The sequence below is a fragment of the Streptomyces sp. DH24 genome, from assembly GCF_029813775.1.
In the GTDB taxonomy this organism is placed as follows: domain Bacteria; phylum Actinomycetota; class Actinomycetes; order Streptomycetales; family Streptomycetaceae; genus Streptomyces.
The window spans coordinates 56,380-114,050 of sequence record NZ_JARVKW010000011.1 but is presented as its reverse complement, the minus strand read 5'-3'; the positions used below and the strand labels follow the sequence as shown (position 1 = coordinate 114,050).

Below are 57,671 nucleotides of genomic sequence, written 5' to 3'. Positions count from 1 at the left end.
CGCGTACCGCACCTCACAGGCCGCCGCCGGGTTGCCGGGACCGCCCGGACCGGTGCCGCCGGTGTTGACGGTGGACGAGAAGGAGTTCACGGCGAGACCCGCGCCGCCCTGCCACGGCTCGAAGCCGGCCTGAACACTCGTCAGGTACCAGTTGTTCTGGGCCATTCCGCGGGCGACGGTCGCGTCGACGAAGTCCATCACGTCGAAGCTCCAGTTGGAGATCGCCGACGGGGCGACGAAGGACAGCACGTCGTTGGAGCCGTTGCTGCCCGACCACACCTGCCAGGTGCGCCCGCCCACACTGGCCGTGCCGACCTGGGAGCCGATCGGCTGGATCGGGCCGACCTTGTTGAACCAGATCATGATCTCGGTCCGGTTCACGCCGTCCGTCTTGGGCGTCGGGTCCAGCCAGATGTCGTACGAGGCGTTGTAGACCGCGTTGCTGACGTAGCCGTAGGAGATGCTGGACGGCGCGCTGGAGATGCTGCTGACCTGCGCGGGGAGGTTGGTGCCCGGCGAACAGTTGGTGTAGTGGCAGCCGTTGAAGACCGACGGGTACGACTTCGGGGCGCCGTTGGTGGGCACCGAGCCGTCGGCCTGCGTGAGCCGGAAGCCGGTGTCGGTGGCGGTGACGCACTGGGTCTCGCTGGTGCCCCAGCGGTTGTTCTGGACGACGTAGCGTCCCTGGATGGTGGTCGATCCGAACTGCTCGCAGATGGTGGTGTCCGCCTGGGCCGGTGCCGTCGCGGTCACCAGGGCCGCGACGGAGGCGAGAGCGGTGAGGATCGTGGCCAGCAGTCCGCGCACGGCGCGGATGTGACGCGGTAACGGTCGCATGCGGGGGGCCTCTCCGGGAGGGTGCGGATGACGAGCGGGTGGGAGCGCTCCCATCTCCCCACTGATGGGAGCGCTCCCATTTCCCGGTTCGGACGGGACTGTAGAAGCCGTCCATGCCCCTGACAACCCCGCGCGCGGCAATCGCGTCGAACCAATTTCGAAGCCGCAGGTCAACACACCTGATCCACAACGCACTCGAGTCGACTGGGAGCGCTCCCGAAACATTCGGCTCACGCGGAGGCGCGCCGCACCAGCTCCGTGCGGAGGATGACGTGCCGCCAGGCGACCGCCGAATCCTCCATCTCCTCCAGCAGCAGCCGCACCATGGTCCGGCCGATCTCCTCGACCGGCTGACGGACCGTCGTCAGCTGCGGCTCCGTGTGCTGGGCCAGTTCGAAGTCGTCGAAACCGATCACCGCGACGTCCTCCGGCACCCGGCGTCCCGCCGCGCGCAGCGCGCTCAGCGCTCCCGCGGCCATGGTGTCCGACGCGGCGAGCACGGCGTCGATCTCCGGGTCCCGCTCGATGAGTTCGGCGGTCGCCAGGCGCCCGCTGCGCTCGGTGAAGTCGCCCTCCACGATCCGGGACGGCCGGATCTCGACACCCGCGCGCTCCAGTGCCTCGCGGTAGCCGCGCAGCCGGCACTGGGCGACGTACATGTCGAGCGGCCCGGTGACGGTCCCGATGGCCTTGCGTCCCGTGCGCAGCAGGTGGGTGACCGCGCTGCGGGCCCCGCCGGCGTTGTCGGCGTCGACGTAGGTGACGCTCTCGTCGCCCGAGCGCCGGCCCAGCATGACGGTGGGCAGGCCGGCCTCGGAGAGCATGTCGGGCAGCTGGTCCTTGGCGTGCACGGACATCAGCAGCACGCCGTCGACCCGGCCGCCGCGCGCGTACTCCACGAACCGCTGCCGTTCGACGTCCGTACGGACCAGGGTGAGCAGCAGTTGTACGCCGGTGTCGGTCAGCGCGTCGCCGACCGCGCCGACGACCGCGGAGAAGAACGGCTCGCCGAACTGCCGCCAGTCCGGCTCCGTCATGACCAGCGCGACGGCGTCCGCGCGCCGCCCGGCCAGGGAGCGTGCCGCGAGATTGGGCACGTAGCCGAGTTCCGCGATGGCGCGCTCCACGGCGCGGCGCGTGGAATCGCGCACGCCTGCGGCGTTGTTGACGACGCGGGAGACGGTCCCCCGGCCGACTCCGGCGAGAGCGGCCACCTCCTCCAGCGTCGGCGTGCCCGGGCGCTGCCTGCTGCCCATGTCGACCTCCCCCACGCGATCACCCGATAGTAAGGGCAGGGACCGGCGCGATCGACGGGTCTCGGACTGGTCTCTACCTGGCGCGCCCTCGGCAGGGGTGTTCGCGGTGGCCGTGCGGGCCGGGGGCGGTGGTCATGCCCGTGGGGTGAGCACCTCCTGGAGCAGTGGCCCGTACCGGGTGACCAGTTCCTTGCGGTCGGCGCGCAGCAGTGTCCCGTCGCCGGCCAGCCAGAGCGCGTAGAGCAGTCCGGCGGCCATCGCGCCCGCGAGCCGGGCGCGGACGTCGGCGTCGGGTCCGGTCAGCCGCGCTCGCAACGGCCGTACGAACGTGGTCTCGTGACTGACCCTCAGACGCTCGGCGATCTGCTTCTCGCCGCTGCCGCGCACCAGGGCCAGGAAGATGTCCCGGGCGGATCCGTCGAGGTCGACGAGGAGTTCGACGAGCTTCTCCCCCAGTTGCTCCAGCGGTACGTCGAGGAGGGGTTCGTCGTCGATGGTCAGGTGCATCGTCTCCAGGAACAGCAGTTCCTTGCTGCGGAAGTGGCGGATCACCAGCGCCGGGTCCGCCTTGGCGGCTGCCGCGATCTGGCGGACGGTGGTCCGGGCGAAGCCCTGTTCCCTGAAGAGCCGGGTCGCTGCTGCGTGGATGGCCTCGCGCGTCGTCGTACCGGGTCCGGTCTGCGGCATGCCCGCCAGGATAGGTGGCGGGGCGGCCCTCGCGTCCCGTGGACCGAGGGGGGTTCCTGTGAGCGGTCGGGTCGCCCGTGGCTCCGGTCGTGTGGAATTCAAGAAGGTCGGTCAACATAGTTGACTCCGGGGCGGACCGGCCGCACATTACCTATCGGTAGAACCACGCGGTAACCCCGCACGAGGTTCGCCGAGCCGCCCGTTCCAGCTGCCCGAGCCCACGGCTCGACCGTCCGAGCCGACCATTCGACTGCTTGAGCCGCCCGTTTTCCGCACCCGGCCCGCCCGGGGTACCGCCGTGCCCGCTCATGGTGCGCCGCGGTCGAGAAGAGAGAGCAGACGCCGATGCCCGCCCTCCGTCATGTCATGACCGCGACAGCCACCGCCGTGACCTCCGTGGCCGCCCTCGCGCTCACCGGACCCGCCGCGCACGCCACCACGCCCCTCGACTACGTCGCCCTCGGCGACAGCTACAGCGCGGGCTCGGGCGTACTGCCCGTCGACCTGACCTCGCCGCTGTGCCTGCGCTCGAAGGCGAACTACCCCAAGGTCGTCGCCTCCCGCACCGGCGCCCGGCTCACGGACGTCACCTGCGGCGCCGCGCAGACGAAGCACTTCACCGAGGCGCAGTACCCCGGCGTGGCGCCGCAGATCGAGGCGCTGCGCCAGGACACCGACCTGGTGACGCTCACGATCGGCGGCAACGACAACAACACCTTCATCGGCGCCATGCTCGCCTGCGGCACCGCCGGGCTCCTCAGCGGCGGTCACGGCAGCCCGTGCAAGGACCTGTACGGCAGCTCCTTCGACGACAAGATCGACTCCAGTACGTATCCGGCGCTGAAGGCCGCTCTGCAGAAGGTGCGGGCCAAGTCGCCCAACGCCCGTGTGGCGGTGCTGGGTTACCCGTGGATCATGCCGGCCACCGCCGACCCGTCCTGCTTCGTGAAGATGCCCATCGCCTCGGGCGACGTGCCGTACCTGCGCGCGATCCAGGCGCACCTCAACGCCGTGGTCGCACGCGCCGCCGGCGAGACCGGCGCCACCTACGTGGACTTCTCCCGTACGTCGGAGGGCCACGACGCGTGCAAGCCGAGCGGCACCCGGTGGATCGAGCCGCTGCTGTTCGGGCAGAACGTCGTGCCGGTCCACCCCAACGCGCTCGGTGAGTCCCGGATGGCCGAGCAGACGATGGACACGCTCGGCCTGGACTGATCCGGCGCCGCACCGCCCGTTGTTCGACCGGGCCGGGGGGCGCGCGCCGGCCCGGAAGGTCAGGAACGGCTCGTCCAGCGCGGGGCGGTCTCGGCCCAGGCCGCCTCCCAGGCGGCCAGATTGCGCCGGCGCAGGACGAGGCCCGCGACGGCGTTGATGACGGCTCCGGTGACGCCGACGGTCAGGACGGCGATGACCGCCCAGCCCTTGCTGCGACCGCGTACTTGCACGGCGGTCAGCGGCGGGTCGGTGAGGTGGCCGTCCGGACCGACCCAGACGGGGACGCCGCTGCCGGCGGGCAGCCCCGGCCGGACCTCGGTCCTCGCCGTGCGCGGGCGCCCGTCGGGGCCGGTGAAGCGGACGGTGGCCTCGTAGCGCGTCTTCTTCTCCTCGGCCGATCCCGGCTCGGGGTGCCTCGGGGCGTCGTGGACGAGAACGGCGGTGGTGTACTGCCGTGTCAGCGACTGAAGTTGGGCGATCGCCGCGTAGTGGCGGTGGGCCGCGTCGCCCGCCAGACACGCCGCGGCCGGCGCGACCGACAGGACGACCAGGAGGACGGCGAGACCGATCCAGCCCTGTATCCGATCGGTGCGCCGGCGCAGCGGGTTGCGCCGCCACCGCCACAGTGCGACGCGCGGGAGTCCGTGCGCGGGCACGGTCAGCCGGCGGGTTCGGGAGGCGGCACCGTTCCCGTGGTGGCCGGGTGGCGGTGCGCGGCGTCCAGCAGCAGCGCGGCGCCCCGGACGGCCGCGGTGTGCGGCGCCGGCACCGGACGCAGCGGCGCGTCCAGCCTGCGGGCCAGGTCGTGGACGAGCTCGGGACGCAGGGCGCCCCCGCCGGCCAGGAGCACGCCCCGCAGCAGGGCGTCCGAGGTGAGCGGGGTGCGGTCCTGCCGCAGCATCGCCGTCACCATGTCGGCCACCGCCTCGCCGATCCGCGCGGGCGCCACGGTGCCGAGGTCGGCGGTGCCCAGAGCGGCGCGGCGGGCATCGGTGACGGCGCCGTCCGACAGCAGGACGACTTCGGTGAGTTGGGCACCGACGTCCACGACGAGCCGCGGGTGGGACAGGTCGACGCCCGCCGCCAGCGCGATCGCCCGCGCGCCGGGGACGGTGAGCACGCTCCGCGGACGCAGCACCTCCACGGCCGTACGCGCCCCGGCCCGGTAGGCGACCCCGTCCAGCACGGGCGCGACCACGACGACCAGCGGGCGGGCGAGGCGGGGCAGGCGGTGACCGAGCAGCCGGTCGAGCATGCGTGCCGTCGCCGTGGCGTCCAGGCCGGCGGCGCGCCGTGACGGGCGGACCGTGCCGCCGCCGGGGAACGCCGCCGTCGGCACGTCCAGGATCAGCCCGCGACCGGCGATCCACGCACGCGTGCGGGAGCTGCCCAGGTCCAGGGCGATCCCGCAGCACGGCCGGCACAACGGCCGGGGACGCTGCCGGACGGCCGGGCACCGGCGGGGTGTCGTGGTCATCGGCCGGCCTCCCTGACCTGCTGGCAGCGGGCGCAGTAGCGGGCCTGCGGCACGATCGCCAGACGCTCGCGCGGGATGGGACGCCGGCACAGCAGGCAGGTGCCGTAACGCCCCTCGGCCATGCGCACCAGGGCCGCCTCGACGTCCGCGAGGACCATACGGGCCGAGGCGGAGAGCTTGAGACGCACTTCGTCCCGGGCGGCGGCGGACTGGTCGACCGGCTGGGCGGCCGGGGGTGCGGCAGCCGGGGGTGGGGCGGCCGGCGGCTCGCCGGCTGGGGTGGGTGGCGTGGCGTTGGTGTGCGGCAGCGAGTCCGTGGGCGGGGTGATGCCAGTGCGCGGGAGGGGTTCAGTGGGGGGTGCGGGTGCCGTGGTGAGCGGGGCTGTCGGGGTGGGCGAGGCGGTGCCCGTACCCGGCGAGACGTTCACGGTGGGCGAGGAGGTGCCCGCACTCGGCGAGACGTTCACGGTGGCCGGGCTGACGCCCGTATACGGCGAGGCATTCACGGTGGGCGAAGAGGCGCCCAGGGTGGTCCGGCTGCCGTGCGCGTCCGGCGCGGCGTGGACGACCGGCGCGGCGTCCACGACCGGGCCGGTGCCGACGACCGGCCCGGTGTCCGCGCGCAGCGCAACGTCCGCGTCGCGCGGCACGACGTCCGTGCCGGACGCGGCATCCCCGCTCCGCGCGGCGGTGTCGGCCTCGATCTGGCGCAGTTGCTCCAGGCGGAAGCGCCGTTGTTCGCGCAGGTTGGCGCGGAGGGCCGACAGGTCATCCGGTGTGAGATGGGTGGCGGCGCCATTGCCGACGGTCTGGTGATTCACCACTGCACCCCTTGTGCGGAACGGAGTCGACGGTGGGACGTGTGCCGGTCAGGCGGCGCGGCGCCCGCAGGCGACGCAGTGGCGGGTGTACGGCAGGATCTCCAGCCGCTCGGCGGGGACGGGTTTGGCGCAGCCCCGGCAGGTGCCGTAGGTGCCGTCCTCGATCCGGGTGAAGGCGTCGTCGATCTCCTTCAGCGCGCGCTCGATGGCGTCGCGCTGCCCGGCCGCCACGTAGTCGTCCGGGGCGTGCCCGGCCGCGTCGAGGGCCCGCAGCTGGGTGAGCCGTGTGGCACGGGCGTGTTCGAGACGCTGCCGGGCCTCGTGGGCGCTCGGGCGCTGGAGCTGCCGTTCGGTGGGGGCGGCGCCGTCGAGCGACATGGTGGGTACCTCTCTCGCGGTGAGGGGCGGACGGTGTCTCAACTCTGGTCGCCTCGGGGGCGGACGCCCATCGGGCGCAGGCCCCATTTCGGTGCGGTCGCGGTCTCCATGCCGGCCGGGGAGGGGCATGCCGCGCGCCCGGAAATGGGGGTCAGGCCCCATCGACCCGGGTGCGCGGGAGCGGGCAGGCTGTCGGCAGGCTCGGTCGGGACGAGCCGCAGTTCGAGGGAGGCTCCACCGCGGTGTCGCTGTTCTGGCGGATCTTCGGGCTCAACGCCGTGGTGCTGGGTACGGCCACGGCGCTGCTGCTGTGGGCTCCGGTGACCGTGTCCGTGCCGGTCCTGCTGACCGAGGCCGTAATCCTGGTGGGCGGCCTCGCCGTGATGCTGGTCGCCAACGGCGCGCTGCTGCGCTGGGGTCTGGCCCCGCTGGACCGGTTGACGAAGCTGATGACCACGGTCGACCTGCTGCGTCCCGGCCAGCGGCTGCCGGTCCACGGCGGCGGTGAGGTCGCCGAGCTGATCCGCACCTTCAACGCCATGCTGGACCGGCTGGAGCAGGAACGCGCCACCAGCAGCGCGCGGGCCCTGCTCGCGCAGGAGGCCGAGCGGCGCCGCATCGCGCAGGAGCTGCACGACGAGGTCGGCCAGAGCATGACCGCGATCCTGCTGGCCCTGAAACGGGCCGCGGACCAGGCGGAGGTGCCCCTGCGCGACGATCTGCACCAGGTGCAGGAGATCACCCGCGACAGCCTGGACGAGGTCCGCCGCCTGGTGCGCCGGCTGCGGCCGGGCGTGCTGGACGACCTCGGCCTGGTCAGCGCGCTGACCTCGCTCACCCACGACTTCGCCACCCACACCGGGCTTCAGGTGCTGCGCCGTTTCGCGCCCGACCTGCCCGCGCTGGCTCCGGAGACGGAGCTGGTCCTGTACCGCGTCGCCCAGGAGAGCCTCACCAACGCGGCCCGCCACGCGGACGCGCGGCGCATCGAGGTGTCGCTGCGGCCCAGCGGGGACGCGCTGGTGCTGGCCGTCACCGACGACGGCCGCGGGGTCAGCGCCGCGTGCGAGGGCGCCGGCATCCGCGGCATGCGGGAGCGGGCGCTCCTCATCGGCGCGAGTCTGGACATCCTGCCGGGTCCCGGCCGTTCCGGTACGCGGGTGCGGCTCGCGGCGCCCGTTGCCGAAGGGGGCCGGTGACGGTGCCCGACGCGAACGCCATCCGTATCCTGCTGGCCGACGACCACGCCCTCGTACGGCGCGGGGTGCGGCTCATCCTTCATCAGGAGCCGGACCTGCACGTGGTCGCCGAGGCCGGTGACGGCGCCGAGGCACTGGACATGGCCCGCAGCCACGACCTGGACCTGGCCGTGCTGGACATCGCCATGCCGCGCCTGACCGGACTGCAGGCGGCCCGTGAGCTCGTCGCGCTGCGGCCGGGTCTGCGTGTGCTGATGCTGACGATGCACGACAACGAGCAGTACTTCTTCCAGGCGCTCAAGGCGGGGGCCTGCGGCTATGTGCTGAAGTCCGTCGCGGACCGCGACCTGGTCGCCGCGTGCCGCGCGGCGATGCGCGACGAGCCGTTCCTCTACCCGGGCGCGGTCACCGCCCTGATCCGCAACTACCTCGACCGCGTCCGGCACGGCGAGGAGGCGCCCGACCGGGTGCTCACGCCCCGCGAGGAGGAGGTCCTCAAGCTCGTGGCGGAGGGCCACTCCTCGAAGGAGATCGCGGAGATCCTGTTCATCAGCGTCAAGACCGTCCAGCGGCACCGCACGAACCTGCTGCACAAACTCGGCCTGCGCGACCGCCTGGAGCTCACGCGGTACGCGATTCGCGCGGGCCTGGTCGAGCCCTGACGTCCGGCGGCGGCAAGAGAGAGGGCGCGCGGATGCGGTGCCGGAGCGCCGGCCGCTCGGCGAACCGCGTGCAGCCACCCGCGCGTCCCTCGCCCGGCGTCCGCGGGGGCCGTCCCGCCGTGACCGTGGCCGTGTTGGCCGTCGTGGCGACGCTGCTCGCCATGCTCACCGGGGGCGGCCCGCCGTCCGGGCACGACGGCTCGGCCCCGGGCGTCGCCCGGTCGGCTCCGGCCCCCGGTTCGGCCCCGGGCGTCGATTCGGCCCCGGGCGCCCGTTCGGCCCCGGCCGTCGATTCGGCCCCGGCCGGCAGACCGGAACCGGGCTCCGACTCCCGTGCCGACGACCGGTGTTCCGCCACCTGCACCGCCCGGGCGGGCACCCGTCAGGAACTTCACGGCGAACGTACGGCCCCGCTCGGGCAGCTCGCCGCCACCACGCCCCGCTCTCCGGCCGTCGACCCGCCCGCCCTCGCGCCCGGCCGGCCGGCGGCCCGGCCCTCGCCTCCGTACCCGCACCACCGGACCCAGGACCGCGGCCGGGGGCCTCCGGTGCCCGCCGGCATCTGACGCCCCGTCCTGTCCTGTCCCTTCACCGCGCCGCGGCCGGCCCCGCCTCCGCGCGCCGCCGCGGTGTGCCCGCCGGAGGCTCCACTTGATCCGTTCCGCCCGGGTGAGGGCGTTGTTCGCCCTCGCCGTACTCGCCGTGTCCCTGTTCATCGCCGTCGCCGTGCCGGTCCGTCTCGGGCTCGATCTGCGCGGCGGCACACAGATCGTGCTGGAAACCCGCTCCACCCCCGCCACGCAGACCGGCCGCGAGGCCACCGACCAGACCCTGGAGGTGCTGCGCGGCCGCATCGACGCGCTCGGCGTCGCCGAACCCACCCTGGTCCGCTCCGGCGACAACCGCATCATCGTCGAACTGCCCGGTGTGCACGACCCCCGGAAGGCGGCCGACGTGCTGGGCCGGACCGCGCAGCTCACCTTCCACCAGGTGCTCGGCACGGCCGACCGCGCCGACGACGCGTCCGAGCCCCTGCCGAAGCGGCCCCGGGAACGCGTCCTGCCCGACGAGTCCGGCGGGTTCCTGCGGCTCAAGGCGGCCACAATGACCGGGCAGGGCGTCAAGGGCGCCGCCGCCCGGTTCGACCAGCAGACGGGCGCCGGCTGGCACGTCGTCGTCGACTTCGACAGCGCCGGGCGCGGCGCGTGGACGCGGCTGACGGCTGAGGCCGCCTGCCATCCGGCCGGCGCCCCGGAGCGGCGTGTGGCGATCGTGCTGGACGACCGGATCATCTCCTCGCCGCAGGTCGATCCGTCGGTCGCCTGCGGCACGGGCATCCCGGGCGGCAGCACGCGGATCACCGGCTCCTTCACCGACGCCGAGGCCCGTGAACTGGCCCTGCTCGTCAACGGCGGAGCGCTGCCCGTGCCGGTGGAGACCGTCGAGCAGCGCACCGTGGGACCCGCGCTCGGCGAACGCGCCATCACCGCCGCCGCGTGGGCCGCCGTCGTCGGCACCGCGCTGACGGGGCTGTTCGTCATCGCCGTGTACCGGCTCGCGGGTGCCCTGGCAGTCGTGGCGCTGGCCTGCTACGGCCTCATGTCGTACGCCGCGCTGGCCGCTCTCGGCGCCACGCTGACCCTGCCGGGCCTCGCCGGGTTCGTCCTGGCGATCGGCATGGCGGTGGACGCCAACGTGCTCGTCTTCGAACGCGCCAGGGAAGAACACGCCAACGGCGGGCGCGCCAGCGCGCGTTCCGCCCTCACCGCCGGGTTCCGCAACGCCTTCAGCGCGATCGCCGACTCCAACGTCACCACGCTGATCGCGGCGGTCCTGCTGTTCTTCCTCGGCTCGGGGCCCGTGAAGGGCTTCGGCGTCACGCTCGGCATCGGTGTCCTCGCGTCGATGGTGAGCGCCCTGGTGATCACGCGGGTGCTCGCCGAGTTCGCCGTGTCCCGCGCGTGGCTGCGCCGCCGCCCGCACCTGACCGGCATCGCGACGACCGGCGCGGTCCGTGACCGGCTCACGCGCCGGGCGCCGCGGCTGATGCGTCGGCCGCGGCGCTGGCTGGCCGCCTCGGCCGTCGTTCTCGCCGTGGCCGCGTCGGGCGTCGCGGTGCGCGGCCTGGACCTGGGCATCGAGTTCACCGGGGGACGTCTGGTCGAGTACTCCACCACACGGCCCGTCGATCCCGAGCGGGCCCGTACGGCGCTGGCCGACGCGGGGTTCCCGCGGGCGGTGGTGCAGTCCTCGGGCGACACCGGTCTCACGGTCCGCACCGCCGAGCTGACCAACGGCGAAGCGGCCAGGGTCACGCGGGCCGTCGGCTCGCTCGGCGGCGACACCGAGAAGGTCCGCGACGAACTCATCGGCCCCAGCCTGGGCGAGGAGCTGCGCCGCAACGCGCTCGTCGCGCTCGCCGTGGCTCTGACGGCCCAACTCCTGTACCTGGCCGCGCGGTTCAGGTGGCGGTTCGGAGCCGCCGCGGTCGCCGCGCTCGCCCACGACGTGCTGATCCTGGTGGGAGTCTTCGCCTGGCTGGGCAAGCCCGTCGACGGGGTGTTCCTCGCGGCGCTGCTCACCGTCATCGGCTACTCGGTCAACGACTCGGTCGTCGTGTTCGACCGCATCCGGGAGCTGCTGCGCCGCGACCGCGCGGAACCCCTCGTACGCGTCACGAACCGGGCGATCCTGCAGACCCTGCCCCGCACGGTCAACACCGGACTGGGAGCGTGCCTCGTCCTCGGCGCCCTGGCCGTGCTGGGCAGGGACTCCCTGGCCGATTTCGCCCTCGCCCTGCTGATCGGCGTGGCCGTCGGCACGTACTCCTCGGTGTTCACGGCGGCGCCCGTCGCGATCGAGCTGCACCGGCGGGGGAAGCAGGCGCGGCACTAGTCACCGCCAACCGCCGCGGCGGAGCGGCTCCTTGGCCCGGAAGGGCGGGGCCGCTCCGCGCCCTCTTCGTCCGAAAGACGTGTGTTCGAGGCGCGGGTCCGCGTCGTTGAGTCCGGTATCCGCAGCACGCGCCCGCGTGGACGACGAAGGAGCCCCGTTGGCCTCATCAGACACCGCCCCGCAGCAGCAGGCCGAGTCCGTCCCTCCCCCACCGCCCGCCGAGATCACGTACACCGGCGAATACTCCGTGAACCCGCTCGGCGGGGCCACCTTCCGCACCCTGTGCGCCCGCATCCCGAAGGTTCTGCACCGCATCATCGGCATGTCCTGGCACATCGACCGCCGGGCGGTGCTGCTCCTGCTGACCTGCCCGGTGGTCACCGGAGTGGCCGCCGCCGTGCTGCTGGCCGCGACGGCCCGCGCGATGCGTCCGCTGCTCGGTGGCGGCGCCGTCACCGACCGGCTGCACGCCGCCCTGCCCGCCCTGGTGGTCGTCGGCGTCGCCGCCGGGGTCACGCGCGTCGCCGACACCGTCGCGGTCTACGCCCAGCGCCGCATCACGCCCCGTCTCATCACCGCGACGGACTCCGCCCTCGTGGAGGCGGTGTGCCGCGTCGAGGCGTCGGCGTACGCGGTGGACGGGTTCGCCGACCGGCAGGAGGCCGCCGAGATGGGCGTCGTCCGCGCGCACGTGATGGTCACCGACGCCCAGCGCTTCCTGTCGGCGCTCATCCGCATGGTCACGGCGGCCGGAGCGCTGTCCGTGCTCAACCCGCTGCTCCTGCCGCTCCTGCTGCTGGCCGTGCTCCCGGCCGGCGTCGGCGCGGTGCTCACCGCCCGCGTGGACTACGAGATCCACTACGCCAACGTCTCCGACCGCAACGTCCGCAGCATGATGCGCTGGTGGTGCACAACCCCCCGGTACGGCGACGAGGTCCGCGCCAACTCCATGGCGGGCTACCTCACTTACTGGTACCGCACGCTGTCCGACCGCTGCGACCGGCGCACGCTCGCCGCCGCGCCCCGCACCCTGCGCATCGATCTGCTCGCCGCTCTGGTGGCCGGGGTGTTCCTCGTCGCGACGTGGGGTGCGCTCGCCTGGCTGGCCGCGACCGGCCGGATCGCGCTCGCGCTCGCCGCGACGGCGGTGGTCGCCGTGCAGACGACGCTCGCCGCCCTCGCCCAGGTGATCATGAACGGTGCCGCGCTGTTCCACACCAGCCTCTACCTCACCGACATGCAGGCGTTCCTGGACGACGCCCGGGCGCGTGCGCCGCGGCGCGGCACCCGGTCGGTCACCGCGCCGGTGGAGGAGATCCGGCTGGACGAGGTCGTCTACCAGTACCCGGGCAAGGACCGCCCGGCCGTCGACCGGGTGTCGCTGACCCTGCGGCGCGGGGACGTCCTCGCGGTCGTCGGCGCCAACGGCTCGGGCAAGTCGACGCTCACCCGGCTCATCACCGGCATTCACCTGGCCGACAAGGGCCGGGTCACCTGGAACGGCGTGGACCTCGCCGAGACGGCGCCCGAGACCGTGTGGCGGCACACCGGTCTCGTCCCGCAGATCTTCGCGCAGTGGCCGCTGCGTGCCCGGGAGAACGTCACCCTCGGCCAGCCCCGCAGCCACGGCGACGACCAGGTGTGGGAGGCGGTCGACGCGGTCGGCATGCGGCAGGCGGTCGAGGAACTGCCCGCCGGCCTCGACACGCTGCTGGCCCGTGAGGTGTTCGGCGGCGCCGAACTGTCCGGCGGGCAGTGGCAGCGCATCGCCTGCTCCCGCGCCCTGTACCGGCGTCCCGCGCTGCTGATCCTGGACGAGCCCACCTCCCAGATGGACCCGCGGGGCGAGCACCTGGTCTTCGAGCGGATCAGGGCGATCGCCGCGGACCGGATCACCATCGTCGTCACCCACCGCCTGGAGAACACGAGGATCGCCGACCACATCGTGGTCATGGAGCAGGGCCGCATCACGGAACAGGGCCGCTACGACGACCTGGTGCACGCGGGCGGCACCTTCGCCGAGTTGCTGGAGCTGTCGCAGGACCGCTGAGCGACGCGGCCCGCCCCCACCCGGGCGCGGTGGCGGTGTCGTCCGCCGCCGCGCCCGGCTCGCCGACGGCGGCACACCGGCGGCCCCGGACAGGCGGATCGTGCGCGTTACACCTCGTCCACCGTCGCCCCCAGGGTCGGTTGGGCCATGCGCGGGGGCGCACGGAGGTGCGTCAGATCTCGACATGGTCACAAGTTGCGCGTATCGGAGTCGACCTATTAGGTGTGCCTTACCTAAATTGTATGGTGGCGCGGTCAGTACGGCAGCAGGAGGGGAATGTGGTGTCCGAAGGCGATGTCCGTCTGGTGGCCAAGGGCTTGGACGTCGGGCACGCGGGGCGCCCGGTGCTGAAGCAGGTGGACCTGTCCCTGCGGGCCGGTGAAATCACCGTCCTGGTGGGCCCCAACGGCTGCGGCAAATCCACCCTCTTGCGCACGGTGGCCGGTCTTCTGCCGCCGCTCGCCGGTGAGGTGCGCATCGACGACGCGCCGCTTCGTTCACTCGGGCGCCGCGCGCTGTCCCAGCGCCTGGCCTTCCTCCCCCAGGCGTCACAGGCACCGGCCGGTGTGACGGTGCGTGAGCTCGTACGGCACGGCCGGTACGCCCATCGCGGCGCCCTCGCCCGGCACACCGCCGAGGACACCGAGGCGATCGACTGGGCACTGCAGGTCACCGACGCCGCTCCCCTGGTCGACCGCCGGCTCGACGAACTGTCGGGCGGTGAACGCCAACGCGCCTGGCTGGCCATGGTGCTGGCGCAACGGGCGGGCGTGCTCCTGCTGGACGAGCCCACGACGTACCTCGACATGCGCCACCAGTTCGAGGTGCTCGACGTCGTGCGGCGGCTGGCCCGGGAGCACGACATCGCCTGCGGCGTGGTGCTGCACGACCTGATGCAGGCGGCGGCCTACGCCGACGAGGTCGTGGTGGCCGCCGACGGCGCGATCACGGCGTCCGGCTCCCCCGACGACGTGCTCAACCCCGACGTCATCGACCGGGCCTTCGGCCTGCGCGTCAACGTCGTCCGCGACCCCGAGAGCGGCTACCTCGCCTGCTTCCCCCAGCGGTCCGAAGCCCGCGCCGCGTCCTGAACCCACGGCCGACCCCCCACGACGGTTCGCCCGCGTTACCAGTAACAAGGAGAGATTCACCATGCACAGAACGCTGCGCGCCCTCGCGACGGGCGGTGCCGCTGTGGCGCTCATGCTGACCGCCGTGGGCTGCGGCTCGGGCACGGTCGGCGACACCACCGACGACAAGACGGGCGGGGACAAGGCCTCGAGCGGCGGCATCACCGTCGACACCGCGCAGGGCAAGGTCTCCCTGGACAAGCCCGCGACGAAGGTGGTGACGCTGGAGTGGACGTACGCCGAGGAGCTGGTCGCTCTCGGTGTCACCCCGACGGGCAACGCCGACAACAAGGGCTACGGCACCTGGATCACCGCGAAGGGTGCCGACCTGCCGGCCCGGGTCACCGACGTGGGTGACCGCAACGAGCCCAGCCTGGAGAAGATCAAGGCGCTCAAGCCCGACCTCATCGTGGTCGACAACGACCGGTCGAAGGCGAACCTCAAGCAGCTCCAGGGCATCGCGCCCGTGCTGTCGTTCACGTACACCACCAAGCCCCAGCTCGAAACGATGAAGAAGAACTTCACCGAGCTGGCGAAGGCGGTCGGCAAGGAGGACAGGGCCGCCGAGGTGAACAAGCAGATCGACGCCAAGGCCGCCGACCTCAAGGGCCGGCTGGAGAAGGCGGGCAAGGGCGGCCTGAAGTACGCGCTCGCCCAGGGCTTCACCGCCAACGGCGCCGCCTCCAACCGGATGCTCACCGACGACGCCATCGCCCCCCAGGTGCTCAACCTCGCCGGGCTGAAGAACGGCTGGAAGGGCCAGTCCGACGCCTGGGGCATGACCACCGTGGGCGTCGAGGGCCTGACCAAGGTGGAGAAGGACGCCACCTTCCTGTACGTGGCCGCCGACAACGACAACCCGTTCACCGGGGACCTCGCGGACAACGCGGTGTGGAAGGGTCTGGCCTTCGTCAAGAACGACAAGGCGCTGCCGCTCGACCCGGGCACCTGGCTGTTCGGCGGCCCGCTGTCGGCCATGCACATCCTGGACGAGACCGGCAAGGCTCTGAAGGTCTGATGGTCTCGGAACGACTGACGGCCGCTCCGGCCCGTCCGCTCGGCCGCCGCCCACGAGCTGTGCTCGTGGGCGGCGGCCTGTCACTCGTCCTGTGCCTGATCGGCGTGGTCCACCTCGGACTCGGAGCGTCCGGGGTGGGAATCGGCGACATCGTTCAGTGGCTCCTCGGTCACGGCGATCCCCGCACCGAGGACATCCTGGTCGGCAGCCGGCTGCCCCGCACCCTGACCGGGCTCGTCGTCGGCATCGCGCTAGGCGTCTCCGGAGCGCTCGTCCAGGGAGCGACCCGCAATCCCCTGGCGGCCCCCGACACGCTCGGGGTGAACGCCGGGGCGTACTTCGCGGTGGTGCTCGTGGCCTTCACCGGCGTGAGCCTGGGTCCTCTCCCGGCCGGCGGGGCGGCGTTCCTCGGCGGGCTCGTCGCGGTCGCCGTGGTCTATCTGCTCACCAGCGGCGGTGTCCTGACGCCCGGTCGGGTCCTGCTCGCCGGGGCGACCGTCGCCCTGGCCGCCACCTCGGCCGCCGAGTTCCTGCAGATGCTCGACGTGCAGGCCACCCGCGGGCTGTTCTTCTGGGGCAACGGCACCCTGTTGCAGTCCGGCCTGGAACGTCCCCTCACGCTCGGCGCGGTCGTGCTCGCCGGTGCGCTGATCGCCCCGTTCCTCGCGCGCCCGCTGGACCTGCTGGCACTCGGCGACGAAACCGCCCAGGCCATGGGCGTACGCGTCGAACGCATCCGTCCCGCGGCCTTCCTCGTCGCCGTGCTGATGTCCGCCTCGGCCGTCTCCCTCGCCGGCCCCATCGGCTTCGTCGGGCTGATCGGCCCCGTCATCGTGCGGCAGTTGGGCATCCGCAGACACGCGCTGCTCATTCCGATGGCGGCGCTGCTGACCTCGGCGCTCGTCCTCGGCGCCGACGCGGCGGCCCAGCTGATCGTGACGCCGTCCGCCACGCAGCCCGCGGAGATCCCGGTGGGTGTGGTCACGGCCCTGATCGGCGGCCCGGTCTTCATGGCCATGGCCCGCCGGGTCAGCACCGGCGACGCCGACACCGGGGCGGCGGTCGTGGTCTCCGACCGGCGCCGCGCGCCCGGGTACGCCGTCGCGCTCGGCGGCGGGCTGATCGTCCTCGTCCTCGCGATCGTGGTGTCGCTGCGCGTCGGCGACGTCGAGATCAGCTGGGGCCAGCTCACCGCCGCGTTGTCCGGTTCGGCGGAGGAGATGACCGAGGCCGTGGTGTCCTACCGGCTGCCGCGCATCCTGGTGGCCGCGCTCGCCGGGGCCTGCCTGGCCGTCGCCGGGGCGGCGGTGCAGGCGGTCGTACGCAACCCGCTGGCCGAGCCGGGCCTCGTCGGCGTGACCGGCGGGGCCTCCCTCGGCGCCATCACGGTCATCCTCGTCGTGCCCTCGGCGCCGCTGGCCGCCCTGCCCGCGGCGGCGGGGATCGGCGGCGTGCTGATGCTCCTCGTGGTGGTGCTGGTGGCGCGGGGTACGCGCGGCGGCGGCCGGAGCGGGCTGGATCCGACCCGGGTGGTCCTGGTCGGCCTCGGCGCCGCCGCCACCTCGATGGCTCTGGTGAACATCATGGTGGTGGGCGCGCAGATGAACCTCGCGTCCGCGCTCGGCTGGCTCGCGGGCAGTACGTACGGCCGGGACTTCGACGCGCTGGGCTGGCTCGCCCTGCCCGCGCTGGTCGCCGTGCTGCTGGTGGTCGCCGCCCGGCCGGTGAACCTGCTCGCCCTCGGCGAGGAGCTGCCGCGCGCGCTCGGGCTCGAACTCGGCCGCGCCCGGCTGCTCGTGCTCGGCGCGGGCGCGGTGCTGGCGGCCGGTACGGCCGCGGCGGTCGGCGCGGTCGGCTTCGTCGGACTCGTCGCCCCGCACCTGGCCCGGCGCATCGTCGGCAACAGCGCCACGCGCATGGTGCCCATGGCCGCGGTGCTGGGAGCGGTACTGGTGGTGTCCTCCGACGCCCTCGGCCGCTGGCTGCTCGCCCCGACGGAAATCCCGGTGGGCATCGTGACGGCTCTGGTGGGCGCGCCGTACCTGGTGTGGCTGCTGCGTCGTACTCGGGACGTCTGAGGGCGGTGGGGCGGGGCGCATGCGCGTGGGTGCCTGCGGCGGCGTGCGAGGGTGCGCGGGGGTGCGCGTAGCGCCTTGCGCCGGGCGGTGGGCCGGCCGCCGCGTTCGCCTTGTGCCGGTGGTGGGGCGGGGCCCCGGAGCGCCTTGCGCCGAGTGGTGGGGCGAGGCCGCGTAGCGCCTTGCGCCGGGCAGCGGGCCGGCCGCCGCGTTCGCCTTGCGCCGGTGGGTGCGTCGGGGCCGTGTCGGGGGGTGTCCGTCCTCGGAACGGCGCGGAATCGGTCGGCCACAGAAGTCCCACGCGTTGACGCGCCAACCGCTCGGGAGGACACCCCCCGACACGGCCCCTTCCCGCCGTACGCGGCTACCGGCCCGGTGGCCTCCTCCGCCCTTCGGCACGCGGGCGACTGCGGCCCGGTGGCCCGTCCGACGCGGGTGACGGGCGGCAACCGGCTGCCGCAAGCCGCGGGCAGTCGTGCCGCAGGGCGGCACGGGTGGGCGCGGGCGGTAACCCGTCAGCGCCGGGCCGCGCGTCCCACCCCGCGGTCGCCCCCGCCCCGGGTGTCCGCGCGGTCCCCGGTCGGGATGCCGGTCCCGGCCTCCGGCCTCAGCGTGCGGGCGGCCAGTACGCCCACCAGGCAGACGAGCGCGGACGCCAGGCACACGGCCGTGAACGCGCCGGAGAACGCCGACCGGGCGAGCGGCCGCAGCGCCGGTGCGAGGAGTTCGAAGCGGCCCGTCTCGACGACCTCCCGCGACAGCCCGCGGCCCTCCCCCAGGCCCTGGCCCAAGCGGGCCGAGAACACCGCGCCGAAGACCGCCACCCCTGTCGCCGTGCCCAGCGGATAGCACGCGTTGGTCAACCCGGACGCCGTCCCCGCCCGGTCGGCGGGCACCGCGCTCACCGCCACGCCCATCAGCGGCGGGAAGATGACGGCGCCTCCGACGCCCAGCAGCACCAGTCCGGTGACCGTCGCCACCCACCCCCCGCCCGCACCGGCGGCCGCCAGGCCGAGCAGCCCCAGGCCCTGGGCAGCGAAGCCGCCGGCGACCAACACATCGGCGGAGAACGTCTTCTGGAGCCGGGCGACGAACAGGCCCGCCACAAGCAGACTGCCCGTCAGCGGCAGCAGCGCCAGGCCTACTTGCAGCGCGGAATACCCGTGCGTGCTCTGCAGCCACAGCGTGGTGAAGGCGAGCACACCGAGACTGGTCAGCCGGGCCAGGAATCCGAGGACCGCGGCTCCGGAGAACGACCGGATCCGCAGCAGCGTCAGGTCGATCAGCCCGTCCCCGCGGCGCTGACTGGCCACCAGCGCGACGGTCAGGGCGGCCCCGACTGCCGCCGAGACCACCACCCTTGGTGCCGTCCACCCGACTTCGGGGCCGGTGACCAGCGGATAGTGCAGCGCCAGGAGCGCGCCGACGCCGAGCACCGCGCCCAGGGGATCGATGCGGCGCCGGCTGTCGCCGGGCGCCGCGGACTCGGGCATGCGGGCCAGCGCTCCGGCCACGACGAGCATCCCGAGGGGCACGTTGACCAGGAAGATCCAACGCCAGCCGAGCAGTTGGACGCACAGCCCGCCGACGACGGGGCCGAGCGCTCCGGCGGCCGAGGCGACGGCGGCGAACGCGGCTATCGCGGCTCGGCGGCGGGCGCCCTCGTAGGCGGCGGCGATCAGGGCGAGCGTCGGCGCGAACACCATGGCGCCGCCCAGCCCTTGCGCGGCGCGGGCGGCGACGAGGGAGCCGGCGTCCGGCGCCAGGCCGCACGCGGCCGAGGCCAGGGTGAACAGCGCCATCCCGGTGGTGAACACCGCCCGGCGACCCAGCCGGTCGGAGAGCGCGCCGGCGGTCAGCAGCAGCGCCCCGAAGGCCAGCGAGTACGCCGACACGGTCCACTGCACCCTGCCCAGTCCGGCGTCCAGATCCCGCGCGATGTCGGACAGGGCGACGTTCACGACGGTCACGTCCAGCGTCATCATCACGCCACCGGCGCTGACCAGAGCGAAGGTCCATCGGGGGGTACGACGGCGGGACGACACCGCTGATCACCTCGGGTGCGGTTCAAGGGTAGGCCGACGCGTGCGCGAACTGACGGTTCATCAGCGATCAACTTCAGCCATCTGACCGAAAGTTAACCTTGTCCATAAGGTAAGCCTAACCTAATGTAAGCCCGCTCGAACGTCCAGGCGTTGGAGCGCCACGGTCCAGACAGACATCGGAGCCGCCTGATGCCCATCCCCGCCGACCATCCCGTGCCCGCGCTGCCGGACGTGACCCCCGCGGCCTGGCGGGAGGCCAACCGACGACTCCTCGCCAAGGCGATCGGCGAGTGGTGTTTCGAGGACATGCTCAAGGCGGTAGAAACCGGTGACGGCGGTTACCGCGTCGACCTCGACAGCGGCACCACCTACGCTTTCAACGCCGTACCCGGCGCGTTCGGCTGGCTGCGCGTCGACCCGGACTCGATCACCCGCACCGCCACCAGCATGCTCGGCAACTCCATCGCCCAACCGGCCTGGGACGCCCAGCAGTTTCTCCTCGAAGCGGCCTCCACCCTCGGCACCGACCCGTCGACCGTCGCCACCTACTTCACGGAACTGTCCGCCACGCTCGCCGTCGACGCCGCGCGCATCACGCACGGCGGCGAGACCGTCGCCGAGCTGCGCGCACTGGGCCACACGGAGCTGGAGTGCCGCATGACCGGGCACAACCTGCTCGTCGCCAACAAGGGCCGGATCGGCTTCTCGGCCACCGACGTGCGCCAGTACGCCCCCGAGTCGGCGCAGCCGCTGAGGCTCCGGTGGGTCGCCGTGCACCGCGGCCTCGCCGAGTTCCGCGGAACCTCGGAGCTGTCCGAGGAGAGCATCCTGGCAAGGGAGTTGGACGAGGCGACGCGGGCCCGCTTCACCGCGGTGCTGGCCGACGCCGGGGTCGACCCCTCCGGATACGTGTGGCTGCCGGTGCACCCCTGGCAGTGGGACCACGCCGTCCAGGTCCTGCACGCCGCCGACGTGGCGCAGCGCCGCATCGTCCCGCTGGGCGAGAGCCCGGACGCGTATCTGCCCGGCCAGTCCATCCGCACGATGGCGAACGTCTCCACGCCCGAGCGGTACGACGTCAAACTGCCGCTCAAAATCCTCAACACCCTTGTCTGGCGGGGCATACCGCCGCACTGCACGATGGGCGCGCCCGTCGTCACCCAGTGGCTGCGCGGGCTCGTGGAACGCGACCCGTTCCTGACGGACGAGTGCCGCACCGTCTTCCTCGGCGAGGTCGCGTCGGTGACCGTGCGCCACCCCTATCTGTCCCAGCTCGAAGGCGCGCCCTACCAGCACCTGGAGACGCTCGGCTGCATCTGGCGCGAGCCGGTGTCGGCGTATCAGGACGCCGGTGAGCGGGTCCGCACCTTCGCCTCGCTGCTGCACGTCGACCACGCCGGGGACGCGTTCGTCGCCGAACTCGTCCGGGCCTCGGGCCTCGACGCGCAGGACTGGCTGCGCAAGCTGTTCGACACGCTGCTCGTGCCGATCATGCACGTGCTGTACCGCTACGGCGTCACGTTCAACCCGCACGGGCAGAACACCCTGCTCGGGTACGACGAGAACGACGTACCGACCCGCCTGTACCTGAAGGACTTCGTCGACGACGTGTGCGTGTCCTTCACCGACGTGCCCGAGCGCGGCCCCGAGCCGGACGGGCACGACCACGTGCTGCCCCGCAAGCACCCCTCCGTCATCCGCCAGCACGTCGTGGACCAGGTGTTCGTCGGCCACTTCCGCTATCTCGCCCCGCTGTGCGCCGACCAGCTCGGCGTGCCGGAAGGAACGTTCTGGCGTCTGGTGCGCGAGACGATCCTCGGCTTCCACCGGCGTTTCCCCGAGCTCGCCGAGCGGTTCGCCGAGTACGACCTGCTCACCCCGGAGATCCCCCGGTACGGACTGAACCGCGACCGGATCGTGGTCACCCGCTACGGCGACCGCGCCCTGCGCCACGCTCTGTACCCGAACGGCACCCACCCCAACCCGCTCGCGGAAGGCTGAGGAGTACAGGCCGTGACACCGCTGACCGAATCACGACCTCTCACGTCCCCCGCCCCGGCGTCGCTGCTCGCCTCCTCGAGCGAGGGCCTCGCCGAGGTGCTCGCCGCCCTCACCGACGCCGTCGACGCCACGCAGGCCGCCCGCCGCCCGGACGGACCGATCCCGGCCGGCACCCCGGCCGACGTGCTCGCCGCCGCCTCACAGGCCCTGGGGGCCGCCGAACTCCCCGCCGAAGGGCTCGGGCCCAAGGCCGCGCTCCAGTTGCTGGCCACCGTGCTGGTCGAGCACGGCATCGACCTCTCCCACCCCCGGGCCGCCGCCCATCTGCAACCGCCGGCGCTGGCCGTCGCGGTCGCCGCCGACGCTCTGGCGAGCGCCACGAACGCCTCCCTGGACACCTACGACTCCGGGCCGTCGGCCATCGCCGTCGAACGCTGGCTCATCGGCCTGCTGACCCGGCTGGCCGGGCTCGGCGAACGCGCCGACGGCGTCCTCACCCCGGGCGGCTCCCTGTCCAACCTGCTCGGGCTGCTGCTCGCCCGGGACGCCGCCGCCCACCGGCGCGGCGTCGACGCCCGCGAGCACGGCGTGACGGCACTGCCGGGACCGGTGGTGTTCTGCTCCGAACTCGCCCACTTCTCCACCCACCGCGCCTGCGCCGCCCTCGGACTCGGCGAGGCCGCCGTCCAGCCGCTGCCGGTCGACGGCCGCCGTCGCATGCGGCCGGACGCCCTGGCCGCCGCCCTCGACTCGCTCGGCCCCGACCAGACCCCCGTCGCCGTGGTCGCCACCGCCGGAACCACGGACTTCGGGTCCGTCGACCCGCTCCCCGAGATCGCCGAGATCGCCGCCGGACACGGCGTCTGGATGCACGTCGACGCCGCCTACGGGTTCGGCGCGCTGTTCTCGGAGCGGCTGGCCACCCGGCTGGCGGGGCTGGAACTGGCCGACTCGGTCACCCTCGACCTGCACAAGATCGGCTGGCAGCCCGCCGCCACCAGCGTCCTGCTCGTCTCCGACACGACGGCCTTCACCTCCCTCGACCGCGAGGTCGCCTACCTCAACCCGACCGACGACTCCGAGGCCGGATACGACGGTCTGCTCGGCCGCAGCCTGCAGACCACACGCCGCCCCGACGCGGTCAAGGCCGCCGCCACCCTGCTGACGTACGGCCGCACCGGCATGGGCCGCATGGTCGACGCCTGCCACGACCTGGCCCGCCACGCCGAGCGGCGCATCCTCGCCGAACCCGAACTGGAACTCGTCGCCCCGGCCGAGCTGACCACCGTGGTGTTCCGCTACCGCGGCTCGGACCCGTCGGCCGCCGACGACCTCAACGGCGCCCTGCGCCGCCGGCTGCTGGAGTCCGGCAGCGCGCTCGTCGGACGTACCGAGGCCACGGCCGCGGGCCCCGGCTCCCCGAAGCGGGTGTGCCTGAAGTTCACCCTGCTCAACCCGACCGCCACCACAGACGACATCGACGGCCTGGTGGACATCGTCCTCGACGCCGGCCGCACCTGTGAACGACTCATCGAGGAGGGCGCCGCATGAGCATCACCACCGCGGCCTCGACACCCGTGTCCGCCGCCGGCTCCGCCGACCCGCTGCACGAGCTGGACGCGCGCGGCGCCGCCGAACACGCCCACATCGAGGCGCTGTTGCGCTGCTGGCTGCGCGAGACCGGCACCCCGGTCGCGCCGGGCCCGCTCCGGGTGGAGCTGCCGACCGCCGGACTCGCCCTGGTCACCGAGGTGACCCACTGCTCGCCGACCGGCTGGCACCGGTTCGCCCCCACCCGCCTGGAGGGGCCCGGCGGACCGCTCGGCGCGGTCGCCGACCCGGTGACGGCGGTCGCGCTGCTGTCCACCGAGGCCGCCGTACGCGGTGGCAGCCGCCCCGGCGGTGTGCCGGCCGGCGAGGTCGCCGACCTGGTGGAGCGCACCGCCGAATCCGTACGCCGTGTCGCCTCGTTCATCTCCGACCGCCGGACGCGCCCCGTGCCGCCGCCCGGGGTGGACGGCTTCCTGGACGCCGAACAGGCCCTGCTGCTGGGCCACTTGAACCATCCGGCGCCCAAGAGCCGCGACGGTGTCTCGGACCGCGACGCCGCCGCGTTCTCGCCCGAGCTGCGCGGTTCCTTCCGGCTGCACTGGTTCGCCGCCGACGCCTCGGTGGTCTCGCACGACGCGGTCGACGGCGCCCCGTGCCTGGCGGGCCGCGACACCGTGGCGCTCCTCGCCGACCTGGCCGAACACCGCCCGGGCGACGGCCGGGTACTGGTGCCCGCCCACCCCTGGCAGGCCCGGGACCTGCTGCACCGGCCGCGCATCAAGGCCCTGGTCGCGTCCGGCGCGCTGGAACCGCTCGGCGAACTCGGCCCCGAGTGGTGGCCGACGTCCAGCGTGCGCACGGTGTACCGGCCGGGAGCCGAGGTGATGCTGAAGCTCTCCCTCGGGCTGCGGCTGACCAACTCCCGGCGCGAGTCCACCCGTACCGAGCTGCGCCGCGGACTGGAGATCAACCGGCTCCTCGACGCCGGGTACGCGGAGAGCACCTTCCGGGCCCATCCCGGCTTCGCCATAACCCGCGATCCGGCCTGGCTCGCGGTGGACGAACCCGGCCGGCCCGAGGGACCCGACGTCACCGGGCTCGACGTCGCCGTGCGGGAAGTACCCGACGGCATCGCCGACCTGCGCTGCCTGGTGGGCCTGGTGGCGCCGCGTCCCGGCCTCGGCCGCAGCGCGCTCGGCGAACTGGTCGCGCGGCTCGGTCCCGGCGCCGCCGAGCAGTGGACGGCCGACTACACCGACAAGGTGCTCGTGCCCATGCTGCACCTGTACGCCGCCACCGGCATCGGCCTGGAGGCCCACCAGCAGAACACCCTGGTGCGGCTGGACGCGCGGGGCCGGGTCACCGGCAGCGCGTTCCGCGACAACCAGGGTTACTACCTCGCCGCCTCGTACCTGCCCGGTCTGCTGAAGCGGCTCGGCGCGGACTCCTCCACGCTGGCCGTGGTCGACGACGCCCTCGTCGACGACCGGCTGTCGTACTACCTGCTGCGCAACCAGGCGCTGTCGGTGGTGGGCTGCCTCGCCGTGGACGGCCTGGCGGACGAACGGCGCCTGCTCGCCGTGCTCGCCGCACGGCTGCGGGCCGCCCTGCCCGCCCTCGCCGGAGCCGGTCCCGACGGCGACCGGCTGGCCCGCCGCTGGCTGGAGGCCGACACCCTGCCGTGCAAGGGCAACCTGCTCACCCGGCTGCACGGCATCGACGAAGTACTCGCACCCCTGGACGCCCAGTCCGTCTACCTCGACGCCCCCAACCCCTTGCGGGAGGCCGCAGCATGACGTCGTTACAGCCGGTACGGCAGGACACGCCCGGTCCGGTCCCCGACGTGCCCGCCCCGCCACTCCCCCGTCTGGACGCCCCGTGGTCGGCCCGGGTCGCGCGGGCCGAGGGCGCCGACCTGGACCTGGTGCACGGCTGGATGCGGTCGCCGCACGTCGAGGCCTTCTGGCACCAGGCGTGGCCCCGCGAGCGCTGGGTGGAGGAGATCGCCGGACACCTCGCGGGCGACGCGATCCTGCCCGTACTGATCGACCTGGACGGCAGGCCACTGGCGTACATCGAGGTGTACCGGGTGGTGCGGGACCGGCTCGCGGGGCACTATCCGCACCACCCGCACGACCTGGGCGTGCACATCGCCATCGGCGACGCGAGCAGCACCGGGCGGGGCCTGGGCCGGTCACTGCTGCGCGCCCTCGCCGAGGGCCTGCTGGCCGCCGACCCCGAGTGTCCCCGGGTGGTCGCGGAGCCCGACGTGAACAACGCGCCGTCACTCAGGGCGTTCGCCGCCGCGGGATTCCGTCCCGCCGGAGAGGTCGCCTTCCCGGACAAGACCGCCGCTCTGCTCGTCCACCCGCGCCGTGAGGAGGACATGCCCCGATGACCGATCCCACCGTCGAGCACGACGTGGTGGCCGTCGGCTGCGGCCCGTTCAACCTGGGTCTGGCCGCCCTGGCGTCGACCGTGGACGACCTCGATCTGGTCGTGCTGGAGGAACAGCCGGAGCTGACCTGGCACCGCGGCATGATGTTCGGCGACGCCTCGATGCAGGTGAACTTCCTCGCCGACCTGGTCACCCTGGTCGCGCCCAGTCACCCCCTGTCGTTCCTGTCGTACCTCCACGACATGGACCGGCTCTACACCTTCACCGTGCGGGAGAACTTCTTCCCGTCGCGTCGCGAGTACGAGGACTATCTGCGCTGGGCGGCGGCGAGGCTGCCCTCGGTGCGCTTCTCGCACCGCGTCGAGGCCGTCCACTGGGACGACGCCGCCGAACGCTTCACGGTGCGCGCCGTACGCGGCGACGGCACCCGGGTGCGGCTCGCGGCGCGCAACCTTGTCGTCGGCATCGGCACGGCGCCGTACGTCCCGGCCGCGCTGGCGGACCTGCCCGAGGACAAACTGCTGCACACCTCGCGGTACCTCTACCGGACCTCCGACGTGGCGGCCGCCGGCAAGGTCACGGTCGTCGGTTCCGGCCAGTCGGGCGCCGAGGTCGTGGTGGACCTGCTGGGCCGCAACGTCGAGGGCGGCCCGGCGGTCAGCTGGCTGACCCGCACCTCGTCGTTCGCGCCGCTGGACTACACCAAGCTGGTCCTGGAGATGACCACCCCCGCGTACATGCAGTACTTCCACTCCCTCCCGGAGGACGTGCGCGACCGGCTGGTCGGCGAGCAGTGGCAGTTCTACAAGGGCATCTCCACCGACACCCTGGAGGAGATCCACGAGTTGCTCTACCGGCGCCAGTTGGAACACGGACTGGCCGACGTGGAACTGCGCTTCGGGACCACGGTCGAATCGGCGGCGGTGGACGCGGCGGGGCGGGCGCTGCTGACCTGCCGGCACCGCGACACCGGCCAGGCCTTCGAGCACACCACCGACCTGGTGGTGGCCGCGACCGGCTACCGCAACCGGACGCCCGCCTTCCTGGCTCCGGTCGACGACCTGCTGCTGCGGGACGGCCGGGGCCGGCCCCGGGTCCGCCTGGACCACTCCGTCGAACTCGCCGAGGGCATCAGCGGCCGGGTCTTCGTGGCCAACGCCGAGGTCCACGCCCACGGCGTCTCCTCCCCCAACCTCGACATCGGTGCGGTCCGCAACGCCACGATCCTCAACGCCGTCACCGGCCGCGAGACGTACCGGCTGCCGAAGAAGAGCGCGTTCACCACCTTCGAGGCGCCACGACCGGTGTCGTAGGCCGCCGCCGCCCTGATCCGTGTCCGGCGGTTCGGGGCGCGGGCCTTCCCTCGCGCCCCGGACCGCGTCGCGCCTTCGTGCGACGCGTGGTCGGGGCGGGCGGCCGGTCCACGGGCAGAGCGGCCGCCACTCGGGCGCGGAATACCCCCTGGGGGTATATCGTTGGTGCTGTGGGGCTCGCACGGGCCGCCTGGACCGGAGGAGGATGAAGGTCATGGACCACAGTGCTCACCACACAAGTACCGCTCACGACCACAGCGGGCACGAGGGCCACCCGGCTCATGCCGGTCACGGTGGCCACCACGGCGGCGCCGGTCACGGGGCCTCCTGGTCCACGGCGGTGAAGGCGACGCTCCACTGCCTGACCGGATGCGCCATCGGCGAGATCCTCGGCATGGTCGTCGGCACGGCGCTGGGCTGGGCCAACGTGCCCACCATGGCGTTGGCGATCACGCTGGCGTTCCTGTTCGGCTACTCCTTCACCCTGTTCGCGGTGATCCGGGCCGGACTGGACCTCAAGTCGGCGATCAAGGTGGCGCTGGCCGCCGACACCGTGTCCATCGCCGTCATGGAGTTCGTGGACAACGCCATCATCGCGCTCACACCGGGAGCCATGGACGCGCACCTGTCCGACGGGCTGTTCTGGTCGGCCCTGCTGGGCGGCTTCGCCGTGGCCTTCGTGATCACCACCCCGGTCAACAAGTGGATGATCGGCCGCGGCAAGGGCCACGCGGTCGTCCACGCCCACCACTGAACCCGGTGGGGCCGGGCCACCCGGCGCACTGTGCAGCTGCCCTGGGCGCACCGACGGGGAGCCGTCCCGGACGATTCGATCGTGCGGCGCCGCCCGGGTCCGCACCCGCACCCGCAGGCATACGCGGCGGTGGCCCCCTCGGCGGCAGCCACCTGCCGCTGCCCGGCCCGCGGTCCACGACCGCGTACGGCTGTATGGCTGTTTGGCCGTCTGGCCCCGGCGGTCAGGCCGCGACGAGTCCCTCCGCGGCGAACTTCTCCACGAACTCCCCCGCACGCCGGTCGAGATCGGCGTACTGCGCCTCCCGCTCGGCGCCCGAGACCGCTTCGCCGATCAGCAGGTTGCCTTCGGCGTCGACGCGCTGCGGGCGCTCCTCCGCGTCGGTGAGCAGGCCGACGGTGGAATGGGAAAAACCGCAGTAGTAGGCGATGCCCTCGCTCAGATTGGTTTCCAGGACGGTCTGCATCCCCTCCACGACGGGGTCGTCGGCGGTGGCGCCGGCGAGGCCCAGCCACAGCATGCGCTTGCCGGCGAGGCGGGGCTTGCTGCGGCCGTAGGCGAACCCGTAGTTCCATACGCGGTCGATCCAGCCCTTCAGGAGGGCGGGCACGCTCTGCCAGTACACCGGGAAGACGGCGACGACGACATCGGCGTCGAGGATGCGCCGCATATGGGCGTGCACTTCGTCCGAGTACGCCTTTTCCCTGTTGCCCCAGTCAGGCTGGTCCGACACGTTCATCCGCGGGTCGAACCCCTCGGCGTGCAGGTCGAGCAGGTCGATGCGGTACCCGGCGGCTTCGAGCCGGGCGGCGGCGCGGCGGGCCGTGTGCGCGGTGAGGGAATCGGTGCGGTGGTGTGCGACGACCACGAGGGCTGTCCTCGCATGGCTGTCGTGCTGCGTCACGGTGTCTCCCGGTTGGTTCGGTCGATTCGACGTATCCAGTACAGCCGCGGCGACGTAGATGATCCATGGGAGAAACACTCCGGAACATAGGAGATCGTCTACGATGTGCCCCGTGGATCCCCTGAGTTCGCTGCTGAGCGGCATCCGGGCCGAGGGCTCGGTCGTCACCCACGCCGTACTGACGGCGCCCTGGACCATCCGCTTCGCCGACGAAGCGCCGCTCACCATGATCAGCGTGCTGCGCGGCGGGGGCACCCTGCTGCTGCCCGACGGCACCGAGCGAGCGGTGGGCGTGGGCGACACGGCCATCGTGCGCGGCCCCGCGCCGTTCCACCTCGCGGACCGTCCGACCACTGTCCACAGTTCCCATGCCGCGTACGAGATCGCCTGCTTCACCACGGACACCGAGTGCACCGCCCAGGAACTCGGCGGTATCCACTGGGGCGCCGACTCGGAGGAGGCGACCGCGCTGATCGTGGGCGCCTACCGCGCCTCCGGCCGCCGCCACGAACGTCTCCTGCGTGCCCTGCCGCCCGTCCTGGTGATCAAGGAGGACGTCGAGGTCTGCGCCTGGCTGGAGACGGCCGCCGCCGACGCCGCCCACCTCTCGGCCGGTTCACAGGCGCTGATGGACCGGCTCCTGGACTGGGCCCTGGTGTGCACGTTGCGCACCTGGTTCGACCGGGCCGGCGCCGACGCGCCCAGCTGGTACCGGGGCCTCACCGACCCGGTCCTCGCGCCCGCCCTGCAGGCCTTCCACGACCGGCCCGCCGAGGCCTGGACGGTGGCGTCGCTGGCGGCTCGGGCCGGCGTCTCCCGGGCACTGTTCGCCAAGCGCTTCACCAAGCTGATGGGCCGCCCGCCCCTCACGTACCTCACGGAATGCCGCATGGACGAGGCCGAGGCGCTGCTGACCGACACCGACCTCAGCATCGCCCGGATCGCACGGTCCGTCGGCTATGCCGACGCTTTCGGCTTCAGCGCCGCGTTCAAACGCCACAAGGGCCTGAGCCCGAGCACGTTCCGAGCCGCGGCGGCCTGAGCGCTCTCCCAACACGCTTCGTCCCCGAGAGAACGTGCGCAAACTCACCGGAGAAGACCCCTGCTTCGCCCGCCGCCAGGGCACCTCCGGCCGACCGTCATCGTCGTGCCGCCGACGCCGAGCGTCCCGGCATGACCGACCGGACAGGCCCTAGCACTCGACGCAGGGGTCCGTCCCCCAGCCCAGGCCGAGGATCGCGCTGTCCTTCAGTGCGCCGGCGTACGCCTGCACCTCGTCCACGTCGCCGTGCAGGTACTCGCCCCAGCCGTCACCGGCCTGGCCCCGGCCGATCTGGAGGGCCCCGGAGCTGCTCCAGCCGTTCGGGACGGTCCCGGTGGCCCGGTCGTTGGTGTAGCCGTCCAGGAACAGTCTGACCCTGTCGGTGGCGTCGTCGTAGACCACGGCGAGGTGGTGGCCAGGCCCCTCGCCGCCGTCCGCCGACTCGATGTGGGAGACCACGGTCTCGGGGGCGCCCGCCTGGTCACGCTCCGGCATGATCAACTGCCATTGGTGCCGCGACGGTTCGTAGCGCACCTTGAACGCGTCGGTGTGCTTCCCGGCCTGGGACAGCACGGTCATCGGGTGCGCCGGTTCGGCGTCCGCCAGTCGCACGACCACCCCGAGGGTGAAGCTGTCACCGGTGTCCACCACCGGGCCCTCGGACACCGCGTGCCCGGTCTCGCCGTCCAGCCGCAGATGCCCGTCGCCGACCAGGGCGGGCGGCACGTAGGCGCAGTCGGGATCGAAGTCCGGGATGCAGTTGTCGTTGGGATCGCGGTAGATCGTCGCCCCGTCGCCGAGCCGCAGCGGTGCCCCGTCCGTCTGCTCCGGGCTGGCACCGTCCGTCGCGGTCTCCAGCGACCAGTGCCCCAGCAACTGAGGGGTGCGGTAAGCCGTTTCGGCGACCTCCGCCGGCACCACGACCCGGTCGTGGGCCCGTACGTCACCGATGTCGCCGTGCCAGCGTGCGTGGTAATGGTCCCCGCTGCGGGCGCGGCCGATCTGGAACGCGCCGCTCGTCCCGGTGGGGGCCGCCTCGGTGTCGGTGCCTGTCGCGTGGCCGTTGACGTACAGGCGGGCCCTGCCGGTCTCCTCGTCGTAGAGGCCGAGCAGGTGGGCCCATTCACCGGTCTCCGGGACGCCGCCCGACACCCTTGCGTCACCGAGGGCGAACGACCATGCGGGGCCGGATTTCCGGCTGGTCAGACCGAGGCGGAAGGCCGCCGTCCCGCCCGCGTCCTGGCTGGCGACCGTCATGGTCCGGTCGGTCTGCGCGGGGCGCACCCAGGCGCTGACGGCGAAGGTGCCGGCGGTGTCGACGGCCGGGACGCCGGGCGTGAGGAAACCGTGGCTGCTGCCGTTGAGCGCGGCGGTCGCGCCGGTGTCGGTGCCGCGGGGCGCCGGGCCGCCGAAGGTGACGCCGGAGCCGGCACGCGCAGCGGTGCCCGCCTCTGCGGCGGCACTGGTGGAACCGGCGGGGTCGTCGAGCTTCCAGTGGGCGACGGGAGCGCGCCCGGCCTTCACGCGAAACCGGTATGTCGTCGTCGCGCTGCTGCGGCCGGAGCGGTCGACGGCGCGGACGGTCAAGGAGTCCGGACGGGCCTGGAGCGGCAGGAACCGGATCGTCGCGGGCCCGCCCGGTTCGTCGGGCCGGGCGGTGCCGTAGGGCCCGCCGATGAACTCGTACCGGTACTCGACGACGTCCGGTGACGGCGAGTCCATGGTGAAGCCGCCGTACACGCCGACACCGTCGGAGATCTGCTCCTCCGGGAACTCGGGGGAGGTGACGACCGGCTTGTCCGGGTTGACGTCGTCGACCACGAACTCGCAGGCGCGACCGTCGCCTTCGGAACTCCAGGCGGAGGCCGTGGTGCCGTCGTGCGCGCGGACGTGCCACGACACGACCGTGTTCGCCGGGATGTCCTCCGGCATCCGCCACTGCTGCGGCGAACCCGACAGCGTCTCGTACGACGTGTACGTGCGGCGCTGCTCGCTGCCCGTGGCGTCGGTCCACCATGCCTCGAACTCGCCCTTGACCAGGTTGGCCTCGGCGGGCTGGTTGTCCTCCTCCGGGTCGTGCAGTACGGCGCGCAGGGTCGGCGGCGCCGGGACGTATGCCCGCTCCTCACCGGAGGCGCATGCCTTGGAGCCCGTCGTGAGGTCCCGCACCAGCGGCTGCCCGGGGGGCAGGTTCGCGGCCGCGTACGCGGTCCCGGACAGGCCCGTGCCCGTCGCCGCGACCACCGCGGCGCAGCACACGGCCGTCACGCGGGCAACGCCGGTTCTTCGTCTTCGACTCAACTCGTCCCACTCTGTTCGTCCTTGACGCCCACGGATCGCGTGAGCCGCATGACGCTAACAGAGGTCACGGACACGGTCGAAGCGCTTTCTGCCGTGCTGCGCCCGAGTGCCGGTGCCGCGTGGTCCTCACCCGGCCGTGCCGGGCGGCTCCTCCGGCCGGGTGTTCTTGAGCGCCTCGGCGAGGCCGGTCGTCGGCAGGACCATGCTGACCGGGGCGGAGCTGTTGAGGCACAGGTCGTGGCCGGGAGGGATGCGGGCGAGCAGGTCGGCGACCGGCAGCTGCGCGAAGCCGAACGGTCCCGCGGCGCGGAGGTAGCGCGGGGAGGTGTAGACCGGGACCACCGCCGTGCCGTCGGGTGCCGTGTTCCTGGCCCAGCTGTCGAAGATGCTGGTGAGCCCGCCCACGGCGGCGCCGAACGCGGCGGACCTGAGGATGTCGTTCCAGTCGATGCCGTCGGGGCGCCGGCCGTCCGGGGCGAAGTTCATCATCGCCAGCCGCACCGCGAAGGTGCGCGGACGGACATCATGGTCTCCTTGGTGGTCTGCCGCTCCTTGTACTCCTGCGGCTTGGCCTTCTCCGCGAACTCACCGCTCGTACCGGGCCAGTCGACCGTCGGGGCCAGTTCGTCCAGGAACTCCTCGGTCATGCTCTTGGCGAGGGCACCCGATCTCCTCCAGCTGCCGCGCCAGCACCTCGATGCGGTGTGGGTCGGCGTAGTACCGCTGTCCCAGCGTCAGCCCTCCCCCTCCTCACCGAGCGCGTCCCGCCAGGCGGGGGTGGTCCGACCGCCGCGCGCGGTGTCCTCGTCGTCCTCGCGCAGCACCTCGGGGCCGAAGATCCGCTCCCAGTCCAGCTCGAGACCCTTCAACTCGAGCAGGTTGCTGCTGGGTTCGGTGAAGGGCGGCCATCGCTTTCATCACGTGCCGGTTCATCTGCACGCGCGCCGCGCTCGCCGCCTCCAGGACACTGGCGGCCAGCTCCTGCGGAGACATGTCCCGGTACTTGTCCTCCAGGAACTCGACCCCGGTCAGCTCCCCTTGGGGCCCACGGTGGCGCGGACCGCGCGGTCGGAGGAGAGCACCGCGAACGACGCCTGCCGCAGCTCGCGCTCGGTGCGCGCGACCGCCTCCTGGGCGCCTGGAGTTCGGCCATCGCCTTCTCCAGCCGCTTCTCCAGCGGTTCCGTCACGCCCGCCCCGCCCTCGCCGTCGTCCTGTCGCCCCGTCAACCATGCTCACGCGCCGAGGAGTAGGGATTCCACCGCGCACGTGGCACCGGCCGGGTCCCGGGACGGACCCGGTCACGGCGAGATGCCCCGGACATGAACGCATGTGCCGGCGAGGTGAACAGGCCACAACTCCACCAGAACCCTTGACTCCGCACGAACGCGCGCGCGTCGGCGATGATCGGCCGGGAGCCCAGAATGCCGCACGAGCCCCGCGCACGGGGGTCCGCGCAGGCTCCGTATCGGCCTCCCACGTGCCCGTTTCCTGCCCGCTCGGAGCACGTTCCGGAAGCGGCGCGACAGGGGCGGACAAAGCGACGGGCCGGACGGGGAGCAGGTACGGCGCCCGGGTCACTCTCCCCCGAGCAGCCGCACCGGAGACGCACCGCCGGCGGCAACGGCTTCCTGCCGGTCACCGATGTGCTGAGCGGCTGCCGCATGCGCCACGGCGGAGCCTGCGCGGTGCGTCCCGGCGACTTCGCCGCCGCCGGCGTCCACCGCCTCGACCCACTGCCTGCGCAGGCATCCGCATCTTTGGCGCATTCACGATCTCACCCATATAACCATGATCATGATCACACGGAACCTCTCATTCCAGCCCTGGATGAACCACGGATCCCCTATAGCGTTGCCCGTCGATCTTGCCGTCCGGCTCGATCGAGAGAGGGACGAAAACGTTGTCCGAGCTCAGATCCAGGCGCTTCCCGCAGGGGCGCCGCAGACGTCAGGTCGCCCTGGCCGCAGCCCTGTTACTCACCACCGAGGCAGCCCTCCTGGCCGGCCGGTCGGCCGTCGCCGCACCGGCGGCGGAGCCGGAGGACGGGAAGCGGCCCGCCACCGCCACCGCCACCGCGAACAACCCCAGCGCCAAGGACGTCCTCGCGTCCGACCTCGCCTGGGCCGCGAAGCACGCCGAGGGCTCCAAGGCGTGGGCCCTGCTGCGCGCCGAGAAGACCGGCGGAAAGGTCACCGTCACCGACGAGACCACCGAGACCAGTCGCACCGTCGCCAACCCCGACGGCACGTTCACCACCGAACTGACGCCGGGCCCCGAGCGCGTGTGGCGGGACGGCAAGTGGCGCAAGGCCGACGCCACGCTGGTTGCCGACGCGGACGGCGGTGTCTTCGCGAAGATGCATCCGGCCGGGTTGCGGCTGGCCGGGAAGGGCGGCACCCGGCCCACCTCGCTGCGGGCCGCACAGAGCGCCGGTGCGCGGGATCTGGTGACGCTCGGCAGTGGCAGGGAACAGGTCACGCTGCAGTGGAAGGGCGGCCTGCCCAAACCCGAGCTGGACGGCACGCGGGCCCGATACCACGACGCCGTACCCGGCGCCGATGTGATCGTCGAAGCTACCCGTACCGGCTTCGAGCAATTCGTGGAGGTGGCGGAACGTCCCGCCCACGCCTACTCCTACACGCTGCCCGTGCGGGCCGAGGGCCTCAAGGCCGAGGCGAACGGGGACGGTTCGGTCACCTTCCGCGACGCGAGGACGGGTGCCGCCCGCGCCGAGATGCCCGCCCCCGTGATGTGGGACGCGTCCGTCGACGAGCGATCCGGCGAGCACACCCACCGGGCCCGCGTCGGTATGAAGGTCCTCGACAAGGGGGCGGGCGGGATCGACCTCGTCGTGACCCCGTCCGAGGACTTCCTCAACGACCCGGACACCGTCTACCCGGTCACCATCGACCCGTCCACCTCCGCACTGGCCAGCACTTTCGACACCTACGTCCAGCAGGGCGAGACGGTCGACTGGTCGGGTGACGCCGAGCTGGACCTGGGCAATCCGGGCACCAGGAACGCCGACGGCACGCCGCGCACCGCGCGGTCCTTCATCACCTGGAACACCTCGGCGATCCAGGACGCGCTGATCGTCGACACCAACCTCGCGCTGTGGAACTTCCACTCCGGCAACACCGACTGCTCCGCGCAGTCCTGGACGGTCTGGGACACCTCCGCGTCGTCGACGTCCTCGCGCTGGACGTCGCAGCCGACGTGGAACCAGCAGTACCACTCGTCCACGCAGACCAAGGGCAGTCCGGACTGTGCCGCCACGCAGCCGGACGGCTGGATCAACGCGGACGTCGACGCCCTCGTCCAGACCTGGGCCTCGGCGAAGGCGACCCGCGGCCACATGGGTCTGCGGGCCGCCACCGACGACGTGAAGGCGTGGAAGCGCGTCAACTCCGCCAACGCGACGTCCAACCAGCCCAAGCTCTCCGTGACGTACAACTACCGGCCGTCGGACGGCACCGCCCGCCAGGCCGGTCCGCCCTTCAAGTCGTACGGCGGCGTCTGGGCGGTGGACTCCACCACGCCGACGCTGCGGGACACCGTCACCGACCCCGACGGCGACAAGGTCAACGTCACCTTCCAGGTGTACGACGCGGCCACCAACACGCCCATCACCACCCCGGCCGGTGAGGGGCTGATCGTCTCCGGCTTCGTGGACTCCGGGAAGCCGGCCTCCGTCACCGTCCCGGCGGGACAGCTCCGGGACGGCAGGACGTACAAGTTCCGGACCAACGCCTACGACGGGACGCACTACAACCTGAGCTGGTCGTCCTGGACCCAGTTCGTCGTCGACACCACCGCGCCGGGTGAACCGCAGTCCATCGTCTCGTCCACCTACCCGGAGAACTGGGGCGGGCCCTCGGGCGTCGCGGGTGGCTTCGACGTCACCACGGGTGCCCCTGACGCCGCCGAGGTGCGGTTCCGTGTCGATCCGTACGAGGACGACCCCGCGACCCACGGCTGGAGCACGGTCCGTACCACCACCGGCACCACCAGGGCGCTCGCCCCGGATGCCGCGTACACGGTGATCCCGACGGCCGACGGCAACCACGCCGTGGAGACGCAGACCGTCGACCGGGCGGGCAACGCCGGTCCGATCAAGGACTACGGGTTCACGTCCGGCACGCGCGACTACAACCGCCCGCAGAAGATCGACATCGCGCTGCCGCCGCTGGACAAGGACGCCCTGGCGCCCAACCAGCCGAACAGCCCGCAGGCGGCGGGCATACCCGGCTTCAAGCCGCTCTCCGCTCCCCGCACCGTCAGGAGCGAGAACGCGGAGGTGACGATCACCCCGAAGAAGCGGCAGTCGCTGGAGGGCACGCGGGCCTCCGCGAGGGCGCGGATGACCCGGGCCGCCTCGTATCCCGACCCGGTGATCACCGACGCCTGGTGCCAGCCGAGCCTGTACGGCGAGGCCCAGAAGTCGCTGATGAGCCGCACCGAGGCGTGTCTGTTCTACGACCTCCACTACACGGCGAAGGCCACCTTCTCCGACGGCACCCTGCCGGTGGAGTACTCGGCGCACTTCGAGGTCGCCTACCAGATCAAGGTCGACGTCCAGGGCAACAGCATCAAGACGTGGATCGAGCTCAACCCGATCTCGAACAGCTTCCCCGCCGAGGACCGCGCGGTGCTCTTCGGGGACGGCAACCCCAACGCCATGATCGACAACATGTGCTTCAGCGACGGTTGTGCCACCGACGGCGGCGACCGCAGCCAGGAGAACTTCGACTTCTACAACGACCTGTCGTGGGACGGCGGCATGGAGGGCAACCAGCCCCGCGACACCCACATGGCGACGGGCACGGCCTCCCACACCTGGAACGGCAGCGTGGACAACGCCTCCGGCTCCCGTGACGTCGACCTGTCGAAGACCATGCCGGTGTACTTCATCGCCAACCCGGAGACCGAGGTCACCCCGCCGATGGGGCTCAACGGCAAGCGCGGCGAGTGGGAGGACCGCGGACCCGGCACCTCCCCGTGGGTGTACGTACGCTGCGACAAGGTGCCGGCGAACGGCGCGACCAGCGGGTGCGTGCTGCCGCAGTACTACCCGAAGTACACGTTCAACACGGCGAAGTACCCGGCCGCGGCCGCGCACGTGTGGCTGATCCAGAACAAGTCGAAGGTCAACGGCAGCGGCAAGTCGATCTACGACCCCCTGCGCTATCTGCCGAGCAAGGCCCGTAACGAGACGAACTACGAGCGGGACTACAACCGCGACCGTGTGATGTGCCCGAAGTACACCGGCCCCCGGATGGACGGCTGGGTGCCGCAGAAGCGGTTCGCGAAGCACAAGTGGACGGCCCTGCACCCGGAGATCATTGAGGGTGCCCCGGAGACCATCTCCTGCGACGAGTTCCCGTTCTCCTCCACCTACCAATCACCCGGTGTGCCGGTGGTGAACGGTGGCACGAACACGGCGGGGAAGAACGGTGGCGCCGAGTGCATCCAGACCGTTGCGGCCAAGACCGACGACGGCAGTGAGCACCTCCTCGACGACACCCGCTACGACGCGCCGACATTCGACGAGAAGTGCGGCCGTTCGTCGATGTCGCTGAAGGTCAACTCGGGTTCCATGGAAACGGATTCGTTCTACGAGGGGTTCCTGAAGAAGTTCCGGATCCTCGACCAGGACAGCTACTACGTGGACCCCGGCAACAGCTGGTTCGCGGGCTGTGACCCGACGAAGGCGACGCTCGTCTGCACGATGGCGAAACCCTGACGGGCCGCGCCCGAGCGCTTTCCAGGGCCCCCGTTCCCCGGACCCCGGTCCGGGGAACGGGGGCCCGCCGCGTCACGTCGCGTCGACGGTCAGTGCAGGGGCGTCCAGTGTTCGGCGGCTTCGTCCAGGCCGGGGAACTCGGGGTTGTCCCAGACCAGGCATCCCCAGACGACGCCCGGCACGTCCGGGCCCATACCGTCCGCGGGGCCCTCGGTGAGGGTACGGTGGACGGCTTCGAGGTAGGCGGCGACCGACGGGTACTCCGGTTTCCGCACCGGTTCGTCGAGCAGTGACCACTTGCCCACGCCGTCCTCCCCGGCGTAGTGGCCCTGCAGCGGCCCGGCCTCGTCGCCGGTCAGCCAGGGCACCACGCGGGCGCCGCCCCAGGTGTCGCGGCCGCCCGGCGCGGGGAGGCGAGGGCCCAGCGCCTGCTCGGGGGTGAAGAGGATGCCGCCGGGGAGGAAGGCGCCGGAGCTGATCTCGCCGAGGTCCTCGTCCTCCTCGACGTGCTGGTGTGCCACGCCGCCGCAAAGACGCCACAACTGCCGCAGTTCGGAAGGCAGTTCGAACCCGAGACGCTCGCGCAGGAGAGTGTCGGCGCGTTCGATCCCGGCCTCGGGCGCGGGTGGCAGGAGTGAGGCGTGCGAGACGGGCGCGTGCTCGGCGAGCCATGCGGTGATGTTCCGCCAGGCCGCCTCGACGCGACCGGGGGCGGCAGTGTGTTCGACAGGCATGCGGCCAACCGTAGTGCAGCCCGGCCCGGTCGGACCCGCATGCCCCACCGGGCCAGGGGCCACGTCGCGCTCGTCGGCGACGCGGCGTACGCGCCCTCGTTCCTCACCGGGCAGGGTTCGAGCCTTGCGCTGGCCGGCGCCTGCACGCCCCCGGCGCCCTGGCCACGAACCGGGCCCACACCGCGGCCCTCGCCGCCCGTGAACGCGACACGCGCGCGTTCGCCGCCATGCATCAGGCGCTGGTCGACAACGGCGCGCCCACGCTCTGCCGGCCGGCCCCGGGTCAGTCCCCCCGGCCGCCGACTCACGCCTCGCATCTCACGCCTCATGACCCACGCCTCACGAGGAACGGCTGAACGATGCCCCCTCGGTCGGCCGTGTCGCCCGGGCCACCGTCACCGACCACCTCCGCGGAATCCGTTCCCTCGTGACGATCGCCGTTCTGCTGCCGACCTCAGGTCCACAGGAGGAGCCCGCCGCCTACGGAACCAGGCCCGACGCCCGCCGGTTCGGGACCGTGCTGGCGGCCGGGGCCCTGTCCGCCACTGGGGCGTTCACGGGATACACCTGCATCGTGAAATTCCTGGGCGACGTGAGCGGGTTCTCCCCGAGCGCGGTCAACGCCCTGTTCGCGATTCTCGGTGCTGCGTGTCTGGCCGGGGTGAGCATCACCGGGGCGTTGCTGGACCGCTCTCCGCAGACCGCGCTGATCACTGCCGTAGTCACGCAGACGGTGGGCATGCTCGGCCTGTACGCGTCCGGCAGCCAACCCGTGGCGGCGGCGGTGTTCATGGTGCTGATGGGCGGTGCGCTCGGCCCGGTGTTCATGATTACCCAGAACGAGATGCTGCATTGCGCACCGGGCCGCACGGAACTCGCACTCGCTGCGAACTCCGGTGCGTACGACGCCGGTATCGCGGCGGGCGCCGTGCTCGGGGGACTGGTCCTTCGGCTCGCCGACGTGCGGGGCACTTTCCTGTCCGGCGGGCTGCTGACCGTCGGGGCCTGCGCGGTGCTGCTCGGCGGGAGGCTGCTGCCCGGCAGTGGCGGCAAAAAGTCACGCCTCTGACAGCACAGCGACGGCGGCCCCGCTCCGGCCCAGTCCGTGCGCCCTGCCCCGGACGACGACTTCGACACGAACGCGATGTCGGTGGGGCCGCTGCGAATGTCCGTGGCGAGACGTACGGTACGCAGGCACGAGCACTGGAGGGGAGATCATGGGCGACTGGTTCCAGACGATCGTCGACACCGAGGCCACGCCGGAGGAGGCGCAGGGGCTCGCGGCGAACATACTCGACTGGCTGATTGCAGACGGCTTCATCTCAGCGGAACGTACCGACTGCGTCCTCGGCGCCGACGCCGGGCACGCGCCAGGGACGCGTTACGGCGAAGCCGTCGAGGATCCTGATCCCGAGCTGGTCAACATGTGGAGCAACGGCCTGCACGTCACCGTAGGGCGTACGGTCTTCGATGCTGGTCAGGGCGAACCCTCGGCCGTCACCTGCCCGCACTGCGCAGCGGAGATGACCCTCGTCGACGAGCACTGGTCGCTCATCGAGGAGAGGTGGGCCCGGTTCAGCGACGCAGTGGGCTCCTGGGCCGAGGGTCACGATGCGCCCGTCGCTTGCCCCTCCTGCGGCCGGACAGCTCCCGTGCACACGTGGCACTGGGCCGACGACCACTTCGCGTTTGGTCATCTCGGCTTCACGTTCTGGAACTGGCCCCAACTGCGCCCCGAGTTCGTCGTGGACTTCTCACGCCGTCTCCATGGCCACCGCACCGTACTGCTCGAAGGCAAGCTCTGACAGGGCATGAAGAGTGAAGAGGTCCGAGCCTTCACCGTCCTGTTCGATGAAGCCGAAGCTCTTTCCGAGTTGAACCACTTGACGGTACCGCTGGCCGTGCTGTCGATCCCTCTGAAGATCGCTGTGGTGGCGGCCGTGCAGCTGCCGGACGCGATCCCTTCTGTGCCGTCACCCGGTGCTCGTGTCGGCCGTCTCACTGGGCGGGCCGTGGATCGCAGTTGCCGTCAGGGTCATGACGGCGAGGTCGTCGCGCAGCCGTTCGCCCCACCAGCGGTGGGCGTCGTCCATCAGCGCGGTTGCTACGTTCCCGGCGACAGCCGGCTCATCAGTCGGCGGCAGGGAGGCGACGATGGCAGCGAGGTCTTCCGGATCGCGCTGGTCTGCGGCGCCGGCTCCTTCGGTGAAGCCGTCTGTGTAGAGCACCAGTGTGTCGCCGGGTCGTAGTTCCACATCGGTGACCGGGTGGCGTGGCGTCTCCAGTACGCCCAGCAGGGTGCCCCGTGTCTCCAGAGGTGCGGTGTCGCCATTCGCTCGGCGCACGAGCGGGGCGGGGTGGCCGGCGCTGGCGATCTGGAGGCGGGCGGGAGTGCGGGTGGCGTCGATGACCACGTAAACGAGGGTGCAGAAGGGGGTGTTCTGGCGGCGCAACGCGGTGTTGATCAGGTTCAGGACGTGGGCGGGGTCGCTGGTGTGCTGGGCGGCGGTCCACAGGGTGTGGCGGACCAGGCCGGTGATGGCGGCCGCGTCGGGGCCTTTGCCGCAGACGTCTCCCAGGACCAGGACGTGGCGGCCGTCGGGGGCGGTGAAGGCGTCGTAGAAGTCACCGCCGATGTTCAGACCCTGGCTGAAGGGGGCGTAGCGGGCCGCTAGGTCGAAGCCCGGCAGGTCGGGCAGGCGTGGTGGAAGCAGAGGACGTTCGAGGGCACGGGTTGCCTCCCCCAGACGGTTGAGCAGGCGGTCCTGCTGGGTGCCGACGGCTATCTGGTCTGCGATGTTCTCCAAGGTGGCGAGGACGGAGGCGGGCAGCGCCAGGCGCGTGGTCAGCGACAGTACGCCGAGCAGCTCCCCACCGGAGACGAGAGGGAAAGCGGCGAAAGAGCCACGGCCGCCCGAAGGTTGAGGGGCGTGCGGGTCGGTGCGGGGTGGGACGTCCAATCGCGGGCGGCGTGCCGCGACGACCTGTTCCACCAGGACGCGCTGAGCCGTTTGGCAGGACGTGTCGGGAGTTTCGGCATCGTTCTCGGCGCAGATGGCGTGGACCAGTTCGCCGCGTGTGTTCAGGGTCCAGACGCACACGCGGTCGGCGCCCAGGCGGTCGGTGGCGGCTCGCACGCACCGGTGCAGGCGCTCTTTGAGTGGTCCTGGCGCCGTCATGGCGGCGGCGACTTCGGTGGTGAGCAGGGCGTGGCTGGTGCGTTCGGCGAGTTTGCGCTGGGCGTGCAGGCGGTCGGTGACATCCTCGGTGAGAACGAGGGTGCGGCTGCGTCCCTCGGTGTCCACCACCTGCCGTACAGCCATGCTCAGGGCCTGGGAGGTGCCGTCGCCACGGACGCGTTCGAAGACCGCGTCCGGTTCGGCATCCCCGGGTGGTCCCGAGGCAGCCAGATAGCGGTGCAGTACCGTGCGCTGGTCCTCGGGGAACAGGTCGGTCACCGGCCGGTGCAGCGCATCCGGCTCTGTCAATTCCAAGATGTCGGCGGCCCGAGGGTTCCAGGCGACGACCGCGTCACCGTCCAGCATGAGCACACCAATCGGAGCCTGGGACAGGAACTGCCCCAGCAGCCGCTCCCCCAGCTGCCGGTCGATCGACGCACCCGTAGACAGGTGCTGCTGGGCCGCGGCCTGCGCCGCGACGTGCGCACGGCGGTAGCTGAGCTGCTGCAGCAGCTCCCTCACTACATGGGGCATCCGCAGTGCTGCCTGGCTGCCCTTCACACGGCGCACGACATCGTCGGGAAACAGCAGCGGAAGCACGGCGAGCTTCTGCTCCGTGGCAGGGACGGCCGTCACGGCGACTGCCAGGTCCGCGGGGTGCGGCCGCAGGGAGTGGACGACGCCGACGGGCGCCGTGACCGTCTCCCCGACCACGACCACCGTCGGCCGACGCCGGCCGGGGGTTCCGCCGGTGTAGGCCAGCACGTCCTCGGCCGTGGTCTGGATGATGTCGGTCGTTGCGGCCAGGTCGGCGGTGATGGCGGTGACTGTCCCCAGCGGGACGTCGACGAGCAGCAGCAGGGGCAGACCGTGGCTCATCGTGTCAGCCCTCAAGGAGCGGTTCGTCCAGCAGGGCCCTGCCGGTCCACACCCGCAGCAGGTCGGTCACGGGGGACATCACGTGCGCGGCGCGGGCGTCGCGCAGCAGGCGGTGCAGGGGCGAGTCCTCGCCGTAGCCAATGCCGCCGACCAGGGTCAGGGCGTCGTTGACAGTCGTCTCGGCAGCCTCGGCCACCTCGGCTTTGGCAGAGGCCAGCCCCAGCAGGGCATCCGGACTGCCGATCTCCGCCTCTGCGGCGGCGTGGTAGATCAGCCGTCGAGTGCGTTCCACGCGGGCCCACATCGTGCCCAGCCGGTGCTGCACAACCGGCTGCCCGGCCGCGGAACGACCTCCGCGCGCCCCCTTGCGTCGCAGCAGATGGGAACGAGCCTCCTCCAGGGCCGCCGCCGCGACACCGAGGTAGGTGCCGGCCATGGCCATCAGGAAATGAGGGGCGACGACATTGAAGACGTACCAGATCTCATCGCCCTCCTCTCCCAGGAGGCACCAGTCGGCGATCTCGGCTCCTCGCAGCTCCAGCCCACGCGAAGCGTTGCCGCGCATGCCGAAACCCTGCCATGGCGAGCCCCACTCCAGCCCCGGCACGGTGGCGTCGACCACCGTGCAGGAAAACTGTCCCGGCGGCGTGCCCGGTCCGGCGGCCAAGGTGGACAGGACATAGGAATCCGCGTGGCCGGCATTGGTCACGAAGCTCTTCGCTCCGGTCAGCCGCAGCCGGTCCTCCGCCACCCGCTCCATACGGGTCTGCGGCAGCCAGAACTCGCCACCCGTCCCCGGCTCCGACAAGGCCAGAGTCGTCAAATGCTCACCGGCGGCGATCGGTTCCAGGTAGCGCTCCCGCTGTCGGCAGCTGGCCTTCGCAGCGATCACCGCCGAGCCGACGAGGTGCATACCGAAACAGATCGACGTCGAGGCGCAGGCCCGCCCCGTCGCCTCACCGACCTGCGCCACCGCCAGCAGCCCGTGCCCCATCCCCCCGCACTCGGTCGGCACCACCAGTCCGCCCAGCCGGGACCGCAGCGCCGCCATACCCTTCTCCGGCCATCTCCGGTGCTCATCCACGGCCGCAGCCTCCGGGGCCAGAACCTGCTCACCGATCTCCCGCGCCATGGACACCGCAGCCCCGAGCTCTACCCGCATAACCGCTGCACTCCGTAACCTCACCAGGCCCGGTCGACCACGTCGGCGGGCACGACATTCCTCCCCTCGGCGCACTACTGCCAGACGCCCACCCCCCAACCTTATGCGTACGCACGGCCACCGAATCTGATTCGTCCTTGGGGCTGCCTGGACGGTCTCACGCGGCCTGTACCGTTCGACGGGCTCGCTCACCTCTTGTCTTCGAGCTGCGAGCGGACCGATTCGGTGAGCTCGTCCCAGGCGTGTCACAGAGGCTCCTCGAAGTCGGCAAGTCGTACGACGCTCGAAGAAGGGCTGAGGCTCTTGCTGTCGCTCGCGACCTGTCGGGCGAACCAGTGAGAAGCGATTCTGGCGCTCCCGCACAGCGCCCCGTGCGCGTGCCGGGCTGGTGCCGAAGGCCACCGCGCCACACGGTCGGCCCTGCGGTGAGCGACTCAACTGACGATCACGTGGCTTCTCGGGGCTCGGGGCGAATGACGGCGCGCACGCAGCCGTCGGTCTTGTGCTTGAACATGTCGTACGCCGTCGGTGCTTGGTCGAGCGAGAGGGTGTGGGTCGCGAGGTGGGCGGTCTCTATCTCGCCGGCGGCCATCAGCTCCAGCAGCTTGGGGATGTAGCGCTGGCCGTGCATCTGGGCGCCGCGCACGGTGAGCCCTTTGTTGATCACCGCGCCGAGCGGGAACTTGTCGACGGCGCCCGCGAAGACGCCCAGGATGAAGACGGTGCCGGCCTTGCGGCAGGCGTGGATGGCCTGGCGTACGGCGGTGGGGCGGTCCGTGCGGAGGCGGAGCTGCTGCTTGGCCTGATCGTAGAGGTGCATCGGTCCGTCGCTGTGGGCCTCCATGCCCACCGCCTCGATGCACACGTCGGGGCCGCGTCCGCCGGTGCGTTCGCGCAGCTCGGCGGCGACGTCCGTGGCGGTGTAGTCGATGGTCTCCGCGCCGGCGTACCGCTCGGTCATCGCCAGCCGCTCCGGGATGCGGTCGATGGAGATGACCCGTTCCGCACCCTTCAGGATCGCGGCCCTGGCGGCCATCTGGCCCACCGCGCCGCAGCCCCAGACCGCGACCACGTCACCGGGCTTCACCCCGGCCAGGTCGGCGCCCATCCACCCGGTGGGGACCGAGTCGGAGAGGAACAGGGCACTGGTGTCGTCGATGCCCTCGGGCACGGAAAAGGCGCCGTAGTCGGCGAAGGGCACGCGGACGTACTCGGCGTGGCTGCCGCGCAGGCCGCCCATCGCGTGCGAGTAGCCGAAGATACCGGCGGCCTCGTAGCCGAACAGAGCCTGGCCGAAGCCGGGGTTGGTGTTGGTGTTGTCGCACAGGGACCACAGGTCGTTGGCGCAGTACCAGCAGCGCCCGCAGCCGATGAACGAGCAGACGACGACCCGGTCGCCCACGTTGTGCCGGCGCACGGCGGGGCCGGTCTCCACGACCTCGCCGACGAACTCGTGGCCGATCACGTCCCCGGCGCGCATGGCCGGGATGTAGCCGCCGATGAGATGCAGGTCGGAGCCGCAGGTCGTGCCCGCGATCAGTCGCACGATGATGTCCTGGTCGTTGCGCAGCTCCGGGTCGGGTACCTGCTCGACGGACAGCTTGTTCACGCCTTCCCAGCACAGCGCCTTCACAGCACTCCCTCCCCACCGGAGCGGCGGGTGAACACCTCGACCAGCTTGCCGCCCGGCGTGGGACGGGTCGTGGGCGGCGCGTCGGGCCGCATGACCTCACCGGCCTCCAGCAGCGCCTTGGCGTCACGCAACGCGCGCCGCAGTTCCTGACGCGGGTCCCGTCCCGCCAGACGCGCGGGCACGGAGGCCGATGCGGCGGGCACCGGCTCCTTGAACCGTGCGGCCAGCTCCGTGCCGCGGTCACCCGGTGCCGGCCGGATCTGAACGTCGATCCGCTCCGCCAGGTCGTCCAAGGGTGACGGCACCTTACCGCCGGAGCTCACGTCCGCGGGCGGCCGGTTGATCGTCACGGTGAGCCAGCGGTCCCCCGCCCGCTCGTCGCCCTGGTGCGACGGCCGGAACCGCCGTACGGCCGCAGCCCCCGCGCCCACGACCGGGACCGTCCACCACAGCTTGTTCATGGAACGCCCTCCGCTCCGGTGCCTGATCGCCACCGTCCGGCGCCGGGTTTCCGAAGCCGCCGGAATGAAACGGCGCGTGCCGCCGGGCGGCCGGCTGGTGCCGGGACAGGTATGCCGTGCAGGCGTGGGTACCCGCCGGCGCATGACGGAGCGCGCGCTGTGGCGGGGACTGGTGGCCGGTACGGGCGGGGTGCTGGTGATGACGCTGGGTGCGGAGGCAGAACAACGGCTGACCGGGCGTCGTGACTCCCAGATGTCCGCCCGGAGCGGCCCACCACCTGCACGCTCAGGCCCTGCTCGGCGGCATGGGCCGGATTCTCAGTGACGCACGCACGTACCGGGGGCGCATGCTGCCTTGGCTCAGCTGTTGCCCATCGCCTTTCGGACGGCGTCCTTCGTACGGTCCATAAGCGCGGCGACCGGTCCGAGCGCCATGTTGGCCGCGCCGGATTGGACCCCGGGGTGCGGCCGGGTGGGTGCCACGGCCTCGGCGGCCTTGATGGCCTTGGCCATGGCAGCAAGGTCCGTGGCGTCGGTGCTGCGGTAGATGTGGGTGAACTCGTAGCGCTCCTCAGCCCGGGCGTGCTCCTGCACGTCCCTGCGCAACGCCTTCAACCGGGGCAGGAAATCCGGGTCGTCGGTGTCCGTCTCGTCCAGGGCCGCGAGGGCCTCCTTGGCGGCCTTTTCCTCGGCGAGGCGGTCCTCGACGACCTGTTCGCCACCCGGCAGCGCGCGTCGGGCAAAGGGATGGACGACTTCTTGTTCGGCGGTCTCGTGCACGGCCAGCAGCCGCACCAGGCGACGGAACGCGTCACGGCGTTCCTCACCGGAGGTGGCCTCGACCTCGTCGAAGAGGTTGCGGATGTCACCGTGCTGACGCTTCAGCAGGGAGACGACGTCGTCGTCCTTGGCCTGGTCGTCCCCGGCGTGCGGGGTGTGCAGCTCGGACATGTCGGCTGCCCCTCCTACTTCTCGCGCTGCGCGGGGTCGGGGTGCTCGCCCTCGGTCTGGACGCGGTACTCCCGGCCGAACATCTGGTCGTGCTCCGTCATGACCCGGTCGCTGGGGGGTGCCTCGCCGCCATGGATCTGCTCCTGCATCCGCTCGAACCGCTCGTGCGCCTCGCGCACGTAGCCGGCACCGAGCGTGGTCAGGTCCATCTGGGTGTCCAGCAGCTCCCGCAGGTAGCCCTTGTTCGGTTCAAAGGTCAGCACGTCGGGCAGCTCGGGAGCCAGCACCGAGGCGGGGTCGCGGCCGTCGTGCCGACGCATCAGGTCGCAGGCGGCGTGCAGGTGCTCCAGTTCCATGTTCAGGTGCAGCTCCCAGATGGCCTTCACCCTGGGGTCGCTCTCCTGCTCCATGAAGGAGTAGTACAGGTAGCACTCGTTGTACTCGTGGTTGACCAGTTGCTCCCACCACGTCTCACCCGGGTCCACGAGCGACTCGTAATGGGTGACGTGCTCCTCCTCGATCAGCCCGATCTCCTGGTAGAGCTGGCGGGCGATCGGCTCCATGTAGGTGGGACCGGTGTTCATGTAGAAGTTCATCGTCTGCTGCTCCGCCGACATGATCGTCAGCGCGTGCAGCTTGGAGAGCGGGTCCGTCTGGTCCTTGGCGTACGGGTCGCGGACGTTGTCGACCGGATCGCGATGGTGGAACCTCGTCGGCCGGCCCGGCATGACCTCGGTCAGGTTGTCGACGATCGACTCCGCCTTGCGGTGCTCGATCATCTCGTACAGGTTCGCGTACCGGTACAGATGGTCGAAGTCCTCCAGCACACCGAACTGGTACGCCTGCTTCAGATACGGGTCCGGCTCCATCCGCGCCACCCACGCCGTCAGGTCCACCGCCACCTGCTCGTAGGCGATCGTCGTCTCCAGCACCGACGACACGCCCGGAAGCAGCCAGTTCACGACCTTCTGCTGCTGCGCCTCGATGTAACGGACCTGCGCCAGCTGCCGCTTCACCTCCGGGTCGACGGTATTGCGGGCCAGCTGGTGGCTGAACAGGATCGCCTCGACCTCGATGCCGTTCATCGTGATGATCCGGCAGCGGGTGTACGGGTCGCAGTGGTCCGGGTCGATCGGGTCCACGTTCAGCTCACGCCAGCTGCGCAGCTGACGGTCCAGCGGGATACCCCGCTGCTCCAGCGGATTGAACGTCATGGGGGTGTCTCCTAGAGGACGAGAGGGGACTCGCGCTCCCCCGGGGGTACCCCCGCTTCAGGAGACGAGCACGGACCATCGCCTCAGTGTGTTCACCATGGGCTCCTTCGAGCCACCGCTCACATCCACGGGCCCCAAGTTTCCCCCAGGCGGGTCAACCGAGAGGACAGCAGGCACGGCGGTGTCTCCACGTGTCACAGAACCGCGGGCCGGTCGTCACCGGGTCCAAGGCGGGCCTGATGTCCTCTCGGGCAGTGGACAAGTCGTTCCCGCAGACCGAGTCGGTCGGCCTCGGTCAGGAAATCCTGGAGGGGCGAGCGGAAGACCGAGTAGTCGTCGTAGTGGACCGGCAGGACGCGGCGGTAGCCGAGACGCCGGGCGAGTTCGGCGCCCTGCGCGCCGTCCATGGTGACGACGAAGCCGCCGGGGAGCCGAGTGCCGCCCAGGTGGAGCACGGCCAGTTCGGCGTCGGGGAAGCGGCGGGCGATCTCGTCGAGCCCGTCGTACAGAAGCGTGTCGCCGGAGAGGTACACCCGGAGGCGGACTGCCCCGTCGCGCGGGCCGAACTCCAGCATGCTGCCCATCACCGGGGGCAGCAGTCGGCGCAGCACGGGTTGCAGGGAGTGCCTGCCGGGAAGTGCCGTGATCCGTACCTGGGAGCGGCCCTGCCGGAAGGTGCAGCTCTCCCAGTCGCGCAGACCGCCGGCCCGGTCGAAGCCCTGCCAGGTGCGCAGGTGCCGGGCGGCGTGGGGGGTGGTGATGATCGGTACCGAACGCTCCAGGTGGCGCCTGGCCCGGCGGTCCCAGTGGTCTCCGTGCAGGTGGGAGAGGACCACCGCGTCCAGCGGCGGAAGGTCTGTCACGTCGACGCCCGGCTCGGTCAGGCGCCGGCTCACGAGTCCGTAGCCCAGATGGGCGCGTTCACCGCGGTGCAGGAAATTCGGGTCCGTGAGCAGCGTCAAGTCGCCGTAGCGCAGAAGCACGGTCGCGGTGCCGATGAAGTGCATGTCGAGGGCGTCGTTGTCAAAGACAGCCATAGGTGTCCTTGCCTGACGGAGGGTCCCGTCCGTCGACTGCGAGTTCCGGAGCCCGTTCGGCCCGGCCCGCCCGGAGTACCCCGCAAGAGGTGAGGCACGCACCCCGCCCATCGTTCCGGCACCGCGCGGGCGCATCTGCTGGGGTGACAGACAGACGGGACGGGGCCCTCCGGGAATGTGCCCCAGCAACCGATCCGAGGGCCTTCTTTCTTGTCCTCTCCGCACGAGCGGAGGTGAGCCATCCGACGCGATGCATGAAAGCGCCAGGCCCGTCCACATGTCCGCCTCCATGGGCAGCCGCGACTGCTACGGCAGCGCTCCGGGCCGACCGCCGGGTGAAGGGCTGGAGCTGCGGGCATCCGCAGCGCATGAGCAAGGATCATCCGGGTAGCCGGGACGATGCTTGACAGGGGAAGGGCCGTCACACCTGGGGAGGTCGAGGCGGCCCTTCCTCATTTTCCGGTCGTGTGCGGACGGTGACCGACGGAAGCATCCCTGGGAGCAATGTGACGTTGTGTAGCCGACCGTCTACTGATTTGGTTGGCGTGCGCCGGCCTTCGGGGGGAATACGTTCACTGTGATGGGGGTGCGGGGGAAATGAGGCAGGATGTGGCCAGTCATGCGCGCGATGAGGGCCAGGCCGCGCCCGGCGACCGCCGGATAGCGGTCTCAGCCGCCTTCGAGGGCAGTGCCGAGATCGCCGAAGCGCGCGGCATGGCTCGTGACTTCCTCACCTCGGTGCAGGGCGTCCACGGGCTGCCGGTATCCGTACGGGCGATGGGCATGGTGCAGTTGGTCGTCAGTGAGCTGGTCACCAACGCCCGGAAATACGCCCCCGGCCCGTGCCTGCTCGACCTGGAGGTCACCGGCGGCGCCGTGACGGTGAGCGTGTGGGACAGCAGCCCTACACTCCCCGCGGTGCTGCCGCCCGACCCGGACCGGGTCGGCCAGCACGGCCTGGAAATCGTCATGGCGGTGTGCCGGACCTTCACGGTCAGCCGGGAGCCGGTCGGCAAGAGGATCACCGCGGCCGTCCAGCTCGCCGACGACCCCGGCGGTGATGCCGCAGGCCGCCAGCCCGCGTGAAGCCGCCCCGTCACGAGCGCTTTTCCCCCACTGCCGGTGCACCTGTCTCCAGAAGGACCTGCACGAAGCCGGTTGTGCGTGCACGTCGAGCCGGCCTTCCGCACTTGCCGTCGTGGCCGGCCTTCCACTCCTGTGGTGAGGGGGCCGTGTCCGCTCGCGGCGCCACAGTGCAGCAGTGCCGGCCCCCGGCAGGCAGCGGGGCCTGCGCACTGACTTGTTCTTTCTGGGCTGTTGACGGGGTTGCTCCGCGGTCCCGACCGCTGCGGTCTGTTCCGACAAGGGCTCACAGGGCCCGTGCTGGTTCTCGGCGGGTCCGCTCGCTCGGCGCGCCGCGCGAGGGGGTCGGCCCCTGTGAAGGCGGCAAGGGCGGGAATCCCGCGGTGGGCGGCGACCGCGAGTGCGCCCGCTGCTTCCGGTCCGGTTTGTTGCACCGGCTCATGCCAGTGCGTTCACCGCTGAGGCGAAAAGGCGCGGCAGACGGGCGGCCGTGGGCACGATGTGCGGGGCGAGGGCGGGCTGCTGCCGGGCCCTCACCAGGAGTTCTGTCAGGATCCGGTGACGGCGGGTTGCGCGGTTCCAGTCGGCCTCGTAGCGGCTTGGTGTGCCGCGGCGCACGTTGTCGACCAGGGCTCGGGCGCCGGTGAGGGCGAGGGAGACGCCTTCACCTGTCAGCGCGTCGATGTATCCGGCGGCGTCGCCGACGAGCAGCACCCGCCCGTGGGTGCGGGTGCGTGCCCTCTGGCGTAGTGGTCCCGCGCCTCGCACCGAGGTGACGGCTGCTTCCGGGGGCAGCCGGGCAGCCAGTTCGGGAAAGCTCTCCAGCTGGGTGGTGAAGGGAGATCGTCGGGTCGTGAGCAGGGCGACGCCGACGAGTGTGGGGCCGAGCGGGGTGACGTACGCTTCCGTGTGCGCTCCCCAGTGCACCTCGACGTACGGCGACCAGGGGAGCACCGCGTAGTGCTGGCGCAGCCCGTACCGGGGCGCGCCCTGGGTCTTCACCTCCAGGCCGAGGGAGCGGCGCAGCGGTGAGTGCAGGCCGTCCGCGGCGACCAGCCACCGGGCGCTCAGTCCGGTGCCGGGGACGGTCACGCCCGTGCTGTTCTGCCGTACTTCCTTCACCCGCAGGGGCAGTACCGGCACGCCTGCGTCCAGGACGGCCTGGTGCAGGGCGCTGTGCAGGCTGGTGCGGCGCGCGCCCAGGCCGGGACCGTGCCGGAACGGGGCCTGAACCCGGCGAGGACCCTGGATGTAGCGGATGCCGGTGATCGGATGGCCTGGGACTCGCAAGCCGAGTGCGGTGAGGGCGCGGACGGCGCTGGGCATCAGGCCTTCGCCGCATGCCTTGTCGACCGGTGCCTGGCGTGGTTCTGCCACGACGGTGTCGAGACCGGCGCGCGCGGCGTGCAGGGCGGTCGCGAGGCCGGCGGGGCCGCCTCCAGCGATCAGCAGGTCGTGGTTGCCGCTCACGCGGGGTCCGCTTGGGCGAGGGCCGTGTTCTCGCAGCGGATGCGGACCGCGAGCAGCATGGCGTTGGCCATGGTGAACGCTGTCGCGCTCAGCCACGCGGAGTGCACCAGGGGCAGGGCGGCGATCTCCACGACGACTGCCGCGTAGTTGGGGTGGCGCAGGAAGCGGTAGGGTCCCGCGCCGACCAAGCGCGCTCCGGGAACGACGATGACCCGGGTGTTCCAGTACGGTCCGAGTGTGGTGATGCACCACCAGCGCAGGGCCTGGGCCAGGAGGACGAGCGCCAGCATGGGCCATCCCAGGGCGGGCAGGAACGGTCGGTGGGCGAGCACGGGTTCGAGGAGGCAGCAGGCTAGGAGGCCCGTGTGCAGGACGACCATGACCGGGTAGTGGCTACGGCCGTGCTCCACGCCGGCGCGGGCCAGGGTCCAGGCCGCGTTGCGCCGGGCGACGAGGAGTTCGGCGACGCGTTCGGCGGCGACGGCGAGGATGAGAAGCGTGTACCACGGCATGGGGACCCCTCACCAGCGCAGCAGGACGAGTTCGGAACAGAATCCCGGGCCCATCGCCAGGAGCAGGCCCCACGTTCCGGGCTCGGGCCGGGATTCCCGGGTGTTCTGCAGGATGTGCAGGACGGAGACGGAGGAGATGTTCCCTACGGTCGCGAGTGAGTCCCATGCGGTGTCCAGGGCGTTGGCGGGCAGGCCGAGGGTGTCGCTCACGGCGGCAAGCACCTTGGGGCCTCCTGGATGGCATACCCAGGTCCCGATGTCGTCGGTGGTGAGGCCGTGTTCGGCCAGGAAGGCACGCAGGTGCCGGCCGAAGTGGTCCCGCACGACGCCGGGGACACCGGCATCGATCACCACGCGGAAGCCACTGGCGCCGACGCTCCACCCCAAGAGCTGTCCGGTGTCCGGATACAGGCGACTACGTGTGGCGACCACCGAGGGAACGGCCGCGTCCGAGGGCGCGCTGCCGCTGCCGCGTGCGACGAGTGCTGCAGCGCCGTCACCGAACAGGGCGCCGGCGACGAGGTTGGCGCGGGAGTCGTCGCGCCGCTGGAGCGTCAGTGAGCACAGTTCGACGGTGAGCAGCACAGCCGTGTCGTCGGGGTGGCCGCGCAGGTAGTCGTGCAGCCGGGCGAGACCGGCGGCGCCTGCCACGCAGCCCAGGCCGAACACCGGAAGCCTTTTGACATCGGGCCGCAGTCCCACGCGCCCGGCCAGCTGGGCGTCGAGCGAGGGAGCGGCGATGCCGGTGATGGAGGCGCACACCAGCAGATCGACATCGGCGGGTGTGAGTCCCGCTTCCTCCAATGCGCCGGTGAGGGCTTCTTCGCCCAGGTCGAGGCCGGCCGCCAGCCACGCGTCGTTGCTCTGCCCGAAGTCACCGAGACCGGCGTACCGCTCGATGGGCAGGGCGAGATGGCGCGTGCACACACCGGCAGACGCGTGCAGGCGGCGCAGTACGGTGCGGTCCGCCCCCGGGGGCAGGCACAGGTCGCCGATTGGCTCGGTGAGGTCTTCCTGAGCGTAACGGTGGGGTGGCAGCGCCGTGCGGACGGCGGCGATCGTGGTCACCGTGCCGGGCGGGGACGTCCGGCACGGCGCGGTGGGCGGGGAAGCGGCGATCTCCGAGACACGCATGTCGGTAATGTGCTCCTCTTCTCGAATGCCCTATTTACTTTCCTTTGTGTCTCTACACCCGCCCGAGGTTCTTCCGCGCTCAACACACCGTGTCCCGGTGCTGCTGCGCTCCTGCCATCCCGAGCCGGCGTTCGCCGTCACGCTGTTCGTGACCGCGCTGGCCGTGGCGGCGGGCCGCGGGGTGGCGGGGTCGGCGGCGGTGGCCGCGGCCGCCCTGGCCGGTCAGCTCTCGGTGGGCTGGTGCAATGACGCGCTCGACGCGCAACGGGACAGAGCCTGCGGGCGGCGCGACAAACCGGTGGCCACCGGTGAGCTCACGCCCCGGGCGGCGGCTGTCGCCGCCGGGGCGGCTCTGGGACTCTGCGCACCGTTGTCGTTGCTGAACGGCGCCGCCGCGGGAATGGTGCACCTTCTGGGCATGGTGGCCGCGGGCTGGGCCTACAACCTGTGGCTCAAGCACACGGTGCTCTCACCGCTGCCCTATGTTGTGGGCTTCGGCTCGCTGCCGGCCTTCGTCACCCTCGGTGGGCCGTCGCCGTCCTGGCCCGCCTGGTGGGCGGTGGCGGCCGGGGCACTGCTGGGCCTGGGGGCGCATCTGGTGAACGTGCTCCCGGACATCGAGGACGATCTCGCAGCCGGGGTGCGTGGGCTGCCGCAGCGGCTGGGCGGTGCGGCCTGCCGGTGGCTCGCCCCGCTCGTGATGCTGGCGGCCGTGGGCGTGGTCACCGCGGGGCCGCCCGGGCCGACAGCACCGGAGAGCTGGGTACTGGCGGCGTTGGCCGGGGCCGTCGCGGTCGCGGGTACGGCTGTGCCGTCCGGAGCCCGGTGCCGGTGGCCGTTCCGGGCGGCGATCGTGGTGGCGGGCACGGCCGTGGTGCAACTCCTGCTGAGAGGCGCGGACATGGCCTGACTCCTCGACCCGGCCGCGTGGGGGGGGCGCCGAGGCTGCCGGCGCTCCGGCGGGGTGTGCTCTCAGCGCACCCCGCGCTTCGGCCGTCCGGAGACGCCCTGGCCGAAGAACGCCCGACGGACGGCGATACCGGTTGCCGCCGCTCCCGTGACAGCGGCGGCCTTGGCCAAGCGAAATCCGGCAGCCAGGCCACGGTCACGCCGTTGTGGCGCGACTGAACCATCACCATCGTGAGCCGTCTCCTCCGTTCCGAAGGCAGGGCTGCATTTCCCGCTGCCCGGCCCGTACGCCAAAAGGCCCGGGTTGCTCACAGCATCGCGCTCGTCAGGGGTGGCGCGGCCGGCGATGTCCCTGCCGGACCCCCGCCCCGACCTCCCCCTGTGACACCACGACCGCGCCGACTCGGCACGGGCAGCGGCGGCCGACACGCAACTGTCGATGGCAGTACGTCCCAGAGTCTGGTTCGGCCGGCGTGACCGCTGGTCAGTGAGACGCCGTATGGGGCTTGTCCGCGAGATGTGCCGTGATGACGAGGTTGGCGCGGTAGGTCTGGTCGTCTGTGTCCCAGTCGGCGCAGGTGACCAGGGTCAGTTGCGGTTGCGGGGCCGGACCGTAGACCTTCTGGGAAGGGAAGGCGTTGTTGGGGTGGACGCTCAGGGCGGTGACGATGAAGACCGGGTTGCGGCCGTCGCGTCGGTGCACGGTGATGCGGTCCCCCTCGCGGAGCGCACCGAGGCCGTAGAAGGCGGCGGGGCCGGTGTCGGAGTCCACGTGGCCGGCCAGGACCGCATTGCCTCGCTCGCCCGGGGTCGGCGACCCGGTGTACCAACCGGCGTGGCCGGCCTCCTCGGGTAGGGCGATGGAGCCGTCCTTGCCGATGCCAACGGCCTTCACTGGCGCGTCCAGGCCGTGACGCTTGGCGGTGATACGAACCGGTTCGGAAGCGGGCAACGCGACGGCCTGACCCAGGGGAACGGGAGCGGTGGCCTCTGAGTGGGCGCGCGCCGCAGCCGGGGCCTCGGGCGGGGGCTGCCGGCCGGGCACGAATGCCATGGCCAGCAGGGTCAGGCCGGTGACGGTGAAGACGGTGGCCGCCGTGGTGAAGAGACCACGGCGGCCGGTTCGCCGGACGTTCGGCATGAACTCAGCTCTGGCGGCCGGCGCGGCGGCGCATCGCGAACGCCCCTGCGGCGGCGACCAGCAGCGCGCCCCCGCCCGCGGCTGCGGCGGTGTTCATGGCGGTGTTCTGGGTGCCGCCCTCACCGCCGTGGACAGCGCCCTTCGCCGCCATCTTCAGCGCCCCGCAAAGAGCGGGGTTGGTGGCTTCGGAGGGCAGCGACGGGTCGAGGTCGCTGGGGCCGAGGTTGTTGTCGTACTTGCCGTTGCCGTTGAAGTCGATGCCGTGGACGACGACGACGCCGGTGCCCTCGCGCAGGCTCTTGGCGGCCTCGTCGCTGAGGTGGATGGTGCGCTCGTAGTGGACCTTGTCCCCGACGGGGAAGCGGTCCACGGCCAGACCGGAGGCGGGGCTGGTGTCACCGGTGGTGGTCAGCGAGGTGCCGATGCCGCCGTAGAAGGGGGCGCCGTCGGTGGTGTTGAGGAACGTCTTGCCGTTGCGCGTCTTGGCGACCGTCTCGGGCGGGCACACGCCCTTGGCCGCGATGTGGAAGTGCTGAGCGTGCGGAGCACCGGCCAGCAGGCCGCTGTGCTTCACCACCACGTGGGCTTTGTTGCCCTCCAGGTGCACCATGGCGGTGCCCGATCCGGTCACCTTGTTCACCTTGAACGGGTTCAGCGTCGCGTGCAGCGTGATCGCGTGATCACCGCGGGTGGTGTCGTCGGCCATCGCCGTCGGGGCGAGTGCCACCACGGGCGCGAGGCCGGCCAGTGCGGCAAGCGCACAGGTGGTCTTCTTCGTCATTCGAGTCTCCACTGAAGAGAGGATTGGCGCGGTCGGCTCCGCCGTACGGGCACTCATCCCGACCCGCGGCGAGCGACCGGTGCTACCAAGCAACGAATCTGCCTCCGCACCCGCCCCCGTGCCACTCCAGCCGGCCCGCTACCGATCCGTAGCATTCGTCACGGACAGCGCACGGGGCATCAACAGGCGACCGCCACCACCTTCGCCACCTGCGGAAAGACCTCCGGACGACCGAGGGATGGGTAACCGAGGACGGCACAGGGTGCCTCTACGGCGAACGGGTGCCTCGGCCACGCGTCAACGCACGGCCGAGACGCTGAGGGATGAGCACGAAGGCCGTGGTTGTGAGTTTGGGTATGCGGGGCATCCTGTGGGATGCGCCGCGGAAGTGGCACGCTTCCGGACAGGGTCATATGCGTGTCTGACCGCACGGGGCGACGCATTTTCCGAGTTGTGAGACGCACTGTTGTGCACGGGTGCGGACGCTGGTCGATCCGGCACACACGTCGGAACACCGCCGCGGCCACGGCGCCCTCTACGTGGCCAACCAGGAACGCATCTACGTCGCCCGGCTGCGCCGTACGCCGGCCGGAACGCCGTTGCCCAGAGCGGTGGACGGGAGGGCACCGCCCAGCCGACTGCCGCTCAGCAGCTGCCACCAGACAGACATCCCGCAGGTCAGCGCACCCTTCCCCGCGGTTTCAGGGGCACCGGCGGCAGTTCCGGTGCGGGCAGTGGAGCCCCGTCGTACCCCTTCACCTCCCCGAACCGCGTGCCCTCCATCCAGTCCCGGCGTGCCTGCTCGATCTCCTCCTGGGACCGTCCGATCCAGTTCCAGAACATGATCAGCTCCTCCTCGAACGGCTCGCCGCCCAGCAGCATCAGTTCCGCGTCCGACTCGGCACGCAGCGGGAGTTCGGTGCGGCCGCAGCCGAGGTAGAGCATCGAGCCCGGCAGTACCGGCACCCCGTCGACGTGGGCCTCGCCGGACATGGACAGCACGGCGTACTCGAAGTCCGGCTCGACGGGGAGGCGGACGTCCGTGCCGCGGCTCAGGGCCAGGTCGGCTCCCACGATGGGGGTGTACGTCGTGCCGGGCGAGGCCGCGCCGTCCAGTTCGCCGAGGATCATCGTGGCGCGCAGGCCCGGTGCCGTGACGACCGGCAGGTCGGCGTGGTGCTCGAAGCGCGGGTCGGTGTGGCGGTGGCCGTCGGGGAGGGCGACCCACAGCTGCGCGCCGTGCAGGAAACGGGCGTGCGGCCTGGGGCTCTCCTCGGAGTGGCTGATGGCCCGGCCGGAGGTCATCAGGCCGAGTTCGCGGGGGCGGATCGTCTGGAGGCTGCCCGTGGAGTCGCGGTGCAGCACTTCGCCCTCGTGCAGCCAGCTCACCGTCTGCAGGCCCATGTGCGGGTGCGGGGGCACCTGCATGCCGGGCTCGTCGGCGATGTCGTCGGGGCCGTAGTGGTCGACGAAGCACCAGGCACCGATCATGCGCCGGCCCAGGTTGGGCAGCAGCCGCCGGACCTCGGTGGACTCGCCGAGCTTCACGTGGCGGGGGCTCAGGAGTTCACGCACCGGCTCCGCCACCACGAAGCCGCGTCCGCCGCACACCGCCGGAACCGGCTGCCGGTCAAGAT

Annotated in this window: 45 protein-coding genes and 2 pseudogenes (2 of these 47 only partly in view); 20 read left to right on the top strand and 27 right to left on the bottom strand. The window is 71.9% G+C overall.

Features of this window, described 5'->3' with window-relative positions; genetic code table 11:
* The 3 genes from QC282_RS11765 to QC282_RS11755 all read right to left on the bottom strand — a co-directional run.
* Positions 1 to 837, bottom strand: partial view of a cellulose binding domain-containing protein gene (locus QC282_RS11765; RefSeq protein ID WP_279549223.1) — the 5' portion only. It extends 294 nt beyond the left edge of the window; 837 of the gene's 1,131 nt are visible here — the first part of the coding sequence; its start codon is at positions 835 to 837; the stop codon falls past the left edge of the window.
* A gap of 230 nt (positions 838 to 1,067) precedes the next feature.
* Positions 1,068 to 2,093 carry a LacI family DNA-binding transcriptional regulator gene (locus QC282_RS11760; protein WP_279549222.1) on the bottom strand — a complete coding sequence of 342 codons (1,026 nt, stop codon included), beginning with the start codon at positions 2,091 to 2,093 and terminating at the stop codon, positions 1,068 to 1,070.
* Between the two features lie 132 nt (positions 2,094 to 2,225).
* Positions 2,226 to 2,780, bottom strand: a complete 555-nt coding sequence (locus QC282_RS11755) for a TetR family transcriptional regulator (protein WP_279549221.1) — start codon at positions 2,778 to 2,780, stop codon at positions 2,226 to 2,228.
* A 366-nt stretch (positions 2,781 to 3,146) separates the two neighbouring features.
* On the opposite strand from QC282_RS11755, the gene QC282_RS11750 reads away from it, so the two are divergent.
* Positions 3,147 to 3,995: an SGNH/GDSL hydrolase family protein gene (locus QC282_RS11750; RefSeq protein ID WP_279549220.1), complete on the top strand. Its 849-nt coding sequence runs from the start codon at positions 3,147 to 3,149 to the stop codon at positions 3,993 to 3,995.
* 59 nt (positions 3,996 to 4,054) lie between these two features.
* On the opposite strand, the gene QC282_RS11745 is transcribed toward QC282_RS11750, so the two are convergent.
* The 4 genes and pseudogenes from QC282_RS11745 to QC282_RS11730 all read right to left on the bottom strand — a co-directional run bounded on the left by QC282_RS11745 (position 4,055) and on the right by QC282_RS11730 (position 6,671).
* Positions 4,055 to 4,651 carry a hypothetical protein gene (locus QC282_RS11745; protein WP_279549219.1) on the bottom strand — a complete coding sequence of 199 codons (597 nt, stop codon included), beginning with the start codon at positions 4,649 to 4,651 and terminating at the stop codon, positions 4,055 to 4,057.
* Positions 4,652 to 4,653: 2 nt separating this feature from the next.
* Positions 4,654 to 5,472 carry a rod shape-determining protein gene (locus tag QC282_RS11740; protein WP_279549218.1) on the bottom strand — a complete coding sequence of 273 codons (819 nt, stop codon included), beginning with the start codon at positions 5,470 to 5,472 and terminating at the stop codon, positions 4,654 to 4,656.
* Positions 5,469 to 5,687: pseudogene (locus tag QC282_RS11735) on the bottom strand (TraR/DksA family transcriptional regulator); the annotation flags it as partial. The pseudogene QC282_RS11735 and the gene QC282_RS11740, both read right to left, overlap by 4 nt.
* Before the next feature lie 654 nt (positions 5,688 to 6,341).
* Positions 6,342 to 6,671: a TraR/DksA C4-type zinc finger protein gene (locus QC282_RS11730; protein WP_279549217.1), complete on the bottom strand. Its 330-nt coding sequence runs from the start codon at positions 6,669 to 6,671 to the stop codon at positions 6,342 to 6,344.
* 242 nt (positions 6,672 to 6,913) lie between these two features.
* Here QC282_RS11730 and QC282_RS11725 point away from each other — a divergent pair, with 242 nt between their 5' ends.
* The 7 genes from QC282_RS11725 to QC282_RS11695 all read left to right on the top strand — a co-directional run bounded on the left by QC282_RS11725 (position 6,914) and on the right by QC282_RS11695 (position 17,703).
* Positions 6,914 to 7,870: a sensor histidine kinase gene (locus QC282_RS11725; protein ID WP_279549216.1), complete on the top strand. Its 957-nt coding sequence runs from the start codon at positions 6,914 to 6,916 to the stop codon at positions 7,868 to 7,870.
* Entirely contained in the window at positions 7,867 to 8,532 is a 666-nt protein-coding gene (locus tag QC282_RS11720) for a response regulator transcription factor (protein ID WP_279549215.1), read from the top strand. The genes QC282_RS11725 and QC282_RS11720 overlap by 4 nt, the downstream gene beginning before the upstream one ends.
* A gap of 651 nt (positions 8,533 to 9,183) precedes the next feature.
* A complete protein-coding gene (gene secD / locus QC282_RS11715; RefSeq protein WP_279549214.1) occupies positions 9,184 to 11,427 on the top strand; it encodes a protein translocase subunit SecD in 2,244 nt (747 codons plus the stop codon).
* A gap of 157 nt (positions 11,428 to 11,584) precedes the next feature.
* Positions 11,585 to 13,477 (top strand): ABC transporter ATP-binding protein, encoded by a 1,893-nt coding sequence (locus tag QC282_RS11710; protein ID WP_279549213.1) that lies wholly within the window; start codon positions 11,585 to 11,587, stop codon positions 13,475 to 13,477.
* A gap of 281 nt (positions 13,478 to 13,758) precedes the next feature.
* Positions 13,759 to 14,568 carry an ABC transporter ATP-binding protein gene (locus tag QC282_RS11705; RefSeq protein WP_279549212.1) on the top strand — a complete coding sequence of 270 codons (810 nt, stop codon included), beginning with the start codon at positions 13,759 to 13,761 and terminating at the stop codon, positions 14,566 to 14,568.
* A 61-nt stretch (positions 14,569 to 14,629) separates the two neighbouring features.
* On the top strand, positions 14,630 to 15,625 hold the full coding sequence (locus QC282_RS11700; protein WP_279549211.1) for an iron-siderophore ABC transporter substrate-binding protein: 996 nt from the start codon (positions 14,630 to 14,632) through the stop codon (positions 15,623 to 15,625).
* Positions 15,625 to 17,703, top strand: a complete 2,079-nt coding sequence (locus tag QC282_RS11695) for an iron ABC transporter permease (RefSeq protein ID WP_279549210.1) — start codon at positions 15,625 to 15,627, stop codon at positions 17,701 to 17,703. The genes QC282_RS11700 and QC282_RS11695 overlap by 1 nt, the downstream gene beginning before the upstream one ends.
* Positions 17,704 to 18,215: 512 nt before the next feature.
* On the opposite strand, the gene QC282_RS11690 is transcribed toward QC282_RS11695, so the two are convergent.
* A complete protein-coding gene (locus tag QC282_RS11690) occupies positions 18,216 to 19,685 on the bottom strand; it encodes an MFS transporter (protein ID WP_279549209.1) in 1,470 nt (489 codons plus the stop codon).
* A gap of 249 nt (positions 19,686 to 19,934) precedes the next feature.
* Between QC282_RS11690 and QC282_RS11685 the strand changes: the two genes are divergently transcribed.
* From QC282_RS11685 to QC282_RS11660, 6 genes are all read left to right on the top strand, one after another.
* The gene (locus QC282_RS11685; protein ID WP_279549208.1) at positions 19,935 to 21,746 is read left to right on the top strand and encodes an IucA/IucC family siderophore biosynthesis protein; all 1,812 of its coding nucleotides are present in this window, start codon (positions 19,935 to 19,937) and stop codon (positions 21,744 to 21,746) included.
* Between the two features lie 12 nt (positions 21,747 to 21,758).
* Positions 21,759 to 23,297: an aminotransferase class V-fold PLP-dependent enzyme gene (locus tag QC282_RS11680; protein ID WP_279549207.1), complete on the top strand. Its 1,539-nt coding sequence runs from the start codon at positions 21,759 to 21,761 to the stop codon at positions 23,295 to 23,297.
* Positions 23,294 to 25,093, top strand: a complete 1,800-nt coding sequence (locus QC282_RS11675; RefSeq protein WP_279549206.1) for an IucA/IucC family siderophore biosynthesis protein — start codon at positions 23,294 to 23,296, stop codon at positions 25,091 to 25,093. Before QC282_RS11680 ends, QC282_RS11675 begins: the two co-directional genes overlap by 4 nt.
* The gene (locus QC282_RS11670; RefSeq protein WP_279549205.1) at positions 25,090 to 25,695 is read left to right on the top strand and encodes a GNAT family N-acetyltransferase; all 606 of its coding nucleotides are present in this window, start codon (positions 25,090 to 25,092) and stop codon (positions 25,693 to 25,695) included. The genes QC282_RS11675 and QC282_RS11670 overlap by 4 nt, the downstream gene beginning before the upstream one ends.
* The gene (locus tag QC282_RS11665; protein WP_279549204.1) at positions 25,692 to 27,008 is read left to right on the top strand and encodes a lysine N(6)-hydroxylase/L-ornithine N(5)-oxygenase family protein; all 1,317 of its coding nucleotides are present in this window, start codon (positions 25,692 to 25,694) and stop codon (positions 27,006 to 27,008) included. Before QC282_RS11670 ends, QC282_RS11665 begins: the two co-directional genes overlap by 4 nt.
* Positions 27,009 to 27,222: 214 nt before the next feature.
* Complete coding sequence (locus QC282_RS11660; protein ID WP_279549203.1) at positions 27,223 to 27,762, top strand: DUF4396 domain-containing protein; 540 nt, start codon at positions 27,223 to 27,225, stop codon at positions 27,760 to 27,762.
* Between the two features lie 223 nt (positions 27,763 to 27,985).
* On the opposite strand, the gene QC282_RS11655 is transcribed toward QC282_RS11660, so the two are convergent.
* Complete coding sequence (locus QC282_RS11655) at positions 27,986 to 28,666, bottom strand: NAD(P)H oxidoreductase (protein WP_279549202.1); 681 nt, start codon at positions 28,664 to 28,666, stop codon at positions 27,986 to 27,988.
* A gap of 103 nt (positions 28,667 to 28,769) precedes the next feature.
* Between QC282_RS11655 and QC282_RS11650 the strand changes: the two genes are divergently transcribed.
* A complete protein-coding gene (locus QC282_RS11650; protein WP_279549201.1) occupies positions 28,770 to 29,708 on the top strand; it encodes an AraC family transcriptional regulator in 939 nt (312 codons plus the stop codon).
* Between the two features lie 150 nt (positions 29,709 to 29,858).
* Here QC282_RS11650 and QC282_RS11645 read toward each other — a convergent pair whose 3' ends face one another.
* From QC282_RS11645 to QC282_RS11630, 4 genes and pseudogenes are all read right to left on the bottom strand, one after another.
* Complete coding sequence (locus QC282_RS11645; RefSeq protein ID WP_279549200.1) at positions 29,859 to 31,976, bottom strand: LamG domain-containing protein; 2,118 nt, start codon at positions 31,974 to 31,976, stop codon at positions 29,859 to 29,861.
* Between the two features lie 159 nt (positions 31,977 to 32,135).
* Positions 32,136 to 32,498 (bottom strand): SseB family protein, encoded by a 363-nt coding sequence (locus tag QC282_RS11640; RefSeq protein WP_336621070.1) that lies wholly within the window; start codon positions 32,496 to 32,498, stop codon positions 32,136 to 32,138.
* Positions 32,495 to 32,656, bottom strand: a complete 162-nt coding sequence (locus tag QC282_RS11635; RefSeq protein ID WP_279549199.1) for a hypothetical protein — start codon at positions 32,654 to 32,656, stop codon at positions 32,495 to 32,497. Before QC282_RS11635 ends, QC282_RS11640 begins: the two co-directional genes overlap by 4 nt.
* A gap of 87 nt (positions 32,657 to 32,743) precedes the next feature.
* Positions 32,744 to 33,198, bottom strand: a pseudogene (locus QC282_RS11630) (YbaB/EbfC family nucleoid-associated protein).
* A gap of 713 nt (positions 33,199 to 33,911) precedes the next feature.
* Here QC282_RS11630 and QC282_RS11625 point away from each other — a divergent pair.
* Positions 33,912 to 37,754, top strand: a complete 3,843-nt coding sequence (locus QC282_RS11625) for a DNRLRE domain-containing protein (RefSeq protein WP_279549198.1) — start codon at positions 33,912 to 33,914, stop codon at positions 37,752 to 37,754.
* Positions 37,755 to 37,843: 89 nt separating this feature from the next.
* On the opposite strand, the gene QC282_RS11620 is transcribed toward QC282_RS11625, so the two are convergent.
* Positions 37,844 to 38,488 carry a hypothetical protein gene (locus QC282_RS11620; RefSeq protein WP_279549197.1) on the bottom strand — a complete coding sequence of 215 codons (645 nt, stop codon included), beginning with the start codon at positions 38,486 to 38,488 and terminating at the stop codon, positions 37,844 to 37,846.
* 427 nt (positions 38,489 to 38,915) lie between these two features.
* On the opposite strand from QC282_RS11620, the gene QC282_RS11615 reads away from it, so the two are divergent.
* Positions 38,916 to 39,557: an MFS transporter gene (locus tag QC282_RS11615; RefSeq protein ID WP_279549196.1), complete on the top strand. Its 642-nt coding sequence runs from the start codon at positions 38,916 to 38,918 to the stop codon at positions 39,555 to 39,557.
* Between the two features lie 148 nt (positions 39,558 to 39,705).
* Complete coding sequence (locus QC282_RS11610; RefSeq protein WP_279549195.1) at positions 39,706 to 40,293, top strand: hypothetical protein; 588 nt, start codon at positions 39,706 to 39,708, stop codon at positions 40,291 to 40,293.
* A gap of 168 nt (positions 40,294 to 40,461) precedes the next feature.
* Here the strand turns inward: QC282_RS11610 and QC282_RS11605 are convergent, their stop codons facing one another.
* The 7 genes from QC282_RS11605 to QC282_RS11575 form a co-directional block, all read right to left on the bottom strand.
* A complete protein-coding gene (locus tag QC282_RS11605) occupies positions 40,462 to 42,546 on the bottom strand; it encodes a SpoIIE family protein phosphatase (protein ID WP_279549194.1) in 2,085 nt (694 codons plus the stop codon).
* Positions 42,547 to 42,550: 4 nt separating this feature from the next.
* Positions 42,551 to 43,678 carry an acyl-CoA/acyl-ACP dehydrogenase gene (locus tag QC282_RS11600; protein WP_279549193.1) on the bottom strand — a complete coding sequence of 376 codons (1,128 nt, stop codon included), beginning with the start codon at positions 43,676 to 43,678 and terminating at the stop codon, positions 42,551 to 42,553.
* A 475-nt stretch (positions 43,679 to 44,153) separates the two neighbouring features.
* Entirely contained in the window at positions 44,154 to 45,317 is a 1,164-nt protein-coding gene (locus QC282_RS11595; RefSeq protein WP_336621069.1) for a zinc-dependent alcohol dehydrogenase, read from the bottom strand.
* Positions 45,318 to 45,337: 20 nt separating this feature from the next.
* The gene (locus QC282_RS11590; RefSeq protein WP_279549191.1) at positions 45,338 to 45,802 is read right to left on the bottom strand and encodes a hypothetical protein; all 465 of its coding nucleotides are present in this window, start codon (positions 45,800 to 45,802) and stop codon (positions 45,338 to 45,340) included.
* A 360-nt stretch (positions 45,803 to 46,162) separates the two neighbouring features.
* Positions 46,163 to 46,753, bottom strand: coding sequence for a hemerythrin domain-containing protein (locus QC282_RS11585; RefSeq protein WP_279549190.1), 591 nt, complete (start codon positions 46,751 to 46,753; stop codon positions 46,163 to 46,165).
* Positions 46,754 to 46,767: 14 nt separating this feature from the next.
* Complete coding sequence (locus QC282_RS11580) at positions 46,768 to 47,967, bottom strand: hypothetical protein (RefSeq protein ID WP_279549189.1); 1,200 nt, start codon at positions 47,965 to 47,967, stop codon at positions 46,768 to 46,770.
* A 194-nt stretch (positions 47,968 to 48,161) separates the two neighbouring features.
* Positions 48,162 to 49,004, bottom strand: a complete 843-nt coding sequence (locus QC282_RS11575) for an MBL fold metallo-hydrolase (protein ID WP_279549188.1) — start codon at positions 49,002 to 49,004, stop codon at positions 48,162 to 48,164.
* A gap of 609 nt (positions 49,005 to 49,613) precedes the next feature.
* On the opposite strand from QC282_RS11575, the gene QC282_RS11570 reads away from it, so the two are divergent.
* Entirely contained in the window at positions 49,614 to 50,090 is a 477-nt protein-coding gene (locus QC282_RS11570) for an ATP-binding protein (RefSeq protein WP_336621068.1), read from the top strand.
* Between the two features lie 435 nt (positions 50,091 to 50,525).
* Here the strand turns inward: QC282_RS11570 and QC282_RS11565 are convergent, their stop codons facing one another.
* Genes QC282_RS11565 through QC282_RS11555 form a run of 3 tightly spaced genes read right to left on the bottom strand, consistent with a single transcriptional unit; the run spans position 50,526 to position 53,137 of the window.
* Positions 50,526 to 51,557, bottom strand: a complete 1,032-nt coding sequence (locus QC282_RS11565; protein WP_279549187.1) for an NAD(P)/FAD-dependent oxidoreductase — start codon at positions 51,555 to 51,557, stop codon at positions 50,526 to 50,528.
* Positions 51,554 to 52,069, bottom strand: a complete 516-nt coding sequence (locus tag QC282_RS11560) for an isoprenylcysteine carboxyl methyltransferase family protein (protein WP_279549186.1) — start codon at positions 52,067 to 52,069, stop codon at positions 51,554 to 51,556. Before QC282_RS11560 ends, QC282_RS11565 begins: the two co-directional genes overlap by 4 nt.
* Before the next feature lie 9 nt (positions 52,070 to 52,078).
* Positions 52,079 to 53,137, bottom strand: coding sequence for a type III polyketide synthase (locus QC282_RS11555; protein WP_279549282.1), 1,059 nt, complete (start codon positions 53,135 to 53,137; stop codon positions 52,079 to 52,081).
* Between the two features lie 166 nt (positions 53,138 to 53,303).
* Between QC282_RS11555 and QC282_RS11550 the strand changes: the two genes are divergently transcribed.
* Complete coding sequence (locus QC282_RS11550) at positions 53,304 to 54,113, top strand: UbiA family prenyltransferase (protein ID WP_279549281.1); 810 nt, start codon at positions 53,304 to 53,306, stop codon at positions 54,111 to 54,113.
* Positions 54,114 to 54,596: 483 nt separating this feature from the next.
* Here the strand turns inward: QC282_RS11550 and QC282_RS11545 are convergent, their stop codons facing one another.
* From QC282_RS11545 to QC282_RS11535, 3 genes are all read right to left on the bottom strand, one after another.
* Positions 54,597 to 55,253: a class F sortase gene (locus tag QC282_RS11545; protein ID WP_279549185.1), complete on the bottom strand. Its 657-nt coding sequence runs from the start codon at positions 55,251 to 55,253 to the stop codon at positions 54,597 to 54,599.
* 4 nt (positions 55,254 to 55,257) lie between these two features.
* On the bottom strand, positions 55,258 to 56,034 hold the full coding sequence (locus QC282_RS11540; protein ID WP_279549184.1) for a hypothetical protein: 777 nt from the start codon (positions 56,032 to 56,034) through the stop codon (positions 55,258 to 55,260).
* A gap of 678 nt (positions 56,035 to 56,712) precedes the next feature.
* Positions 56,713 to 57,671, bottom strand: partial view of a pirin family protein gene (locus QC282_RS11535; protein ID WP_279549183.1) — the 3' portion only. The gene runs 7 nt beyond the window's last position; only the last 959 of its 966 coding nucleotides appear in the window; the start codon falls outside the window, past its right edge; it ends in the stop codon at positions 56,713 to 56,715.

What these genes read in the sequence shown, in the direction of transcription:
- QC282_RS11760 (WP_279549222.1), bottom strand. Translation starts at nt 2,093, where the DNA reads ATGGGCAGCAGGCAGCGCCCGGGCACGCCGACGCTGGAGGAGGTGGCC.
- QC282_RS11755 (WP_279549221.1), bottom strand. Translation starts at nt 2,780, where the DNA reads ATGCCGCAGACCGGACCCGGTACGACGACGCGCGAGGCCATCCACGCA.
- QC282_RS11750 (WP_279549220.1), top strand. Translation starts at nt 3,147, where the DNA reads ATGACCGCGACAGCCACCGCCGTGACCTCCGTGGCCGCCCTCGCGCTC.
- QC282_RS11740 (WP_279549218.1), bottom strand. Translation starts at nt 5,472, where the DNA reads ATGACCACGACACCCCGCCGGTGCCCGGCCGTCCGGCAGCGTCCCCGG.
- QC282_RS11730 (WP_279549217.1), bottom strand. Translation starts at nt 6,671, where the DNA reads ATGTCGCTCGACGGCGCCGCCCCCACCGAACGGCAGCTCCAGCGCCCG.
- QC282_RS11700 (WP_279549211.1), top strand. Translation starts at nt 14,630, where the DNA reads ATGCACAGAACGCTGCGCGCCCTCGCGACGGGCGGTGCCGCTGTGGCG.
- QC282_RS11695 (WP_279549210.1), top strand. Translation starts at nt 15,625, where the DNA reads ATGGTCTCGGAACGACTGACGGCCGCTCCGGCCCGTCCGCTCGGCCGC.
- QC282_RS11690 (WP_279549209.1), bottom strand. Translation starts at nt 19,685, where the DNA reads ATGATGACGCTGGACGTGACCGTCGTGAACGTCGCCCTGTCCGACATC.
- QC282_RS11685 (WP_279549208.1), top strand. Translation starts at nt 19,935, where the DNA reads ATGCCCATCCCCGCCGACCATCCCGTGCCCGCGCTGCCGGACGTGACC.
- QC282_RS11675 (WP_279549206.1), top strand. Translation starts at nt 23,294, where the DNA reads ATGAGCATCACCACCGCGGCCTCGACACCCGTGTCCGCCGCCGGCTCC.
- QC282_RS11670 (WP_279549205.1), top strand. Translation starts at nt 25,090, where the DNA reads ATGACGTCGTTACAGCCGGTACGGCAGGACACGCCCGGTCCGGTCCCC.
- QC282_RS11665 (WP_279549204.1), top strand. Translation starts at nt 25,692, where the DNA reads ATGACCGATCCCACCGTCGAGCACGACGTGGTGGCCGTCGGCTGCGGC.
- QC282_RS11660 (WP_279549203.1), top strand. Translation starts at nt 27,223, where the DNA reads ATGGACCACAGTGCTCACCACACAAGTACCGCTCACGACCACAGCGGG.
- QC282_RS11650 (WP_279549201.1), top strand. Translation starts at nt 28,770, where the DNA reads ATGTGCCCCGTGGATCCCCTGAGTTCGCTGCTGAGCGGCATCCGGGCC.
- QC282_RS11640 (WP_336621070.1), bottom strand. Translation starts at nt 32,498, where the DNA reads ATGATGAACTTCGCCCCGGACGGCCGGCGCCCCGACGGCATCGACTGG.
- QC282_RS11635 (WP_279549199.1), bottom strand. Translation starts at nt 32,656, where the DNA reads ATGACCGAGGAGTTCCTGGACGAACTGGCCCCGACGGTCGACTGGCCC.
- QC282_RS11620 (WP_279549197.1), bottom strand. Translation starts at nt 38,488, where the DNA reads ATGCCTGTCGAACACACTGCCGCCCCCGGTCGCGTCGAGGCGGCCTGG.
- QC282_RS11610 (WP_279549195.1), top strand. Translation starts at nt 39,706, where the DNA reads ATGGGCGACTGGTTCCAGACGATCGTCGACACCGAGGCCACGCCGGAG.
- QC282_RS11605 (WP_279549194.1), bottom strand. Translation starts at nt 42,546, where the DNA reads ATGAGCCACGGTCTGCCCCTGCTGCTGCTCGTCGACGTCCCGCTGGGG.
- QC282_RS11600 (WP_279549193.1), bottom strand. Translation starts at nt 43,678, where the DNA reads ATGGCGCGGGAGATCGGTGAGCAGGTTCTGGCCCCGGAGGCTGCGGCC.
- QC282_RS11590 (WP_279549191.1), bottom strand. Translation starts at nt 45,802, where the DNA reads ATGAACAAGCTGTGGTGGACGGTCCCGGTCGTGGGCGCGGGGGCTGCG.
- QC282_RS11585 (WP_279549190.1), bottom strand. Translation starts at nt 46,753, where the DNA reads ATGTCCGAGCTGCACACCCCGCACGCCGGGGACGACCAGGCCAAGGAC.
- QC282_RS11580 (WP_279549189.1), bottom strand. Translation starts at nt 47,967, where the DNA reads ATGACGTTCAATCCGCTGGAGCAGCGGGGTATCCCGCTGGACCGTCAG.
- QC282_RS11575 (WP_279549188.1), bottom strand. Translation starts at nt 49,004, where the DNA reads ATGGCTGTCTTTGACAACGACGCCCTCGACATGCACTTCATCGGCACC.
- QC282_RS11560 (WP_279549186.1), bottom strand. Translation starts at nt 52,069, where the DNA reads ATGCCGTGGTACACGCTTCTCATCCTCGCCGTCGCCGCCGAACGCGTC.
- QC282_RS11545 (WP_279549185.1), bottom strand. Translation starts at nt 55,253, where the DNA reads ATGCCGAACGTCCGGCGAACCGGCCGCCGTGGTCTCTTCACCACGGCG.
- QC282_RS11540 (WP_279549184.1), bottom strand. Translation starts at nt 56,034, where the DNA reads ATGACGAAGAAGACCACCTGTGCGCTTGCCGCACTGGCCGGCCTCGCG.